General features: G+C 66.2%; 67 protein-coding genes and 8 pseudogenes (2 of these 75 cut by a window edge). 37 read left to right on the top strand and 38 right to left on the bottom strand.

Annotated elements, in window-relative coordinates; all coding sequences use genetic code 11:
* Positions 1–147: the end of an SGNH/GDSL hydrolase family protein gene (locus tag GNX96_RS11185; protein WP_163568056.1), read on the top strand. It extends 318 nt beyond the left edge of the window; only the last 147 of its 465 coding nucleotides appear in the window; the start codon falls outside the window, past its left edge; its stop codon occupies positions 145–147.
* Entirely contained in the window at positions 117–548 is a 432-nt protein-coding gene (locus GNX96_RS11180; RefSeq protein ID WP_163568025.1) for a carbohydrate-binding protein, read from the top strand. The genes GNX96_RS11185 and GNX96_RS11180 overlap by 31 nt, the downstream gene beginning before the upstream one ends.
* Before the next feature lie 40 nt (positions 549–588).
* Here GNX96_RS11180 and GNX96_RS11175 read toward each other — a convergent pair whose 3' ends face one another.
* Positions 589–1,107 carry a YbhB/YbcL family Raf kinase inhibitor-like protein gene (locus GNX96_RS11175; RefSeq protein ID WP_163568024.1) on the bottom strand — a complete coding sequence of 173 codons (519 nt, stop codon included), beginning with the start codon at positions 1,105–1,107 and terminating at the stop codon, positions 589–591.
* A 175-nt stretch (positions 1,108–1,282) separates the two neighbouring features.
* On the opposite strand from GNX96_RS11175, the gene GNX96_RS11170 reads away from it, so the two are divergent.
* The 12 genes and pseudogenes from GNX96_RS11170 (at position 1,283) to GNX96_RS11120 (ending at position 10,548) form a co-directional block, all read left to right on the top strand.
* Positions 1,283–1,924 carry a KpsF/GutQ family sugar-phosphate isomerase gene (locus GNX96_RS11170; protein WP_279579996.1) on the top strand — a complete coding sequence of 214 codons (642 nt, stop codon included), beginning with the start codon at positions 1,283–1,285 and terminating at the stop codon, positions 1,922–1,924.
* On the top strand, positions 1,921–2,280 hold the full coding sequence (locus GNX96_RS11165; protein WP_163568023.1) for a PfkB family carbohydrate kinase: 360 nt from the start codon (positions 1,921–1,923) through the stop codon (positions 2,278–2,280). The genes GNX96_RS11170 and GNX96_RS11165 overlap by 4 nt, the downstream gene beginning before the upstream one ends.
* The gene (locus GNX96_RS11160) at positions 2,220–2,915 is read left to right on the top strand and encodes a PfkB family carbohydrate kinase (RefSeq protein ID WP_163568022.1); all 696 of its coding nucleotides are present in this window, start codon (positions 2,220–2,222) and stop codon (positions 2,913–2,915) included. Before GNX96_RS11165 ends, GNX96_RS11160 begins: the two co-directional genes overlap by 61 nt.
* A 76-nt stretch (positions 2,916–2,991) precedes the next feature.
* Positions 2,992–3,984, top strand: coding sequence for a LacI family DNA-binding transcriptional regulator (locus GNX96_RS11155; protein WP_163568021.1), 993 nt, complete (start codon positions 2,992–2,994; stop codon positions 3,982–3,984).
* A gap of 95 nt (positions 3,985–4,079) precedes the next feature.
* A pseudogene (locus GNX96_RS63120) lies at positions 4,080–4,646 on the top strand (LacI family DNA-binding transcriptional regulator); the annotation flags it as partial.
* A gap of 112 nt (positions 4,647–4,758) precedes the next feature.
* The gene (locus tag GNX96_RS63115; RefSeq protein WP_390623968.1) at positions 4,759–5,130 is read left to right on the top strand and encodes a substrate-binding domain-containing protein; all 372 of its coding nucleotides are present in this window, start codon (positions 4,759–4,761) and stop codon (positions 5,128–5,130) included.
* Positions 5,131–5,532: 402 nt separating this feature from the next.
* A complete protein-coding gene (locus tag GNX96_RS50760; protein WP_313885630.1) occupies positions 5,533–6,186 on the top strand; it encodes a substrate-binding domain-containing protein in 654 nt (217 codons plus the stop codon).
* Positions 6,187–6,190: 4 nt separating this feature from the next.
* Positions 6,191–6,529, top strand: a pseudogene (locus GNX96_RS63110) (ABC transporter permease); the annotation flags it as partial.
* Positions 6,530–6,614: 85 nt separating this feature from the next.
* Positions 6,615–7,184 (top strand): ABC transporter permease, encoded by a 570-nt coding sequence (locus tag GNX96_RS50750; RefSeq protein WP_279579994.1) that lies wholly within the window; start codon positions 6,615–6,617, stop codon positions 7,182–7,184.
* A complete protein-coding gene (locus tag GNX96_RS11130; protein WP_163568018.1) occupies positions 7,177–7,986 on the top strand; it encodes an ATP-binding cassette domain-containing protein in 810 nt (269 codons plus the stop codon). Before GNX96_RS50750 ends, GNX96_RS11130 begins: the two co-directional genes overlap by 8 nt.
* A 113-nt stretch (positions 7,987–8,099) precedes the next feature.
* A pseudogene (locus GNX96_RS11125) lies at positions 8,100–9,254 on the top strand (ribokinase); the annotation flags it as partial.
* 91 nt (positions 9,255–9,345) lie between these two features.
* Complete coding sequence (locus GNX96_RS11120) at positions 9,346–10,548, top strand: HNH endonuclease (RefSeq protein ID WP_279579993.1); 1,203 nt, start codon at positions 9,346–9,348, stop codon at positions 10,546–10,548.
* A gap of 86 nt (positions 10,549–10,634) precedes the next feature.
* Here the strand turns inward: GNX96_RS11120 and GNX96_RS11115 are convergent, their stop codons facing one another.
* Positions 10,635–10,982, bottom strand: a complete 348-nt coding sequence (locus GNX96_RS11115) for a transposase (protein WP_163568016.1) — start codon at positions 10,980–10,982, stop codon at positions 10,635–10,637.
* On the opposite strand from GNX96_RS11115, the gene GNX96_RS11110 reads away from it, so the two are divergent.
* The gene (locus tag GNX96_RS11110) at positions 10,911–11,093 is read left to right on the top strand and encodes a hypothetical protein (RefSeq protein ID WP_163567902.1); all 183 of its coding nucleotides are present in this window, start codon (positions 10,911–10,913) and stop codon (positions 11,091–11,093) included. The two genes, GNX96_RS11115 and GNX96_RS11110, sit on opposite strands and share 72 nt — an antisense overlap.
* Here GNX96_RS11110 and GNX96_RS11105 read toward each other — a convergent pair.
* The 7 genes from GNX96_RS11105 to GNX96_RS11075 all read right to left on the bottom strand — a co-directional run bounded on the left by GNX96_RS11105 (position 11,079) and on the right by GNX96_RS11075 (position 17,516).
* Positions 11,079–11,621, bottom strand: coding sequence for a winged helix-turn-helix domain-containing protein (locus GNX96_RS11105; RefSeq protein ID WP_163568015.1), 543 nt, complete (start codon positions 11,619–11,621; stop codon positions 11,079–11,081). The two genes, GNX96_RS11110 and GNX96_RS11105, sit on opposite strands and share 15 nt — an antisense overlap.
* 262 nt (positions 11,622–11,883) lie before the next feature.
* Positions 11,884–12,537 (bottom strand): class I SAM-dependent methyltransferase, encoded by a 654-nt coding sequence (locus tag GNX96_RS11100; protein WP_163568014.1) that lies wholly within the window; start codon positions 12,535–12,537, stop codon positions 11,884–11,886.
* Between the two features lie 10 nt (positions 12,538–12,547).
* Positions 12,548–13,939 (bottom strand): hypothetical protein, encoded by a 1,392-nt coding sequence (locus tag GNX96_RS11095; RefSeq protein ID WP_163568013.1) that lies wholly within the window; start codon positions 13,937–13,939, stop codon positions 12,548–12,550.
* 77 nt (positions 13,940–14,016) lie between these two features.
* Positions 14,017–15,069, bottom strand: coding sequence for a copper resistance D family protein (locus tag GNX96_RS11090; protein ID WP_163568012.1), 1,053 nt, complete (start codon positions 15,067–15,069; stop codon positions 14,017–14,019).
* A 103-nt stretch (positions 15,070–15,172) separates the two neighbouring features.
* Positions 15,173–16,591 carry an amino acid permease gene (locus GNX96_RS11085; protein WP_163568011.1) on the bottom strand — a complete coding sequence of 473 codons (1,419 nt, stop codon included), beginning with the start codon at positions 16,589–16,591 and terminating at the stop codon, positions 15,173–15,175.
* A 92-nt stretch (positions 16,592–16,683) separates the two neighbouring features.
* Positions 16,684–16,860 carry a DUF1272 domain-containing protein gene (locus GNX96_RS11080; protein WP_279580010.1) on the bottom strand — a complete coding sequence of 59 codons (177 nt, stop codon included), beginning with the start codon at positions 16,858–16,860 and terminating at the stop codon, positions 16,684–16,686.
* Positions 16,861–16,877: 17 nt separating this feature from the next.
* Positions 16,878–17,516: a LysE family translocator gene (locus GNX96_RS11075; RefSeq protein WP_163568009.1), complete on the bottom strand. Its 639-nt coding sequence runs from the start codon at positions 17,514–17,516 to the stop codon at positions 16,878–16,880.
* 52 nt (positions 17,517–17,568) lie between these two features.
* Between GNX96_RS11075 and GNX96_RS11070 the strand changes: the two are divergent.
* The 3 genes and pseudogenes from GNX96_RS11070 to GNX96_RS11060 all read left to right on the top strand — a co-directional run bounded on the left by GNX96_RS11070 (position 17,569) and on the right by GNX96_RS11060 (position 20,788).
* Positions 17,569–18,214, top strand: a pseudogene (locus GNX96_RS11070) (TetR/AcrR family transcriptional regulator).
* Complete coding sequence (locus GNX96_RS11065) at positions 18,189–19,817, top strand: acyl-CoA dehydrogenase family protein (protein WP_163568008.1); 1,629 nt, start codon at positions 18,189–18,191, stop codon at positions 19,815–19,817. Before GNX96_RS11070 ends, GNX96_RS11065 begins: the two are co-directional and overlap by 26 nt.
* 179 nt (positions 19,818–19,996) lie before the next feature.
* Complete coding sequence (locus GNX96_RS11060) at positions 19,997–20,788, top strand: SGNH/GDSL hydrolase family protein (RefSeq protein WP_279579992.1); 792 nt, start codon at positions 19,997–19,999, stop codon at positions 20,786–20,788.
* Between the two features lie 410 nt (positions 20,789–21,198).
* On the opposite strand, the gene GNX96_RS11055 is transcribed toward GNX96_RS11060, so the two are convergent.
* From GNX96_RS11055 to GNX96_RS50745, 3 genes are all read right to left on the bottom strand, one after another.
* The gene (locus GNX96_RS11055) at positions 21,199–22,341 is read right to left on the bottom strand and encodes an alpha/beta hydrolase family protein (protein ID WP_163568007.1); all 1,143 of its coding nucleotides are present in this window, start codon (positions 22,339–22,341) and stop codon (positions 21,199–21,201) included.
* Positions 22,342–22,379: 38 nt separating this feature from the next.
* Entirely contained in the window at positions 22,380–22,997 is a 618-nt protein-coding gene (locus GNX96_RS11050) for a TetR/AcrR family transcriptional regulator (RefSeq protein WP_163568006.1), read from the bottom strand.
* A 70-nt stretch (positions 22,998–23,067) separates the two neighbouring features.
* Positions 23,068–23,208 carry a hypothetical protein gene (locus GNX96_RS50745; RefSeq protein ID WP_279579991.1) on the bottom strand — a complete coding sequence of 47 codons (141 nt, stop codon included), beginning with the start codon at positions 23,206–23,208 and terminating at the stop codon, positions 23,068–23,070.
* Here GNX96_RS50745 and lgt point away from each other — a divergent pair.
* Positions 23,156–23,897, top strand: a pseudogene (gene lgt, locus GNX96_RS11045) (prolipoprotein diacylglyceryl transferase); the annotation flags it as partial. The gene GNX96_RS50745 and the pseudogene lgt sit on opposite strands and share 53 nt — an antisense overlap.
* Positions 23,898–23,932: 35 nt before the next feature.
* Here lgt and GNX96_RS11040 read toward each other — a convergent pair.
* Positions 23,933–24,991 (bottom strand): CapA family protein, encoded by a 1,059-nt coding sequence (locus GNX96_RS11040; protein WP_163568005.1) that lies wholly within the window; start codon positions 24,989–24,991, stop codon positions 23,933–23,935.
* Positions 24,992–25,115: 124 nt separating this feature from the next.
* Between GNX96_RS11040 and GNX96_RS11035 the strand changes: the two genes are divergently transcribed.
* The 4 genes from GNX96_RS11035 to GNX96_RS50740 all read left to right on the top strand — a co-directional run bounded on the left by GNX96_RS11035 (position 25,116) and on the right by GNX96_RS50740 (position 27,061).
* Complete coding sequence (locus GNX96_RS11035) at positions 25,116–25,868, top strand: SDR family oxidoreductase (protein WP_163568054.1); 753 nt, start codon at positions 25,116–25,118, stop codon at positions 25,866–25,868.
* A gap of 1 nt (position 25,869) precedes the next feature.
* On the top strand, positions 25,870–26,112 hold the full coding sequence (locus tag GNX96_RS11030; RefSeq protein ID WP_163568004.1) for an alpha/beta fold hydrolase: 243 nt from the start codon (positions 25,870–25,872) through the stop codon (positions 26,110–26,112).
* Positions 26,109–26,783, top strand: coding sequence for an alpha/beta fold hydrolase (locus GNX96_RS11025; RefSeq protein ID WP_279579989.1), 675 nt, complete (start codon positions 26,109–26,111; stop codon positions 26,781–26,783). The genes GNX96_RS11030 and GNX96_RS11025 overlap by 4 nt, the downstream gene beginning before the upstream one ends.
* Before the next feature lie 83 nt (positions 26,784–26,866).
* Positions 26,867–27,061 (top strand): hypothetical protein, encoded by a 195-nt coding sequence (locus GNX96_RS50740; protein WP_279579988.1) that lies wholly within the window; start codon positions 26,867–26,869, stop codon positions 27,059–27,061.
* 91 nt (positions 27,062–27,152) lie between these two features.
* Here GNX96_RS50740 and GNX96_RS63105 read toward each other — a convergent pair.
* Together GNX96_RS63105 and GNX96_RS11015 are read right to left on the bottom strand one after the other, a co-directional pair.
* Positions 27,153–27,386: pseudogene (locus GNX96_RS63105) on the bottom strand (histidine phosphatase family protein); the annotation flags it as partial.
* Between the two features lie 52 nt (positions 27,387–27,438).
* Entirely contained in the window at positions 27,439–27,627 is a 189-nt protein-coding gene (locus tag GNX96_RS11015; RefSeq protein WP_163568002.1) for a YegP family protein, read from the bottom strand.
* A 203-nt stretch (positions 27,628–27,830) separates the two neighbouring features.
* Here GNX96_RS11015 and GNX96_RS11010 point away from each other — a divergent pair, with 203 nt between their 5' ends.
* Positions 27,831–28,574, top strand: a complete 744-nt coding sequence (locus GNX96_RS11010) for an SDR family oxidoreductase (RefSeq protein WP_163568001.1) — start codon at positions 27,831–27,833, stop codon at positions 28,572–28,574.
* A gap of 96 nt (positions 28,575–28,670) precedes the next feature.
* On the top strand, positions 28,671–29,435 hold the full coding sequence (locus GNX96_RS11005; protein WP_163568000.1) for a beta-ketoacyl-ACP reductase: 765 nt from the start codon (positions 28,671–28,673) through the stop codon (positions 29,433–29,435).
* Between the two features lie 382 nt (positions 29,436–29,817).
* Here GNX96_RS11005 and GNX96_RS11000 read toward each other — a convergent pair whose 3' ends face one another.
* The gene (locus GNX96_RS11000; RefSeq protein ID WP_163567999.1) at positions 29,818–30,084 is read right to left on the bottom strand and encodes a hypothetical protein; all 267 of its coding nucleotides are present in this window, start codon (positions 30,082–30,084) and stop codon (positions 29,818–29,820) included.
* Positions 30,081–30,452 carry a TetR/AcrR family transcriptional regulator gene (locus GNX96_RS10995; RefSeq protein ID WP_163567998.1) on the bottom strand — a complete coding sequence of 124 codons (372 nt, stop codon included), beginning with the start codon at positions 30,450–30,452 and terminating at the stop codon, positions 30,081–30,083. Before GNX96_RS10995 ends, GNX96_RS11000 begins: the two co-directional genes overlap by 4 nt.
* 116 nt (positions 30,453–30,568) lie before the next feature.
* On the opposite strand from GNX96_RS10995, the gene GNX96_RS10990 reads away from it, so the two are divergent.
* Positions 30,569–31,774 (top strand): cytochrome P450 family protein, encoded by a 1,206-nt coding sequence (locus tag GNX96_RS10990; RefSeq protein ID WP_163567997.1) that lies wholly within the window; start codon positions 30,569–30,571, stop codon positions 31,772–31,774.
* 81 nt (positions 31,775–31,855) lie between these two features.
* On the opposite strand, the gene GNX96_RS10985 is transcribed toward GNX96_RS10990, so the two are convergent.
* Positions 31,856–32,818 carry an LLM class flavin-dependent oxidoreductase gene (locus GNX96_RS10985; RefSeq protein ID WP_279579987.1) on the bottom strand — a complete coding sequence of 321 codons (963 nt, stop codon included), beginning with the start codon at positions 32,816–32,818 and terminating at the stop codon, positions 31,856–31,858.
* Complete coding sequence (locus GNX96_RS10980) at positions 32,812–33,024, bottom strand: LbetaH domain-containing protein (RefSeq protein ID WP_163567995.1); 213 nt, start codon at positions 33,022–33,024, stop codon at positions 32,812–32,814. The genes GNX96_RS10985 and GNX96_RS10980 overlap by 7 nt, the downstream gene beginning before the upstream one ends.
* Between GNX96_RS10980 and GNX96_RS50735 the strand changes: the two are divergent.
* The 3 genes and pseudogenes from GNX96_RS50735 to GNX96_RS50725 all read left to right on the top strand — a co-directional run.
* Positions 32,921–34,021: pseudogene (locus GNX96_RS50735) on the top strand (AMP-binding protein); the annotation flags it as partial. The gene GNX96_RS10980 and the pseudogene GNX96_RS50735 overlap by 104 nt on opposite strands.
* Positions 34,022–34,100: 79 nt before the next feature.
* On the top strand, positions 34,101–34,808 hold the full coding sequence (locus tag GNX96_RS50730; RefSeq protein WP_313885629.1) for an AMP-binding protein: 708 nt from the start codon (positions 34,101–34,103) through the stop codon (positions 34,806–34,808).
* Positions 34,691–35,122, top strand: a complete 432-nt coding sequence (locus tag GNX96_RS50725; protein ID WP_279579986.1) for an acyl-CoA synthetase family protein — start codon at positions 34,691–34,693, stop codon at positions 35,120–35,122. Before GNX96_RS50730 ends, GNX96_RS50725 begins: the two co-directional genes overlap by 118 nt.
* Before the next feature lie 77 nt (positions 35,123–35,199).
* Here the strand turns inward: GNX96_RS50725 and GNX96_RS10970 are convergent, their stop codons facing one another.
* From GNX96_RS10970 to GNX96_RS10960, 3 genes are all read right to left on the bottom strand, one after another.
* Positions 35,200–35,364, bottom strand: coding sequence for a hypothetical protein (locus tag GNX96_RS10970; RefSeq protein WP_163567994.1), 165 nt, complete (start codon positions 35,362–35,364; stop codon positions 35,200–35,202).
* Between the two features lie 11 nt (positions 35,365–35,375).
* A complete protein-coding gene (locus GNX96_RS10965) occupies positions 35,376–36,074 on the bottom strand; it encodes a hypothetical protein (RefSeq protein WP_163567993.1) in 699 nt (232 codons plus the stop codon).
* A gap of 144 nt (positions 36,075–36,218) precedes the next feature.
* Positions 36,219–36,554, bottom strand: coding sequence for a hypothetical protein (locus GNX96_RS10960; protein ID WP_163567992.1), 336 nt, complete (start codon positions 36,552–36,554; stop codon positions 36,219–36,221).
* Positions 36,555–36,627: 73 nt separating this feature from the next.
* On the opposite strand from GNX96_RS10960, the gene GNX96_RS10955 reads away from it, so the two are divergent.
* Both GNX96_RS10955 and GNX96_RS10950 read left to right on the top strand, forming a co-directional pair.
* Positions 36,628–36,912, top strand: a complete 285-nt coding sequence (locus GNX96_RS10955; protein ID WP_163567991.1) for a hypothetical protein — start codon at positions 36,628–36,630, stop codon at positions 36,910–36,912.
* Positions 36,909–37,568 carry a hypothetical protein gene (locus tag GNX96_RS10950; protein WP_163567990.1) on the top strand — a complete coding sequence of 220 codons (660 nt, stop codon included), beginning with the start codon at positions 36,909–36,911 and terminating at the stop codon, positions 37,566–37,568. Before GNX96_RS10955 ends, GNX96_RS10950 begins: the two co-directional genes overlap by 4 nt.
* Positions 37,569–37,574: 6 nt before the next feature.
* On the opposite strand, the gene GNX96_RS10945 is transcribed toward GNX96_RS10950, so the two are convergent.
* The 4 genes from GNX96_RS10945 to GNX96_RS10930 all read right to left on the bottom strand — a co-directional run bounded on the left by GNX96_RS10945 (position 37,575) and on the right by GNX96_RS10930 (position 39,792).
* Positions 37,575–38,426, bottom strand: coding sequence for a DUF1648 domain-containing protein (locus tag GNX96_RS10945; protein WP_163567989.1), 852 nt, complete (start codon positions 38,424–38,426; stop codon positions 37,575–37,577).
* Between the two features lie 11 nt (positions 38,427–38,437).
* The gene (locus GNX96_RS10940) at positions 38,438–38,662 is read right to left on the bottom strand and encodes a hypothetical protein (RefSeq protein ID WP_163567988.1); all 225 of its coding nucleotides are present in this window, start codon (positions 38,660–38,662) and stop codon (positions 38,438–38,440) included.
* Positions 38,659–39,051, bottom strand: coding sequence for a GntR family transcriptional regulator (locus tag GNX96_RS10935; RefSeq protein ID WP_163567987.1), 393 nt, complete (start codon positions 39,049–39,051; stop codon positions 38,659–38,661). Before GNX96_RS10935 ends, GNX96_RS10940 begins: the two co-directional genes overlap by 4 nt.
* A gap of 96 nt (positions 39,052–39,147) precedes the next feature.
* Entirely contained in the window at positions 39,148–39,792 is a 645-nt protein-coding gene (locus GNX96_RS10930) for a LysE family translocator (protein ID WP_163567986.1), read from the bottom strand.
* A 114-nt stretch (positions 39,793–39,906) separates the two neighbouring features.
* Between GNX96_RS10930 and GNX96_RS10925 the strand changes: the two genes are divergently transcribed.
* The 3 genes from GNX96_RS10925 to GNX96_RS10920 all read left to right on the top strand — a co-directional run bounded on the left by GNX96_RS10925 (position 39,907) and on the right by GNX96_RS10920 (position 42,282).
* A complete protein-coding gene (locus GNX96_RS10925; RefSeq protein ID WP_163567985.1) occupies positions 39,907–40,932 on the top strand; it encodes an LCP family protein in 1,026 nt (341 codons plus the stop codon).
* Positions 40,933–41,474: 542 nt separating this feature from the next.
* Positions 41,475–41,636, top strand: coding sequence for a hypothetical protein (locus tag GNX96_RS50720; RefSeq protein ID WP_279579985.1), 162 nt, complete (start codon positions 41,475–41,477; stop codon positions 41,634–41,636).
* Positions 41,623–42,282 (top strand): helix-turn-helix domain-containing protein, encoded by a 660-nt coding sequence (locus GNX96_RS10920; protein WP_279579984.1) that lies wholly within the window; start codon positions 41,623–41,625, stop codon positions 42,280–42,282. The genes GNX96_RS50720 and GNX96_RS10920 overlap by 14 nt, the downstream gene beginning before the upstream one ends.
* Here GNX96_RS10920 and GNX96_RS10915 read toward each other — a convergent pair.
* The 4 genes from GNX96_RS10915 to GNX96_RS50715 all read right to left on the bottom strand — a co-directional run bounded on the left by GNX96_RS10915 (position 42,228) and on the right by GNX96_RS50715 (position 43,834).
* The gene (locus GNX96_RS10915; protein WP_163567984.1) at positions 42,228–42,662 is read right to left on the bottom strand and encodes a hypothetical protein; all 435 of its coding nucleotides are present in this window, start codon (positions 42,660–42,662) and stop codon (positions 42,228–42,230) included. The two genes, GNX96_RS10920 and GNX96_RS10915, sit on opposite strands and share 55 nt — an antisense overlap.
* Positions 42,663–42,748: 86 nt before the next feature.
* Entirely contained in the window at positions 42,749–43,141 is a 393-nt protein-coding gene (locus GNX96_RS10910) for a VOC family protein (protein WP_163567983.1), read from the bottom strand.
* 54 nt (positions 43,142–43,195) lie between these two features.
* Positions 43,196–43,597 (bottom strand): DUF3224 domain-containing protein, encoded by a 402-nt coding sequence (locus tag GNX96_RS10905; protein WP_163567982.1) that lies wholly within the window; start codon positions 43,595–43,597, stop codon positions 43,196–43,198.
* Between the two features lie 75 nt (positions 43,598–43,672).
* Complete coding sequence (locus tag GNX96_RS50715; protein ID WP_390623973.1) at positions 43,673–43,834, bottom strand: Dabb family protein; 162 nt, start codon at positions 43,832–43,834, stop codon at positions 43,673–43,675.
* Between the two features lie 258 nt (positions 43,835–44,092).
* On the opposite strand from GNX96_RS50715, the gene GNX96_RS10895 reads away from it, so the two are divergent.
* The 3 genes from GNX96_RS10895 (at position 44,093) to GNX96_RS50700 (ending at position 45,623) form a co-directional block, all read left to right on the top strand.
* The gene (locus GNX96_RS10895) at positions 44,093–44,584 is read left to right on the top strand and encodes a gluconokinase (RefSeq protein ID WP_163568053.1); all 492 of its coding nucleotides are present in this window, start codon (positions 44,093–44,095) and stop codon (positions 44,582–44,584) included.
* 63 nt (positions 44,585–44,647) lie between these two features.
* On the top strand, positions 44,648–45,277 hold the full coding sequence (locus GNX96_RS50705) for an MBL fold metallo-hydrolase (RefSeq protein WP_279579982.1): 630 nt from the start codon (positions 44,648–44,650) through the stop codon (positions 45,275–45,277).
* A gap of 31 nt (positions 45,278–45,308) precedes the next feature.
* A complete protein-coding gene (locus GNX96_RS50700) occupies positions 45,309–45,623 on the top strand; it encodes a hypothetical protein (RefSeq protein ID WP_279579981.1) in 315 nt (104 codons plus the stop codon).
* Positions 45,624–46,515: 892 nt separating this feature from the next.
* Here the strand turns inward: GNX96_RS50700 and GNX96_RS10885 are convergent.
* From GNX96_RS10885 to GNX96_RS10855, 8 genes and pseudogenes are all read right to left on the bottom strand, one after another.
* Positions 46,516–46,842 (bottom strand): discoidin domain-containing protein, encoded by a 327-nt coding sequence (locus tag GNX96_RS10885; protein WP_279579980.1) that lies wholly within the window; start codon positions 46,840–46,842, stop codon positions 46,516–46,518.
* On the bottom strand, positions 46,820–48,034 hold the full coding sequence (locus GNX96_RS10880; protein WP_279579979.1) for a right-handed parallel beta-helix repeat-containing protein: 1,215 nt from the start codon (positions 48,032–48,034) through the stop codon (positions 46,820–46,822). The genes GNX96_RS10885 and GNX96_RS10880 overlap by 23 nt, the downstream gene beginning before the upstream one ends.
* Complete coding sequence (locus GNX96_RS10875; protein ID WP_163567981.1) at positions 48,031–48,825, bottom strand: carbohydrate-binding protein; 795 nt, start codon at positions 48,823–48,825, stop codon at positions 48,031–48,033. Before GNX96_RS10875 ends, GNX96_RS10880 begins: the two co-directional genes overlap by 4 nt.
* Before the next feature lie 105 nt (positions 48,826–48,930).
* A pseudogene (locus GNX96_RS10870) lies at positions 48,931–50,573 on the bottom strand (glycoside hydrolase family 13 protein).
* Positions 50,574–50,614: 41 nt separating this feature from the next.
* Positions 50,615–51,082, bottom strand: a complete 468-nt coding sequence (locus tag GNX96_RS50690; protein ID WP_279579977.1) for a carbohydrate ABC transporter permease — start codon at positions 51,080–51,082, stop codon at positions 50,615–50,617.
* Positions 51,037–51,516, bottom strand: a complete 480-nt coding sequence (locus GNX96_RS50685; RefSeq protein WP_279579976.1) for an ABC transporter permease family protein — start codon at positions 51,514–51,516, stop codon at positions 51,037–51,039. Before GNX96_RS50685 ends, GNX96_RS50690 begins: the two co-directional genes overlap by 46 nt.
* A 6-nt stretch (positions 51,517–51,522) precedes the next feature.
* Positions 51,523–52,467 carry a carbohydrate ABC transporter permease gene (locus GNX96_RS10860; RefSeq protein WP_163567980.1) on the bottom strand — a complete coding sequence of 315 codons (945 nt, stop codon included), beginning with the start codon at positions 52,465–52,467 and terminating at the stop codon, positions 51,523–51,525.
* A gap of 87 nt (positions 52,468–52,554) precedes the next feature.
* On the bottom strand, positions 52,555–52,998 hold the end of the coding sequence (locus tag GNX96_RS10855) for an ABC transporter substrate-binding protein (RefSeq protein ID WP_279579975.1). 837 nt of this gene lie beyond the right edge of the window; only the last 444 of its 1,281 coding nucleotides appear in the window; its start codon lies beyond the right edge, outside the window; the stop codon is at positions 52,555–52,557.

The following is a 52,998-nucleotide window of genomic DNA, read 5'->3' as shown; positions in this document are numbered from 1 at the left end:
GTGCCTGGGATTGTCGCGAGCAAGGGCCGGAACATCCATCTCGTCGACATGTTTCCGGCCCTGACCGCCGCCGATTTCGCCGATCCACTGCACCCGACGGCGGCGGGTACGCGAAAATGGCGGTTCGCTGGTATTCGGCTCTGCTAGGTGCTCCGCTCAGTCATATCGAGGCGGAGAGTGGTACGCGTACGAACGCGGCCCTGGTTTCCACCACAACGGCATCCGGCGGGGTAAAGGTCGGCGCGTTGACCGCATCGGGTAGCTCGCTGGTTTTGCGTTTCCATGCCGCGAAAAGCGGTGACGAGCGGGTCTACCTTCGGGCGGACAATGGCACCGGCGCCCCGTGTGACGAGCAGGTGTGGGGCAAGGACGGGGTGCCGATCACCGTCACCTACGCCGGATTCGCCGACTGGAATTTCTGGGGCACGACGGCCGTGACCATATCCGCGTCACCCGGAGACAACACGTTCACATTCGCCGGCGGCACCTGTCGAGCGGAAATCGATGCCGTCAGTATCGCCCCGGTGACCACGTCCCCATATTTGTGACGCTCAGCCCGCCAGCGAAAACTGACGGGCTGCCCGAACGTCAGCTCTGCTCGTACGTCGGCGTGATGCCGCCGCGGGCGAGCGTATGGGAGAACAGGTTGAAGCCGAGGATCGCGGGCCGCGCATCCGCCGACACGTCCAGCTTGTCCACGTCGACGGCGTGTACGACGAAGAAGTAGCGGTGCGGGCCGTGGCCGGGTGGCGGGCCGGCACCGATGTAGCGCGGCAAGCCGGCATCGTTGCCGAGAGTGACGGCCCCATCGGGGAGACTCGCGTCGGTCGGCAGTGACGTGACCGAGGCCGGGATGTTGAAGACGGCCCAGTGCCAGAACCCGCTCGCGGTCGGCGCGTCCGGGTCGTAGCAGGTCACGGCGTAGCTCTTGGTGCCCTCCGGGGCGCCGGACCAGGACAGCTGCGGTGAGTGGTCCTGCCCGCCGGCGCCCAGGATGCCGCTGACGTGCGGCATCGCGAGCGGCTCGCCGTCAGCGACATCGGTGCTGGTCACGGACAGGGCGGGCACCTCGGGCAGGAAGTCGTACGGGCTGGGTGGCCGGGCCATGCGGGCCTCCTAGTTAAGGATGTGAGGTCACCCATGACACTAGTTTGACCGTACGGCCAGCGCCGGTTGGGGCGGGTACGACTGGACCCCCGTCCGGTCGAACGCGTTGACACTGGCCAAGCCGTCCCATACGGTCTGAGCAATCGATTTCTCACCCAGTTTGGAGGCGGGCACCGTGCAGCCAACCTCGGAACATCCGGCAGACCCCGCCGTGCCGCCGAGCATGGCGGCCGCGCGGGCGGCGATCCGGTCCGAGGCGGCGGCGGTGGCCGCGCTCGAAGAGCGGCTGAACGGCCGGTTCGCGGCGGTGGTCGAGCTGATCGCCGGCAGCGCCGGCCGGGTGGTGGTCACCGGCCTCGGGAAGTCCGGGATCATCGGCCGCAAGATCGCCGCCACCCTGGCCAGCACCGGCACGCCGACTTTCTTCGTACACGCGGCCGAAGCCCTGCATGGCGATTCCGGCATGGTCACGCCGGGGGACGTGGTGTTGGCGCTGTCCGCTTCCGGCGAGACCGCCGAGGTCTGCCACTTCGGCCAGCTGGTCGCCGATCGCGGCATCCCGCTGGTCGCGATGACCGGCCGCGACGACTGCACACTCAACCGGCTCGCGAGCCATGTGTTGGACGTGAGCGTGATACGGGAGGCTGACCCGCTGAACCTGGCACCGACCACGTCGACCACCGCGGCGCTTGCGATGGGCGACGCGCTCGCGGTGGCACTTATGGTGCACCGAGAGTTCACCGAGGAGGACTTCGCCACCTTCCACCCGGGCGGCTCGCTCGGCCAGCGGCTGTTGGGCCCAGGAGGAATCGCGTGACCCCGTTCGGCGTCTGTGTCGTCGGCAGCTTCATGAAGGACCTGGTGGTCCGGGTGCCCCGGCTGCCGCGCCGCGGAGAGACGTTGCACGGCACCGAATTCGCCGAGTTCCTCGGCGGCAAGGGCGTCAACCAGGCGGTCGCCGCCTCTCGGTCCGGCGCTCGTACGGGCGATGGTCGGCCGACTCGGCGCGGACGGGTACGGACAGGAGTTCCTCGCCCTGCTCGCGGCCGAAGGCATCGACGCTGGCCGGGTGACGGTGGCCGAAGGCAGCGGCACCGCGCGTCGGACTGCCGGTGGTCGAGCCGGACGGCTCCAACGCGATCGTCATCGTGCCGCGGGCCAATGCCACCCTGACCGCGGCGGACATCGCCGACGCGGCCGATCGGATCGCGGCCGCGCGGGTGGTGACCGTGCAGCTGGAGCTGGCCGTGGAAACCGCGATCGAGGCTTTGCGGATTGCTTCGGCGGCTGGCACGACGACCATCCTGAACCCGGCGCCGATGCGTCCCACGCTGCCGCCGGACCTGGTCGCGTACGCGGACATCCTGGTGCCGAACGCGATCGAGGCGGAGCAGTTGACCGGTCGTACGTGCGATGGCGACGCGGCCGCCGAGGTGGCGGTCGCGCTGGCCGCGAAGTTCGCCCGTCGCGGCTGTGTCCTCACCCTCGGTGAGCGTGGGTCGATCGTCGTGGACGGCGGCGAGCCCGTCTGGTTGCCGGCGCACCGGGTCGACACCATCGACACGGTGGGTGCCGGCGACGCCTTCTGTGGCGCCCTCGCGGCCCGCCTCGCGGCCGGTGACTCGCTGGTCGATGCCGCTCGCTACGCCAACGCGGCGGGGGGGGTTGTCCACCACGATTCCCGGTGCGGTGGACGGCATCCCAGCCACCGCGGCCATCTCGGCGCTGCTGTCCAACGGCCCGGTGGCCGACCTCGTCGACGACTGACCTCGCTTACCGAGCGTTTCCGAGGTGATCGTCTAGACTAAGCGCCGCCGGAGAGACGGCGGTGGTTTCCAGTGACGGCCAGCACCGCGGGTGAGGCGTGAGCGGGAGGGTGGGCCGATGACGACAATCCACGATGTGGCGCGGCACGCGGGCGTTTCCGCGGCGACGGTTTCGCGGGTGCTGAATGGGCATCGTACGGTCGATGAAACCCTCGCCGGCCGGGTGCGGGCGGCCGCGACCGAGCTCGGCTACTCGCCGAACATCCTCGCGAGGAACCTGCGCAAGAGCCAGACCAACCTGTGGGCCGTCATCATCTCGGACGTGAACAACCCGTTCTTCACGTCGCTCGTACGCGGCGTCGAGGATGTCGGGCAGCAGGCCGGGTATTCGGTTTTGCTGTGCAACAGCGACGAAAACCCGGACAAGGAAGCCAGTTACATCACCGCCGTGCTGGCCCAGCAAATCGCCGGCGTCATCATTTCGCCGAGCAGTCGCCCGGACAACATGGCACAGCTCGTGGAGGGCAGCCGCGCGGTGGTGACGATCGACCGCGAAGTCCAGGAAGTCGAAACCGACGCCGTGCTGGTGGACAACGAGCGCGGCGCGCAGGCCGCCACCGCGCATCTGATCGAGCAGGGGTATTCCCGGATCGCGTGCATCACCGGCCCGCGCAAGGTCAGCACGGCGACCTCCCGGCTGCGTGGCTACCGGCAGGCACTGCGGGACGCCGGCCGTACCTTCGACACCAACCTCGTACGATATTCGGACTTCCGGGAGACCGGCGGCCGGGAGGCGATGGCCGACCTGCTGGATTCCGGTGCCCGCCCGGACGCGGTCTTCGCCACCAACAACCTGATGACGGTTGGCGCGCTGGAAACCCTGGCTGAGCGCGGCCTCGGCATTCCGGATCCGGTCGGCGTGGTCGGCTTCGACGAACTGCCGTGGGCCGAGCTGGTTCGGCCGTCACTGTCCACAGTGGCCCAGCCGACGTACGAAGTCGGGCGTACGGCCGCGCAGTTGTTGCTGAAGCGGCTGGAAAACCCGGACGAGCGGTTCACCGTCATCACGCTGCCGACCACGCTCAACATCCGAGACAGCTCGCGTCGCTAGCTCTCGCCTACTTGCTCGATTAAGTTGCCGCACCTCTTCCCAACTGACGCGGTAGCACTGTTTAATCGTTTAACTAGACCGAGGAGGCGCCCGGGATGGCCGTACGGATGCGTGACGTGGCGCAGGCCGCGGGCGTGTCGATCGCCGCGGTTTCGCTCGCGCTGTCTGGAAATCCCCGTATTCCGGCCGAGACCCGGGACCGGATTCGGGCGGTGGCGGAGCAGATGGGCTACCGCCCGCACGCCGGCGCGCGGGCGTTGCGTACGGAGGTGACTGGCTCACTCGGCCTGGTGATCAGCGACGTGGCGAACCCGTTCTTCGCCGAGCTGGCCGGTGAGATCCAACGGGCGGCGGCGGCCGAGGGATTTTCCACCGTCCTCTGCAATTCCGACGAGGACGCCGGTGTCCAGGACGAATACCTACGGAATCTGCTCGCCGGCAGCCGGGTGGACGGCGTCATTCTGGTGCCGGCGGCGGCGATGACCGAGGGTCTGCTGGCGGCTGGGAAAGCCAAGGCGCGACTGGTTTTCCTGGACCGCCCGGTCGAGGTCCGCGGCCGGACCGCGGCGGCGCGCCATCTCGCCGGCTCTCCGGTGGTCCGAAGTGGAGCGTCCAAGGCGCTGTCGGAAGCGGCGGAACTGCTGACCGGTTTCGGGCATCGCCGGGTCGGCATTATCGCGCCGCCGATGACGACTCGGGTCGGCGTCGAGCGTACCGAGCTGATGATCCAGTCGCTGACCGCGCGCGGGGGGGGTAGCGACCCGCGACATCAGCGTGGTCGAAGGGGATTTTCGGCAGGACAGCGGCGAACGCGCGATGGAACAGCTGCTGGCCAACAAATCCCGGCCGACCGCGATCTTCGGTGCGGACGGACTGATGACTATTGGTGCGATGAAAGGACTGCGCGCGGCCCGATACCGCGTCCCGGCCGATATCTCGGTGATCGGTTTCGACGACGCGCCCTGGTTCGACCTCTTCGATCCGCCGCTGACCGCGGTGGCCCAGCCGATCACCGCAATGGCGACGGCGGCCGTACGAGCGATGGTCCATCTCGTCGATGACGCGGCCGCACCGCTGCCGGCCGCCGACGCAACCCCGGCGTGCCGTCTCGTACGACGTGCGTCCTGCGGACCCGCACCCGCTTAGTTCTTGTTGATGCAGAAGGAAAGGAAGCTCACATGCGCTACCTCCAGTCTGGTCGGATCCGAGTCGCGACAGCGGTCGTGCTGGCGCTGACGCTGGCCACCACGGCCGCGGCGTGTGGTCGCGGCGGCACCGGCAGTTCCGCGTCCGGCGCGGCGAAAATCGCCATCGTGACCCGCGACTTCACCAACCCGTATTGGGCCGCGCTGCGAGATGGCGCCATCGCCGAAGGCAAGAAGCAGGGCGTCACAGTCAACGTCCAGGCTGGCGACAACGAGACCGACTCGTCCGGTGAGAACGCCAAAATCTCCACGCTCGCCGGCCAGAACTACACCTGTTTCGGGGTGGTGCCGGTGAACGCGACCAACGTCATCACGCCCTTGGTTCCGGTGGCGCAGAAAAAACATTCCGATCCTGAATCTGGATACCCAGATCGACCCGGGTGCCTCCAAAGCCGCTGGTGTCTCGTACGCCTCTTTCATCGGCTCCGACAACCTGCAGGCCGGTACGCTCGCGGGCCAGTCGCTGCTGTCCAAGGTAGGAAGCGGAAACGTGGCGATTCTGCAGGGCATCGCCGGTGAACAGAACGGCATCAACCGGGAGAAGGGTTTCGCCGCGGCCACCGGTGGAAAGCTCACGGTCGTCGCGAAACAGCCCGCTGACTATGACCAGACCAAGGCTCAGACGGTCACCGAGGCGATTCTGCAGGCGCACCCGGACATCAAGGGGATTTTCGCGGCCAACGACACAATGGGCCTGGGCGCCGCACAAGCGGTGAAGAACGCCGGAAAGTCGAGCCAGATCACCATTATCTCGGTCGACGGCATCAAGGCCGCGCTGCAGGCCGTGCAGGCCGGTACGCTGTCGGCGACCATCACCCAATACCCGTACGCGGAAGGCCAGCTCGCCGTCCAGGCGTGCATCAAGGCGGTCGCCAAGAAATCCATCCCGACCCGGGTGGTCGCGCCGATCAAGCTGATCGACAAGGACAACGTCGGCAGGGCGCTGCGCAGCTTCCCGCAGCCGTTCGAGCCGTTCACCAACCCGCTCGCGAATTAGCCCGATGACCGCGACAGTTTCGCAGGCGCCGCAGTCCTCCCGGCAGCGCCGCAACGCCGTTGTCAGCACCAGTGCGCGCTATGCCGCGCCCATCGGGCTGGTGATCGTCTTCCTGATCTTCTTTATCGCTACCCCGGATTTCCTTACGGTTTCGAACATCAGCGACCTGCTGGTGTCCGCGTCGATCCTGATGGTGCTGGCGATGGGGCAGCAGTTGGTGGTCACGGTGGCCGGCATCGACCTGTCGATCGGAGCCAACCTGCCGTGGTCCGCGGCCCTGCTGGGATTCGCGGTCACGCAGGGCTGGCCATTGCCGGTGGCGATTCTGGTCGCGATCGTGGGTGGCGGCGTGATCGGGTTGGTCAACGGAATTCTGGTCGCCAAGCTGAACATGAGCGATTTTTATCGTCACGCTGGGCTCGCTCAGCGTGGTCAGCGGTTTGACGCTTTTGTTGACGCAGGGCAACACCGTGCCGGTCAACTCGGGATTCCTGCGCGGTCTCGCACTGGGCGGTATCGGGCCGATCCGGTGGTTCTGGCTGGTGGCGCTGATCGCGGCACTGGTGGTGGGCTTCGTGCTTTTCCGCACTCGTACAGGCACACATTTGCTGGCCACCGGCGGAAATATCGACGCGGCCCGTGGCTCGGGCATCCCGGTGTCCCGGATGCGGTTATACGCGTACCTCGGATCGGGACTCTTCTGCGGGCTGGCCGGCGTTCTGCTGGTCGCCCGTACCGGTGGCGCGGATCCGTCCCTGCAGACCAATCTGTTGCTGAGTTCCATCGCCGCGGTGGTGCTCGGTGGGTCCAGCCTGTTCGGCGGCCGGGCGTCGGTGCTCGGCTCGGCGACCGGCGCGGTGTTGCTGCAAAGCCTGATCAACGGGTTTACCCTGATCGGGATTTCCAGTACTACCAACCGATCGCGGTCGGCGCCGTGGTGCTCGGCGCCGCCTTCCTGTCCCGATTCCAGAAATAGTGGGGGAACCAGAAATGCCTGAGGTGGCCGCACGGCACACCGATCCCGGAGCCGACCAGGTTCCGCGCGGCGCGGTGTTGCTGGAAGTCCGGGACGTACACAAGTCTTTTGACGCCGTACGAGCGTTGCAGGGCGTCGACCTGACCATCCACAAAGGACAGGTCACTGCGCTGCTCGGCGACAACGGTGCCGGCAAGTCAACGCTGGTGCGATGCCTGACCGGGGTGCATCCGCCGGACTCCGGGGAAATCCTGTTCGCCGGTGCGCCGTTGCGACTGAATTCACCCGACGACGCGCGAAGACGGGGCATCGAGACGGTCTACCAGGAACTCGGGCTGATCGAGGACCTGCAGGTCTGGCAGAACCTGTTTCTGAACCGTGAGCTCACCTATGGCATCCCGCCGGTCAAGGTGCTGGACAAGAAGCGGATGATCAGCCGGAGCCAGCAGATTCTCCAAGAGCTGGACGTCAACGTACCGAACGTGCGCACGACCGTACGGCGAATGTCCGGCGGCCAGCGGCAGAGCATCGCCATCGCGCGGGCGGCCAACTGGGGGACCACCCTGGTGATCATGGATGAGCCGACGGCCGCACTGGGCGTGCGAGAAACCGCGGCCGTGGAGGCGTTGATCGGCCGGCTGCGCGAATCCGGGGTCACGGTTTTGTTGGTCAGCCACGATATGGCGCAGGTGATGCGGGTCGCGGACAGCGCGTGGGTGCTGCGGCGTGGGCGTGCGGCCGCGCACCGCCGTATCGACGCCACCAGCGGCGACGAGCTGGTCGGGCTGATCACCGGCGCGATCGCCGGAGACATTGATGCCTGAGCCGGTCGTTGTCATCGGCTCGATCAACGTCGATCACGTCGTACGAGCCGGTGCTTTCCCCGCACCGGGTGAAACAATCACCGGCCAGGGGGTGAGCATCGGGCGGCGGCAAGGGCGCGAACCAGGCGGTGGCCGCCCATCTCGCCGGTGCGCGGGTTCGGATGCTCGGGCGGGTCGGTGCGGACAGCGACGGCGAGTTGGCCAAAAGCCGGCTCAGCTCGCGTGGCGTCGACATTTCCGGCGTGCGTACGATCGCGGACGCGGCGACGGGCAGTGCGTGGATTACCGTTACACCGCAGGACAATTCCATCATCGTAGTGCCAGGAGCGAACGCCTTTTGGGACGACGAGCAGCCGCTGGCTTCCGGCGGCGTCACACTCTGCCAGCTGGAAATCCCACTGGCTGTCGTGGAGCGGGTCGCCGAAGCATGTACGGGCACTTTCGTGGTGAACGCTGCCCCGGCTCAACCGCTGCCAGATGCGCTTCTCGCGAGGTGTGATGTTTTGGTTGTCAATGAACACGAACTCGCGGTGGTCAGCGCGGCTTCTGGAGTCGCGGCAGCACACCGCGACCTGCTGGACAGGGGAGTCGGCGCGGTGATCACCACGCTCGGCGCGGCCGGCGCGGTGTTGACCGATGCCGATGGCACCGAGGAGCTGCCTGTTTTTCCCGCGCAGGCCGTGGACACCACCGGTGCCGGGGACGCTTTCGTGGGCGTCCTCGCGGCCCGGCTGACCGTCGGCGACAACCTCCGCGATGCCGCCCGCTGGGGAGCGGCAGCCGGCTCGCTGGCGGTCCGGCGGGCTGGCGCGCAGGAGTCTTTTCCTTCAGTGGAGGAGATTCAGGCTCTGGTGGGGGAGTTGAGAGCTCCCCGACCAACCATGTCTTACCAAGCCCGTAGTGAGTTAAGAGACATTTGCGATGTACCGCAGGCATGGATCGCGGAAGAGCGCCTTGACGATGCGGGGAAGTCGTCGGAGTCGAGTGAGGGCGTTGGTGGCGGTGGTGAGCCAACTGGACACCGAACTCACGCACCGATCGACTCCGCGACCATATCCCTGGTCCACAAGGCGAACTCGAAGTGCAGCTGCCGCGGATCGCGACCGGTGATCAAACCGTACGATCTCGCTATCGCCTGGCCGGCAAGTTCGATGGGTCACCAGGCGAAGACTTCACCTTCAACAACGGAGCGGGCCTACCGCTCGCAAGAGTTGAACGCGCGCGCTCTATGTTTCGTTGGGATTATTGTGAAAGTATCCATTTCCTGATTACCCGTACGCGACCAAAATGTCGGTGCCGGCGGTAGTATTAATGTCATGGCTGCCGGCGATGACACCACCTCTCCAGAACTCTGGAGGTGTGACCCGGACGAGCTCGGTGAGCTGCTGCAGGAGAAAGAAAAAAAAAGCGGTCCGGCTGCTGCAGGTCGAGGTGCTGGACATTGTCGCGGCGATCCACCGAGGAAACGTCGGCAAGACGCTCGGGCACCGCAACACCCTGGGAATGCTGCAAGACCTCCTGCGACTGTCCCCCACAGAGGCGTCCCGACGCTACAAACGAGCCCTGAACCTGTGCCCCAGCCAAGCCCTCACCGGCGAAACCCTCGCCCCCACACTCAGCATCACCAGCCAAGCCATGCGCCGCGGGGAACTCGCCGACTCCCAAATCGACACAATCGTTGGGGTCGTGAACAGGCTCCCGGCCAGGGTGACCATCAAGGACCGTGAGGAAGCCGAAGCGTCCCTGGTGGAACACGCGAAACGGTACACCGCACCCGGCCTAGCCAAAGTAGGGCGACGCATCCACGACCACCTGGATCCCGACGGACCGGCGCCCTCCGAACACGAAAACGAGAAACCACGCCGCGAACTATCCCTCCACACCGGAACAGACGGACGCCTGAACTTCAGTGGCTCCTTCGACAGTGAAACCGGCACTTTGTTCAGTGAGATTCTGAGCCCACTGGCCAAACCTCGCCCGGCTGAGAATGGCACCCCTGATCAGCGGTCAGTGTCTGAGCGCAACGGGTACGCGCTCGCGGAGGCCCTGAATCTGATCGCGGACTCCGGGAAACTCCCGATTCAGGGTGCTGAGCGGCCGCATCTGACTATTACGATGACTTGGGACATGCTGCGGGACCGGCTCGGTGTCGCTTATCCGTACAGTGGCGCACCGATTTCCCCAGAGGGCGTCCGCCGGCTTGCTTGTGACGCGGACATTATCCCGATGGTGCTGGGCAGCGACAGTGTGCCCCTTGATGTTGGACGCAACGAACGACTCATCACACCGGCCCTACGCAAAGCCTTGATAGCGCGAGACGAAGGCTGCGCCAGATGCGGGCGACCACCTCGTTGGACGAGGGGGCATCATATTTGTCACTGGGCTGATGGTGGGGCTACTTGTCTTGAAAATTGCGTGCTCCTTTGCGACAGGTGTCATCGGCTCGTCCATCACGGTGGTTGGGACGTACGCATTGTTGATGGAATTGTTGAATTCCTGCCGCCAGCGTACGTTGACCGCGAACGAAGACCCATCCGCGGGATTAATCAGCTCGCTGCATAGAAAAATCCACCCGGCCGCCGGGCACCACCACGCCGCCCGGCGGCCGACAACTCTGCCACCGACTGGCTACCCAAGCCGGCAATGAGCTAAGAGACATTTGAGATGTATCGCAGACACAGGTCGCGGAAGAATGCCTTGACGATGCGGAGAAGTTGCTGGAGTCGGGTCAGGGCGTCCGTGGCCGCGCTGAACAGCTGGTCGACGTTGAGCACGCCGGCATTGTCGACCTGATCGTGTTTGACGTTCTTCCAGACCCACTCGTCCGGGTTGAGTTCCGGTGAGTAGGACGGGAGGAAGAACAGGCGAAGCTTCCCGTTGGTTGAGTTCACGTACTCGGTGGTCATCTTCGAGATGTGTGCACTGTGTCGATCAAGGATGAGGAACACTGGACGGCGGGACCCACGGACGAGGTTGGTCAAGAACTCGATGAACACCTCGGAGTTGAGGCCGCCGGTGAAAAAGTGCTGAACTTCAACGACCCGCCAGCGGTGATCGCGGAGATCATCCCGATCGACTCGCGGTTGCCAGTCTTAGATAAACACTAGGGCCTGGCCGATCGGAGCCCACGTGGTGCCACTGTGAAAATCAGACCTGATCGACGCCTCGTCACCGAAATACACCACTGCACCGACCTTCTCCGCGGCCGCGACAATAGCCGGATATTCCTCATCCTTCCACCGCGCAACAGCTTCCGGATTCTGCTCGTGGGCTCGCCGCAATGGTCGCTGCGGGGACAGACCCATCGTCCGCAGCAACCGCCCGACCGTCGTGGTCGCCAACTGGACACCGAACTCCCGCTTGATCAAGTCCGCGACCATATCCCTGGTCCACAACGCGAACTCGAAATGCAGCTGACGCCGATCATGACCAGTGATCAAACCGTACAACTTCGCGATCGCCGTCGCCGGCAACCTCGACGGACCGCCAGGAGACGACTTCACATTCAACAACACGTCCGGACCGCCACCGTACCGATAGATCGCAAGCCACCTATAGACCGTCGAGCGGCCAGCACCCAGCGCCACCTGAACAGTCTCCGGAACAGTCTCCGGATCGATACCCGCCTCAAACATCCGCAAAGCCTCAACCCGCAGACTCCGCAACTGCTTCCGACTCAACCTCTCGCCAGCTATACCGCAAGCCAACAGGTCACCTCAGGAAAAGTCCACTACAACACCCCCGCCTTGGTAAGAGACATGAGACGTACCGCAGGATTACGGAAGAGCGCCTTGACGATGCGGGGAAGTCGCTTCGGCACCCATTGCCGGTCGCCACCGCGGCTCATCCAATTTTGGCCGCAACGCGCGCAACCGAGCCCTCAGAACCACAAACTGCTCAGTGGCTCGAGGCACGTACGAGCAGATACGACCGCCGACTGGGATGTTCGGCGCCGGGATGTGGCTCGCGGTCCAGCCGGGCGGTGATTTCCAGCCCGGCCGCGGAAAGAGCACAGGTTTCCGCGGCCGGGTCCAAATACCGGAAGGTCAGTTCGACGTCTTGGTCCCACCATTCAGTGAGGATGATGGAGTCGCCGGCCGCTCGCTCGGCGTCGTCGGTGTGGAATGCGATCAGGGCGACGCCGCCGGGCCGTAGCACCCGGGCGAATTCGGCGTACGCCTGCGCACGCTCAGTGGCATCCAGGTGAATGACCGAATATACACAGACGATTCCAGCGAGCGTGTTGTCCCGCAGCGGGAGCGCGGTCATGTCGGCCGCGCAGAACGGCAGCGCGGTGGCTCGGGCCGCGGTGGCGCACATTCGCGGCGACAGGTCCAATCCCACGGTTCGTACGCCATTCGCGGCGAGATGGGCCGCGACGTGTCCGGGCCCGCACCCGAGGTCGGCGACCAGCCCGTCCCCGGAAATTTCGGCCACAACGCTCAACAACGCACGGTCCAGCGGTTTGCCCCGCAACTCGTCGCTGAGCTCGGCGGCATAACTTTCGGCGACCAGATCGTAACTGTGCCGCGTCCGGGACGTGTCTGTCATGCCGACCAACTTACGCGGTCGCCGTCAGCGGAACTGCTCTCGTACGGCGGCGAGGATGCGCGGCTGGGCGGTCCGGGGCGAAGACTTCCACCGCCGGCGGCGGGATTGTGCCGGTCGCGGTGGTCGTCCAGCCATCCGGTCCGGTGAAATCGGGATTGTCGATGCTGAAACCGAGGCTTTCCAGGTGGTCGATGCCGACATTGAGGTTCGCCGGCTCGGTGTCCGCGTACGCGCGAAGCCGGAAAGTCAGCGTCGCGGTGGTCTTCCCGCGCAGCCAACGAGTGACGTCCACCGGCCCCTGTAGTCCTTCGCCCTGGATCCAGAGCAGCCACGGGTGGTCCAGAACATCCGATTCCCAGACGGTTTCGTTGTCGATCAACACTTCCATCGCGTAGTCGCCGCGAGACGGGAAGCGGCAGGTGAAGGCCCGGTGATGCCAGAAGGACAGCTCGTGCCGGGGCGCGTCGGCCTGCACTCGTACGACTGTCGAGGCCTGGCCATAGTTTCCGGCACCGACTCGGACCGCCGGCACCACCAGGCTGAGCCGCCCGTCGCCGTACATGGCGTTGCGATCGCTGCTCGGCGTCGGCGCGTTGTCCCACTGCAGCCCGTACGCGATGACGCCGGCGATCCGCCCGTCGGCGGCATATTTCAGGCCGGTGGCCACGCTTTCGGTGACATATTGCTCGGTGAGCGGGATCGGCGCGTCGAGGAAGCGACCGGCATAGACGAGTTGCAGGAGGGAGATACCGCGTGGCTCGGTTTTCGCGAGAATGGCGTCCAAGCACTGTGTCGCGGTGCTCGACACGTGAGTGTTCTGTCGGTGGCCGTCCAAAAACGGATAGATGATGCCGTCGATGTATGGCCCGTACTGGTCGAGAAACTCGTCGCTGGTCGCCGCGTCATAGTACGCACACGTGTAAAAGCCCAGCTCCGGGTTGATTTCCCGTTGTGCTGCCACGATCTCGGTCATGTACGAGTCGGTGAACAGCTTCGCGTTCTCGGCGAACTGGAAGTCGTCGATGGCCCACGCGGTCACGCTCGGGACTTTCACCGACAACTCGGCGATCGCCTGTGCCCAGGCCACGAAATCGGTCATGTACGGCCGGGACGCGCGGCCGTCCTGCCGAGTTTCGGACGGTGGCACCAAATAAGGCCACACGTCGATGCCGGCTTCGGCAGCTGCCGGCGCGAATTCCCGTCGCAGGTCGTCCCAATCCGTTGGCGAGTCCCAAATCCCGTACAGATAGGCGTTGGCGCCCAGGTCGGTCAAATACGCGATCAGCGCGGGCGTGTCGAGGTGCCGATAGCCGTCCGTGCGTGGCTCCTTCTCCCGTACGGCCGCGCCGATCGTGTTGCCCCCGGTCAGTGCCGCCCGCAGCCCACCCGCCGGAATCCGCATCCGCCCAACCTTCGCCATCTCGAAAATAGCATCGACTATGGAGAAGTGTAGCCCCCGGCGGTGGAGGGTGGGTGAGGTCAGCTGATGACGGGCGCGCGGATCAGGACCACGGCGACGCCGTAGGCGAGGCCCATCACCAGCAACTCCAGCGTCACCCAGCCGACCAGCGCGGTGCGTTCGCCGCGGCCGATCGGGCCCAACAACCGGTAGCGGATGGCGCCGCCGGTGGCAGCGAGGATCAGCACGAAGACGATTTTGGCCAGCACGAGCTGGCCATAGCCGGTGGTGAAAAGCGAGCCGGGCAACGCCACCCCGGGAGTGAACGCCAGCTCGGCGAGCGCGTTGAGAACCCCGGTCACGGCCACCACGGCAAGGCACAGGGTGGCGAGTTTGGAGAACCGCGGCAGCGCGTCGGCGAGCAGGTCGGCCCGACGGGCCAGCACTGCCACGGTCGCCAGCAGGCCGCCCGTCCACAGGCTGGCACCGACGACGTGCAGCTCCATCGACACCATGGTCAGGTCGTGCAGCCGCGAGGCTGAGGCGTGGCCGGTGACCGGCAGCGGCAGCAGCCCGAACAGCGCGATCCCGGCCCGCAGCTCGGCCGGCACGGCCTCACCGAAGCGAATCGCGAGCGCCCCGAACACCACGTACGCGAGCGCGAAGCCAGCCGTGAAAAGCAGGCCCTGACCAGCACCGATGTGGCGTACGTAGTCCACCACCGCGGCGAGCGTGATCGGGGTGCCGGGGGACAGCTCGCCGGCCTGCAGGACCAGTGCCATCAGTGCGCTGAATGCCCAGGTCGCGGCGGTGAACACCGCCACCGGCCGGATCCGGACCAACATCGCCTCGGCGGCCGCCAGCCGCTCCACCGGGAACAGCTTGGGCAGCACACTCAGGCCAACCGTGGCGACCGCACTGATGTCCAGCAACGCGCGGGCAAGCGCGATCCCGTACTCGATCGCCGCGCTCGGCAATTGCAGTCCCGGCACCGGTTTCGCCAGCGTGACCGTCGTCGCCACCAGGGTCGCCACCAGCGCGCCGAGCACCAGCGCCGCACCCAGTGCGAACCGCGGCACGTCCGGCCGGCGGACAGCCGGTCGGGCAGCGGATTTCGCGGTCTCGGTGGTCATCCACCCAAGGCTAACCCGCGGATCGTGCGGTTCAGCGGCCGAATCCCTTCTCTTCCAAGACCTTGTCGACACGTGCGGATACATCGGCGAGAGAATAGGCGGGTCAGCGGGCCGACTGGGTCTTCGCGCGGGAGCGGCGGATGGTGCGTACGACGAGATAGGCGAGGCAGAGGGCGACGAGGAAGGGCACGCCGGCCGGCAGCACGATCCAGAACTGCGGGGTGAAAGCGGTGGTCACGATGACCGACACCAGGAAGATCATCGCCAACACGACCGGGACCGGACCGCCACGCAGTCGTACGAGCGAAGGCGGTTGACCTTCGGCGGCCCGGCGGCGGCGAAATGCCAGCAGGGTGGCGAAAATCAGCAGCCACGTCACCAGTGCGCCGAAAAGCGCCAGCCCGACCAGGGCGGCGAACGCGTTGTCCGGGGAGATCAGTGAGATGCCGATCGCGAGTGCCAGCCCGACCGCGGACAGGCCGAGGGAGCGCACTGGTACGCCTCGGGAGCTGACCCCGGCCAGCCGCGGCGCCATGCCGTCCAGTGCGAGCGAATGCACCATCCGCGAGCCCACGTACAAATTGCTGTTCATCGCCGACAGCGCGGCGGTGAGTACGACAAAGTTCATGATGACGGCCGCGGCCGGCACGCCGGCCGTGGTGAACAGCTGAACGAACGGACTTTCGCTGACACCGTTGGCTTTCGCGGTCTGGGTCCACGGGACGATCGCGATGACGACGGCAATCGCGAGAATGTAGAAAAGGCCCAGCCGCAGGACCATCGAGCGGGCCGCGCGCGGCACGTCCTTGCGCGGGTTCTTCGACTCGCCGGCCGCCACCGCGACGGCCTCGGTGCCCAGATAGCTGAAGGTGACCACGGTCAGCGCGAGCCAGATGCCGCCGAGGCCGTTGGGGGTGAAGCCGCCGTACGCGGTGACCGCACGCAGCCCGGAGGCCGGGTGACCGGGCAGGCCGGTGACGATCGCGACCACGCCTATCAGCACGAAAAGCACGATCGTGACGACGACCTTGATCATCGCGAACCAGAACTCGAACTCGCCGAAGAACCGGACCGACAACACGTTGACCACCAGCATCAGCACCGAAAATCCGACTGCCGGCACCCACAGTGGCACGCCAGGCCACCAGAACCGTACGTAGATTCCGGCCGCGACGACTTCCGCGCCGATGTTCACCACCACGGCGGTCCAGTAAATCCAGCGTTGGACGAAACCGGCGCCGGCGCCCAGATATCGCGCCGCGATCGCCCCGAAACCGGCCGCCTCCGGGTGCGCGACGGTCATCTCGGCCAGCGCGTACGCCACCGCCAACGCGACGACCGCGCCGATCACGTACGCCACGATGACCGCCGGACCCGCGAACGAGATCGCGAGACCGGACCCCAGGAACAGGCCAGTGCCGATGGCCGATCCGATGGCCATCATCGCGATCTGTCGGCTCGACAGGGCCCGTTTGAGCCCAGCCGGCGCCGCGGTTTCCGGGGATTCGACAGTGTTCGCCATGCGTGGCTCCTGTCCAGGAGGTGGGTCGCTCGCGGCAATCTTGCCGGTTCGCGGCGTACCCGAGCCAGTTTCGACCCGTACCGGCCGAATCCTTATGAATCCACCGGCGTGGTGCGGCGAGGTCGAGACAGCAGTTCGCCGCCGCAGTTGGGGCAGCGATCGCGCATCGCGGTCGTGCACGGCACGCAGAAGGTGCATTCATAACTGCAGATCCGCGCCGGTCCGTCCGGTGTGAGGGCGGCTTCGCAACGTTCGCAGACAGTACGCATTTCCAGCATCTCTGCTCCTAATCGGTGACGGCGGCGCGGACGCCGAGAGCGATGAGGACGGTGGCCGTCACCCGGGTCATGCCGGTCTTGAACCAGGAGGCGGTCAGCACCCGTTTGGCCGCGGACACCACGAAAGTCCAGCCGGTCAGCCAGCCGATCACCACCGCCGCGTGGGCCAGCGCCAGCAACGCGATCTGGACGGCGATCGGCCGCTGCGGGTTGAGGAACTGTGGGACGAGGGTCAGGTAGACCGAGGCCGCCTTCGGGTTGAGGACATTGCTGAGCAGCCCTTGTACGTACGGGTGGTGGCCGCTCCACGGCAGTCGGCTGCGCTTGGGCGTGGCGGGGTGGCTTGCCGCGCTCTTGCGGCGGCGGGTCGACCAGAGGGTCCAGCAGCCGAGCCCCACCAGGTAGCCGGCGCCGCCGATCTTGACCACCGTGAAGGCCTCCGACGAACGCATGACCAGCGTGGACAGACCAGCCGCGGCGAGCGTCGCGTGCACGAAAAGGCCAGTCACCGTACCGAAAGTGACCATCAGGCCGTCCTGCCGCCGGCCAGTGGACACTCGCTGGGTCACCAGGCTGAAGCTGGCGCCCGGCGTCAGGCAGATGGGCAGGACGGCGAGGGCGAAGCCCAGGATGTGTCGCCATTGCATGGCCTCGATCTTGCCTGACCGGCCGGTTCCCGGGTAGGGCTTGCGTGAAGAAGTGAATCAGTGCTTCACTTCTTGCGCGTACCGCCGTACGCCCCAGGTGCAGGCCCGTCTGGACAGCCAGCGGGTCGCGATCGTGGATGCCGCGCTGGCGATCCTCGCCGAGCATGGCTACCCGGGCTGCTCGATGGCGGCGGTGGCGGCCCGCGCCGGGATCGCGACCGGCACGGTTTACAAGCACTTCCCGTCCAAGGCGGAGCTCGCGGTCGAGTTGTTCCGGACCGCGGTTGGCCGGGAGGTACGAGCGATCGACGAGGCGATGGCGGTGCCGGGCACCGCGACCGAACGGATCGTCGCCTTTGTCGAGACTTTCGCTGGCCGGGCACTGAAATCGCCGCGGCTGGCGTACGCGCTGCTGGCCGAGCCGGTGGACCCGGCGGTGGAGACCGAGCGGCTGGCCTTTCGGCGTACTTTCCGCGGCCAAGCCGCCAAACAAATAGCCAGGGGAGTGCACTCGGGCGCCCTTCCCCCGCAAGATCCGGAAACCACCGCGGCCGCGTTGATCGGCGCGGTGGGTGGGTGAGGTGTTGGTCGGGCCGCTCGCGGACGGAAATCCGCATCCGGACGTGATACCGAGTCTGGTCACTTTCGCCATTCGTGCTTTGGGAGGCTCCGATGTCGACGACACACGAGGTCACTAACCAGGTGCCGCCGATCGACGGCTACGACGTGGCCGCGGATCCGGCGCTGCTGGAAAGCGTCCGCCAGCAGGGCGCCGGATGGGTCGAGCCGGAGCTGCACGAGCTGGGTGAACGGGCCGGCGGCGAGGAAGCTCGCGAATGGGGGCGGCTGGTCAACGCGAACCCACCGATCTTGAAGACACACGACCGGTTCGGGAACCGGATCGACGAGGTCGAATTCCACCCGCACTGGCATGACCTGATGACCGTCGCGGTCCAGCACGGCCTGCACGCGGCGCCGTGGCGGTCGGACCGGCCGGGCGAACATGTGGCCAGGGCAGCGAAATTCCTGGTCTGGGGACAGGTCGAGGCGGGTCACAGCTGCCCGATTTCCATGACGTACGCGGCGATTCCGGCTTTGCGGGCGAACCAGCGGCTGGCCGAGCAGTACGAGGTGCTGCTGGCCGCGCGAAGCTACGACTTCGGTTTGCGCGTACCCACCGAAAAACGCGGCCTGATCGCCGGCATGTCCATGACCGAGAAACAGGGCGGTTCGGACGTACGCGCGAACACCACCGCCGCCACGCCGAATGCGGACGGCACGTACACCCTCGTCGGCCACAAGTGGTTCACGTCCGCGCCGATGTCAGACCTGTTTCTGACCCTCGCGCAGGCACCCGGCGGCCTTTCCTGTTTCCTGTTGCCGCGGGTGCTGCCGGACGGGACCCGGAACCCGATTCGCTTGCAGCGCTTGAAAGACAAGCTTGGCAACAAGTCCAACGCGTCGGCCGAAATCGAGTATGACAATGCCGTTGGCTGGCAGCTGGGCGAAGAAGGCCAGGGCGTAAGGACGATCATCGCGATGGTCAACAACACCCGGCTGGACTGCGTGTTGGGCAGCGCCGCCGGAATGCGCGCGGGCCTGGTGCACGCCGTGCACCACACCTGCCACCGGCGTGCTTTTGGTGCCCTGCTGGTCGATCAGCCGCTGATGACCAATGTGCTGGCCGATCTCGCGGTGGAATCCGAGGCGGCCACCGTGGTCGCGATGCGGCTCGCTGGCGCCACCGACCGGGCGGCCCGCGGCGACCGGCAGGAGGAGATGTTCCGCCGGTTGGGGCTCGCGGTCAGCAAATACTGGGTGTGCAAACGCGCTCCGGCGCATGCGGCCGAGGCGCTGGAATGCTTTGGCGGCAACGGATATGTCGAGGAATCGGGCATGCCGCGGCTCTATCGGGAGGCGCCGCTGTCCTCGATCTGGGAGGGCTCCGGGAACGTGGCGGCGCTGGATTCGTTGCGGGCAATGGCAAAACAGCCGGAGTCGGTGGAGGCCTTCTTCGCCGAGGTGGACCTCGCGGCCGGCGTCGACGCCCGGCTGGACAGCGCGATCGCCCATTTGCACAAGGAACTGTCCGACCTCGAAGACCTGGAATACCGGACCCGCCGGATAGTCGAGCGGATGGCGCTGGTGCTGCAGGGCTCGTTGCTCGTACGCACCGGCAATCCGGCCGTCGCCGACGCTTTCTGCGCCTCTCGGTTGGCCGATGACTGGGGGGTCGCTTTCGGCACCCTGCCGTCTCGGCTGGACACCGCCGCGATCATCGACCGGGCCCGACTGCGGTAAGCCAGTCTTTCAGCCGTACGAATTCCGGCCGCCTTGTAGGCCGTTTGTATGTGTAACTCCCATACTTTGGCGATGGATGCCGACCCGTTTGGAGATAATTTTCCGAATTGGGTCTTGTGTCGCACCTCACTTACACCTCATCATTGTGCGGCATCCTCTCCACGACCAGGGAGCTCGCCATGAGTCGGTTCGGGCAGCGGTTGGCGCGGGTAATGACGGTGGGCGGTCTCGCGATCGCCTGCGTGATGACGGGAAGCGGCGCCGCACATGCCGCCGGGGCCGCCTATACGGCACTGGGAGATTCCTACAGCTCAGGGGTCGGTACGCGGTCGTACACGTACGACAACACCAGTTGCAAACGGTCGAATTACGCCTATCCCGTCCTGGACGCGCAGCGCCTCGGTCTGACGCTGACGTTCGCCGCCTGTTCGGGCGCGCGGGTCCCGGACGTGCTCAACCAGCTGGGCAGCCTGTCGGCCAGCACCGCCGACGTGACAGTGACCGTCGGTGGAAACGACGCCGGCTTTTCCAGTGTGATCACCCAATGCGCGAAGCCGTGGCCGTACACGTGCGGCGGCGACATCGACAAGGCGCAGACGTACATCCGCAACACGCTGCCGGGAGTGCTCGACGGTCTCTACACCAAGATCCACACGCTGGCCCCGAACGCGAAGGTCGTGGTGGTTGGCTACCCGCGACTTTTCAACGGCCAGCAGTGCAACGCGGGCGCCCGGATCAGCCCGGACGAAATGTCCCGGCTGAACGACACCAGCACCTGCTCGCCGCCACAACCAGCGGTCGCGCCAGCGCCCACGGTTTCGGCTATGTCGATCCGCGGTCCGCTTTCACCGGCCACGAGATCTGTGACTCCGCCGAGTGGCTCAACGGCCTGTCGGACCCGATCACCGAGTCCTACCACCCCAACCGCGACGGCCAGGTCGGCTACGCCAACCTCGTCCAAACCGCCCTGACCACCTGATCAGAAAAGCCAGTGCGGCGCGAAACTGTCGTACCCCTCCGGCAGATTTGCCCCCCACCCAGTGACGGGTGGGGGGTGGGTTTGAGGACCGATGTCTTTCGAAAATTTGGCCGTCGCCTCTGACCCACCCCCCGCCCCGTTCACTGGGTGGGGGTAAGAAAACAGGGTGGGTACGACAGTTTCGCGCCGCACCTGGTTTGTCGGAGTTGCTGGTGCCGTGGGGTAGGCACTGAGGTCCGGGTCGGGTTCGGCGAGTGACGCGGAAAGTAGTGCCACTCGCCGAGTGGCACTCACATTGTGTCTTTGGGCGTCGAGTGACGTGATTCCTGTGGCAAACGCCGCGCCAGCGAGCCCAGTCGCGGCGGCGAGCCGAGCCGCCGTGACGACTCTCGATAGTGAGGCTTAGCTGTGCAGGAGCAGCCAGAGGGCGAGATCTGCCTGCGGTTGGGGGCGGTCATCGGCTGGAAGTTGTCGCCGATCTGGGTCGCCGTCCGGCCGAGGGTGTGCCCAAGACCGGGATAGATCCTGACCACGTGGTCGCGGTGCAGGTTCCGGTTCAGGGTCGCCGCGCCCGAAGCCGGTACGTTCGCGTCGTTGCCGCCCTGCAGCACCAGGATCGGCATCCGCAGTTTCGGCGCGACCTGGCTGACATCGGGCAGCGCCTCGCCGGGCGCGTAAATGTGCAGGGGGCCGGTGACGAGCTTCGCGATCAGGCCCGGAATGGCAGGCAGCAGCTCGTTGTCGATGTCGATCCGGCCGTCGTGGTTGGGATCCAGTGCCGGGTCGATGCTGAAATCCGCCGGTATAGGACTGCGGCGCGAGCAGTTGGATGATCTCCTTGGCGACCAGACCGCCGCTGCCGGCGGACGCCTTCTTCAGTTCGTCCGACCCGACGCCGCCGTTCACCGCGAATTGGCGAAGATACGGGACGCCGACCATTTCGTACTGCCACTGGAAAAGGCTCGGCCACGACTGGGTAACTGGTCCCTGGAACGCGATGCCAGTCAGCTCGGGATGTGCGGCCGCCAGTGCCGCGGCGACCGTGCTTCCCTCGCTCCAGCCGTAAAGGAAGACCCGATGCCGGTCGACGTGCGGATTGTTCTGCGCCGCGGTGAGTACGGTTCCGGCGTCCTTCAGCATGCCCTGCAGAGTGAGTTTGGTGTAGTAGCTCTGGTAATCGACCTGCGTCATGCTCGTCACGTAGTGCTTGTTATAGCGCATAACCGCGAATCCGCGGGCAGTCAGCGAATTCGCCAGGTCAAGGAAGATATGTGACAGCTGTTTGCCGTCCGGGCCGGCCGGAATGTCGGCGTTCAGGTCTTCCGGGCTGGACCCGGGGATGAGTACGACCACCGGCGCGTTCTTTCGCCAGGTGGGATAGTCGAGCTCGGCTTTGGCGGTGAAGTCGCCGAAATCCAGGTTCAGGGATTGGTGGCCAACGGTTTTTGGTGCTGCCGCCCCGGATGCCGGGATCGTCGAGCAGGTGAAAGCGAGTGCCGCGACCGCCAGGCCAGCCAGTGCGCGAATGGCGTTTCGATTTCTCATGATTGGACCGTACGACCGCGGCCTTCGCCGCGCCCATGTCAAACGTCACGGGGTGGGCTGTGCCCGATGTCCGCCGGGTCGACCATCAGCCGTGCCAGCGTGGTGGTGAAACGTTCGGCGCTGACGCCGCCCGCGGCGGCGCCGAAGAAGTCGGTGGCGAGAAAATAGCCGACCATCGCATACATCATCACGGTCGCGGCGGCCTCGAGATCGTCCTTGACGGCCGGGGTACGGGACTGCACGAGCAGGTCGGCGACCCCAAGCTCGACGCCCCGCTCCACCATCGCGCCGCGGACCTTGGTGGACAGCTCGCTGGGATGTCCCCGCTCCCACATCAGGATGGCCATCATCGGCCGCAGGTCGGCCAGAAAGTCCAGGTCGCTCATCAACTGCGCGGCCAGTGGCGCGGCCGAGCGATCGTCGCCGCGCGGCAGGTCGGCGAGCTGCGGCAGGTTTTTCTTCACCCGCGCCATTTCCCGCTCGATCACAGCCAGCAGCAGCTCGTTCTTGTCTTTGAAATGGCGATAGAAGCTGCCGCTGCCCGAGGCCAGCCCGGCGGCCGCCTCGATCGCGGTCACCGGCGTGGCGGCGACCCCTCGCTCGCCGAACAGCCGGAGCGCGGCGTCGATGATCCGCTCACGTGTCCCGGCTGCCATTGGTACGACGTTACTCTTGCGTATCGCAAGACACCTCTTGCACACTGAGCACCCACCGCGGGCACCTGAGTCATTCGGAGGGGGAGGTGCCCGCGGCGGGGCCGCGTAGGTCGTACGTTCGGGGCATGATCCCGAGCCCCACCCAGAACGTCTGGTACCTGTTCGGCTGGCTGCCGTTGCGCGCGTACGCGTTCTGCATCATCGCCGGCATCGTGGTCGCGGTCGTGCTGACCGACCGGCGGCGCGGCGGCCCGCGGCGGCCCGCCCGGCGCGGTCACCGAGATCGCCCTGTGGGCGGTGCCGCTGGGCATCATCGGTGGCCGGATCTACCACGTCGTCACCGACCCCGAGCTGTATTTCGCCGCCGGCCAGAACCCGTGGAACGCGCTGGCGATCTGGAAGGGCGGCCTGGGCATCTGGGGCGCGGTGGTGCTCGGCGGTCTTGGCGCGTGGATCGCGTGCCGCCGCCTCGGGCTGTCGTTCGCGCTGGTCGCCGACGCGGTCGCCCCCGGGCTGGTCTTCGCGCAGGGCATCGGGCGGCTTGGCAACTGGTTCAACAACGAACTCTACGGTGGACCGACCAGCCTGCCGTGGGGCTTGGTCGTGCACCAACTGGACCCGGCCACCGGCCACGCCATCGGCACGCTGCCGGGCACGTACCACCCGACCTTCCTGTACGAGCTGCTGTGGGATGTCGGCGTCGGTTTCCTGGTCATCTGGGCCGACAAACGGTTCAAGCTCGGCCGTGGTCAGGCCTTCGCCCTGTACGTGATGGCGTACACCGTCGGCCGGTTCTGGGTCGAGGCACTGCGCACGGACCACGTCAACCACTTCCTCGGGATCCGGCTCAACGACTTCACCTCGGTGGTCGTCTTCGTCGCTGCTTTGGCTTATTTCCTCTGGAAACGGGAGCGACCAAAAGTCGTCGAAGAGGCCTAGCTCGGCGATGGGGCGAGGCCGGTGCAGGCGTGCAGCGCGTCGAACTTGTCGGTTATACGGGTCGCTTCGGAGCCGGTCGCCACTACCGGCTGGCCGGTGCTGGTGATGTGTGCCGGGGTGAACTGACCACCGGTCACCTTCTTGTCCTTGATCGTGACCTTCAGGACCCCGGTGTCGTTGCTGAGCGCGTTGTCCTGCCACCAGAGGAAGTTGCCGAGCCCGTACTCCACGAAGGTCTTGCCCATCCACCCGTCGCCAAGCAGCAGGTGGGCGTGCGTCTCGATGTACGCGTCAGCGCCGGCGTCGGACAGTTGTTTGGCGAGCGTTTTCTGCGCGGGCGTCGCGCACTGCTGGCCCTCGGTGCCGCCATGCACGTAGACGATCACCACGTCGGCCTCCTTGCGGGCGGCCTTGACGGCGGCGATCGTACGAGGCAGGTTCACGTACGCCGAAGCCTCGCCGGCCCGGGTGTCGGTGGCGGTCCAGACATCGGAGAGCTCGTGCAGCTGGCTGACCGCGATGAACGCGATCTTCGTGCCGCGTACGTTCACGATCCACGGCGCCCATGCCTCATCGGCGTTGTGTCCGATGCCGATCACCGGGTAGTTCCGCTTCCTGGACTCGGCGAGCGTCTGCGCGAGGCCGGTCTGCCCGTAGTCCAGCGCGTGGTTGTTCGCCATCACGGCGGCGTCGATGCCGGCCGCCTTGAGTGCGTCGAAGGCGGTGCCGGGCGTACGGAAGGCGAACTGCTTGGGCTGTGGCGTCCCGCCGGTCGTCACGGCCGTCTCCAGGTTGACCAGCGCGAGGTCGGTGGACTGGAACTGCGTCGCGATCGAGCCGAAGGCGGTGCTCGGGTCGTCGAGCAGTTTGGCCGTACGCCCAGTAAAATGGACATCTCCGGCGAAAGAGATCGTGATCGGGGCACCGGGGTCCGTCGACGGGCTCGCCGCGGCGGCGACCTTGGGGCTGACGGTCTGCTTGGGCGGTGACGCGGTGCCATTGGAACACGCTGCGAGCGTGAGGGCGGCGATAAGGACAGCCGCCAGCGTGCTCATTCTCGAGCGATGATCTAAGGCCATCTGGGCAGCGTACTGACCGTATCGGGCGGTCTGTCGCGGCGGCGTGCGGTGGCGGGTTACCGTCAGGTGTTACCAAGCGGTAGTGAGCGTGAGGGGTGGCATGGGCTCGTTCGACGGGAAAGTGGCCGTGGTGACCGGAGCCAGCCGGGGAATCGGGCTGGCGGTCGCGCAGGAACTGGTCGATAACGGGGCGAAGGTGTGTGTCACGGCGCGCTCGGCTGAGCCGCTCGCGGCCGCGGTGGACCAGTTGGGCGGTCCGGAGAACGCGATCGGCATCGCTGGCAAGGCGCACGACCCGGAGCACCAGGCCGAGGTGGTCGAGACGGTTATCAAGACGTTCGGCAGCCTCGACGTGCTGGTCAACAACACCGGCACCAACCCGGTCTTCGGCCGGATGGTCGACATCGAGCCGGCCGCGGTCGCCAAGATCTTCGAGGTCAACGTCTTCGCCGCGATGGCCTGGGCGAGCCGCGCGTACAAGGCATGGATGGCCGACAACGGCGGCTCGATCGTCAACATCGCCTCGCTCGGCGGGCTGCGGCCGGCGCCGGGCATCGGCACGTACGGCGCCAGCAAGGCCGCGTTGATCCACGTCACCCAGGAGCTGGCGCTGGAGCTGGCGCCTTCGGTACGGGTGAACGCCGTGGCGCCTGCGGTCGTCAAGACCAGGTTCGCCGAGAAGCTCTACGCGGCGGACGAGGCCGGCGTGGCCGCCGCGTACCCGTTGAAGCGGCTCGGAGAGTCGGAGGATGTGGCCGCCGCGGTCGCGTTCCTCGCCTCCGACCGGGCCGGCTGGATCACCGGACAGACCCTGGTCCTGGACGGCGGGATCACCCTGCGCGGCGGCGTCTGACATGCGCGTCCGCACTGTGCGTACGGACGACGGCGCCCGCCTGCACGTGGACATCACCGGCGACCCGGACGGCGCGGTCACGGTGGTTTTCGCGCACGGCTGGACGTTGCGCGCCCAGTCGTGGACGCCCGTACTCCGATCACTACGCTCGCTCGCCCATGACGAGGACGTCGGCGGCACCCGTTTCGTCCGTACGACCAGCGCGGGCATGGCCAGTCCACCTGGGGAAACACCTCGCCGGTGACGGTCGACCGGCTCGGCGAGGACCTTTATGCGGTCCTGGAAGCGGTGGCGCCGACCGGGCCGGTGGTGCTCGCCGGAATGTCGATGGGTGGCATGACCGTGATGGCTCTGGCCGCCGCGCACCCCTCGTATATCCAGGAGCGGGTGACCGGCGTTGTGCTGGTGAGCACCGCCGCCGGCGGCCTGGCTGACCGGCACCCGCGGCGCGGCCGTTTCGCCCACCTAGCCCGAAACCTGCCGGCACCGCTGCTGGCGGTGGGTCAGCGATATCCGGGCGGCATCGACCGGGCTCGTCGTTTGCTGCCACCGAAATACCGGATACACCAGCGACAACTCCAGCGAGTCGGGTTCGGCCCGGCGGCGCCCGCCTCGGCCGTACGCGCCTGCGCCGAGATGATCCACGCGACGCCGGCTCGTACGATCGTGGATCTCTATCCGGCGTTATTGGCGTACGACAACCGATCCCAGCTGATCGCGCTCGCCGGTGCGCAAGTTGCCGTCGTGGTGGGCCGAAACGATGTGCTGACACCGGTCCGGCACAGCCGCGAGCTGGCCGACTCCATCCCGTCCGCGACCCTGCACGTCGAGCCGGACACACGGCCACATGCTGATGATGGAACGCCCACACGTGGTCGCCGCGCCAATCCGGAAAATGGTCTACGGGACGGTTAAAACGTAGTCTCGTCGGGCCCGCAGTTCGGGTTTCGTGCTACGAGTTCCCTCCCGGTGGGCGCCTTGAACGGCAGCGAGGTGACTTGGAGGCCGTCGAGGGTGGTAATGGCGCACGGAGGTACGCCATCCGCGATCAGACTCGGCGGCAGGTTGTCATCGCCGAGAAGCGTACGGAGAAGATCTACCGTCACGCCGCCGTGAGTGACCACGACGACCAGGCCCGGGATGTCCTGGACGCTCAAGACGAACGATCGAAGGCGTTCCCCGGCGGCTCGTGATGATTCGCCGACGCGCGCGGCAATAGTCGCGATCGCGCGTCGACCTGTTCCAGTCCGAGAGAAAGTCGGACCTGGCCAGCAGTCCGTCCCAGTTCATCCGCTCACGCAAGGACTCGTCCTGACATATCGTCCGACCGGTTGCGGAGGCGAACGGACGTGCTGTCTCCAGCGCGCGTCGCAGGGGACTGCTGTAGAGATTGGTGATCCCGAGGCTGCGGAACTGCGCGGCGGCATTCGCCGCCTGACGATGACCATGTTCAGTCAGTCCCGGATCGCCGGCGGTCGACTGTTTTTCGGCATGCTGCACAAAATGAATGACCGTCATATCGGTGCATCATGCTGGCGTACGCCGTCGGTCGCACGCCATTTACGGCGACTCAGCTGCCGGACAGGTCCACGATGTCGGCGCCGTCGGCGGCCCGCTGCGCGGCCTCAGCGCCTCGCTGCGCGTCGCCCGCGCTGGCGTAACCTTCGCTGCCAGCCGCGACGACCGCGTTGTTGCCGGCCCGCAGCCGGAACCGGAACTTCCCGCCCTTGTCCACGAAGATCTCAAACGTCCCAGCCATGCTGCTCCTTCATCCGCCGGCAAGCTGCCGAGTGTGCGGACCAATACTGACGTACGGCCGGATTGGCCGCGCGCGCTGGCAGTCGCTACTGGATCCTGCTTGGACCCCGCCGACCTTGCCGCCGCGGTGCGATCGGAAAAAGTTCGGTACGTGCGTGCGACATCGTTGGATAGTCAAGTGACCGGCCGTATACCGTCGTGATCATGACCAAGGTGACAATGGTGACGGGTGGGACTCGGGGAATCGGGGCGGCGACGGCGCGCCGGTTGGTGGCGGCGGGGCACGTGGTGTGTGTCAGCTACCGGCAAGACGAGGAGTCGGCCGAGAATCTGGTACGGGAGCTGGCACCCGGGACGGTGTTGGTGGTCCAGGCCGACACTGGGTCCGAGGCGGACATCGATCGGCTTTTTGAGACGGCGACAGCAAAACTCGGGCCGATCACTGGGCTGGTCAACAATGCCGCGTATACCGGGCCGCTCGGCCCGTTCGCCGATTTTGACGGCGAGGTCTTCCGGCGGGTGGCTGAGGTCAACATTGTCGGCGTGCAGCTCTGTGCACAGCGGGCCGTACGGATCATGTCCACTGAACGTGGCGGCAGTGGCGGCGCCATCGTCAACTTGTCTTCCGGGGCCGCCACTTTAGGCAGTCCTGGCGAGTACGTGCATTATGCGGCAAGCAAAGCCGCAGTCGATGCCTTCACTATGGGGCTGTCCAAGGAAGTCGGCGGGCAGGGGATCCGGGTGAACGCGGTGGCGCCGGGCCTGGTGGCGACGACACTCCACGCGGAGGCCGGCGATCCGGGCCGGATCGAGCGGATGGCCCCGACGCTGCCGATCGGGCGCGCCGCCGATCCGGACGAGATCGCGGCGGCGATCTGCTGGCTGCTGCTGTCGGACGAGGCCTCGTACACGACCGGCGCCATCCTGCGAGTCGCTGGCGGGCGGTAGGGATATCTCACACCCGCGGGTGCGCAAACGAACGCCGTTCTAGAATCGCGCCACGTACGTACAAGCGCCCCCTGAACCGAGAGGTGACACGACCCGATGGCCACACCTGAGCAGAGAGTCGCACTGGTGACCGGAGCCGCCCGCGGGATCGGCGCGGCGGTGGCTCGCCGGCTCGCGTCCGACGGCGCCGCGCTGGGCGTCCTGGACCTGGAGGAGTCGACCTGCGCGTCCACTGTGGACGCCATTACTTCGGCTGGCGGTAAGGCAATCGCGCTGGGCGCCGATGTGTCCAACGGCGAGCAGATCACCGCCGCGGTGGACCGGCTGGCCAAGGAGTTCGGCTCGGTCGACATCCTGGTCAACAACGCCGGCGTGACCCGCGACAACCTGCTTTTCAAGATGACCGAGCAGGACTGGGACACCGTGGTGGCGGTGCACCTGAAGGGCGCGTTCCTGGCCAGCAAGGCCGTCCAGAAGTACATGGTGGAGCGCAAGTACGGCAAGATCGTCAGCATGTCCAGTGTGTCCGCGCTGGGTAACCGCGGCCAAGCCAACTACTCCGCGGTCAAGGCGGGGCTGCAGGGCTTCACTCGTACGCTCGCCATCGAGCTCGGCCCGTTCGGCATCAACGTGAACGCGGTCGCGCCTGGTTTCATCGCGACCGACATGACCGACGACACCGCCCGCCGGGTCGGGGTGACGCCCGAGGAGCTGCAGAAGCAGGCCGCGTCGATCACGCCGGTACGCAGGGTCGGCCAGCCCGAGGACATCGCCAACACGATCGCCTTCCTCACCAGCGACGAGTCGTCGTTCATCACCGGCCAGATCATCTACGTCGACGGCGGCCGCAAACTCACCTGACCCCGGACTCTGTCCTCCTCGACGCGATGCGTGCGTCAGTCCTGGTTCCATCGAAGTATCCGCTACGGCGCGAAACTGTCGTACCCCCTGGTATAAATTGGCCCCCACCCAAATCGGGTGGGGGGTGGGTTTGAGGACGCGCGGAGACGAAAAATTTTTGCGTGTCTTGAGGTTTTTGGGGCTGTAGGTGCTGGAGTTCCTCGTCTCGCCTCGGCGGCCTCCCACGACGCGGGCCGCGAAGCCCATCGAGTGCGGGACAATGTCCTGCACTCGACGTCGAATGCAGGACATTATCCCGCAGTCGCCGACCAGAACCACACCAACCTCGCGCTAAGCACACATAGGCGGCCCAATCCGGCGCTCTCAGTAATCGAAGTTCGGCCTACTGGGTATCGAGGCTGGTGTGTACGGCGGCGAAGAGGATGTTGCAGCTGGCCGCCACCTCGGCGCGGGGCTGGGCGTAGCTGGATTCCAGCCATTCGCGGGCGATGTAGTGCATCGCGCCGATCAGGCCGTGTGCCACCAGGGCGGTGTTGACGCCCGTACGGTCGCCGATCGATTTCGCTGTCATGTCTTCAAAAGTGCTCATCGTCTTACGCCACAGTTGGTACGTCGTCGGGCTGATGTCGAAGACTTCCACGAGCATCACCCGGCGATCCGCGGGTCCGACTCGATCTCGGCGAGAAACTGGTTCAGGCAGGCGAGCGCGTCGGTTGACGGGTCGTCGACGACGCTCATCGCCATCCGCATGAAGGAGTCCGCGCAACGCAGGTAGACGGCGTGGAACAGTGCCTCCATCGAGCCGAACCCCCGATAGAAATAGCGCTTGGTGAGGCCGGCCGCCGCGCAGACCGCGTCCACTGTGGCGGCGTGAAAGCCCTGCGTACCGAACACCTCCAGGCCCGCGTCGACGAACCGGGCGACCCGCTCGGCCTCGCGCCGCTGCGGGCTGAGGCCACCGTAAGAGCGGCCGTTCGGCTCCACCACTGTGCCCACCTGGGCAGTGTCGCACGGCATCGACGGGAACGATATTTGACACTGACTCGTGTCAGTTTCTAACGTCAGACATCGACGACCGTGAGTGGTGAAGGAGTGCCCGTGACCGAAGTGGCCGAGCAGGAGCTGGTACGACGATGACCGTCACCGAGCCTGCCGCCGAGTTGTTCTCCGACTCGTACTGGAAAAACCCGTATCCGACGTACGACTTCCTACGCGCCGAGCAGCCGGTGCACGAGGCCACACTGCCCGAGGGTGGCACGGCTTGGCTGGTCACCCGGTACGAGGACGTGAAGGCCGCGTTCCTGGACGCGCGGCTGTCCAAGGACTATCGCTGGACGCTTCCGGAGGAGATGCGGGCCGCCGCTCCGATCGCCAACGTCGGCGGCGGCGCGATGATGATCTTGACCGACCCGCCGGACCACACACGCCTGCGCAAACTGGTGGTCAAGGCCTTCACCGTACGACGGATCAACGGCCTGCGTCCAGGCGTGGAGGCAATCGCTGAGCGGCTGCTGGACGAGCTGTCGAGCCACGTCGTCGACGGTCGGGTCGACCTGCTCGACCACTACGCGGTGTCGCTGCCGGTCGAGGTCATCTGCGAGCTGCTGGGCGTACCGGCCGCCGACCGCCCGTCCTTCAGCGCGTGGTCGGCGACCATGGTCGACGAGAACCCCCAATCCGACAAGCACGAGGCCGGCGCGAACCTCGGGGCGTACTTGTCCGAGCTCATCGAGCGCAAGCGGGCCGAGCCGGACGGTGCCCTGCTGTCCGCCCTGATCGAGGTCTCGGACTCCGGCGACCGGCTGTCGCCCGGCGAGCTGGTGGCGATGGCGATGATGCTGCTCATCGCCGGTCACGAGACGACCGCGAACCTGATCGGCAACGGCATGCTCGGCCTGCTGACCCACCCTGAGCAGCGCGACCGCCTGCTGGCCGACCCGGCTCTGCTGCCGGCCGCCGTCGAGGAGTTCCTGCGCTGGGACTCGCCGGTGCACAACGCACCCATCCGGTTCGCGGCGGAGGACGTACGCATCGGCGATGCCGTCATCCCAGCCGGCGCGATGGTGATCCTGTCCACCGGCTCGGCGAACCGGGACAGTGACAAGTTCGCCGACCCGTCCCGGCTGGATCCGGACCGTGACACCAGCGGCCACCTGTCCTTCGGCCACGGCCTGCACTTCTGCCTCGGCGCGTCGCTCGCCCGGATGGAGGGCCAGGTCGCGATCGGCGCGCTGCTGCGCCGCTTCCCGGCCATCTCGTTGGCCGTACCGGCGCGGGACCTCCTGCACCGCCGCAGCACTCTCGTACACGGCCTCCGCGAACTCCCCGTCCACCTCTAACGCTCTGTCACCCTGAGGTTGCCGCATCGACGCGATGCGTGCGCTGAACGCACGCATCGCGTCGATGAGGCAGACCGAGGGTTACAGAGCGTGGAGGGCGGCGAGTACGGGGGCAGCCGCGCTCAGGTGGGCGGCGAGATCGCCGGAGGGGACGAGTACGACGGAGTCGGCGCCGGCTTCGGAGAGCTCATCCAAGCGGCCCACGCAGTCGTCGACCGTCCCTACGACAGCGAGCGCGCGCAACCACTCGACCGGGAGCGCGGCGGTGAACTCCGCCGCTGAGCTCGTCGACCCGCGCAGGGAGCGGAGTTCGTCCGCGAACGGCTGGCCGGCGAGGTGGGCGTCCGCGGCGGGACCGGCCAGCGCGGAGCCGACCTTCGGTCGGACGGTTTCCAGCGCGACTGCCGGGTCGGCGTCGGTGGCGAACAGCGAGTAGGCCACCAGCTGGTGGGCGCCGACCGCGGCGATCTGCGACAGCGCGGTGCGTACGTACGCCGGTGGCGTCGGTTCGGCGAGGATCGTGCCGTCCGCGGCCCGCCCGGCCACCGCCAGCGACTTAGGCCCGCGAACGCCGGCCAGCACCGGCGGCGCGATCTCCGGCGGATGTACCAGTCGTACGTCCCGCACATTCACATAAGGACCCGAAGTGCTGACGCCCGAGCCGGCCAACACCTGCCGGACCGTGGTCAGATGCTCTTCCAGCAGCCCCAACGGCGACGCTGGCCACGCGCCCACCTGGCGCATCCAGTCCGGCACGCCGTGCCCGATCCCAGCGATCAGCCGGCCCGGATAAAGCTCGGCAAGGGTGCCCAGCTCCATCGCGGTGAAGGCGGCGTTTCGGGCCGCGGCCGGCAGGATACCGATGCCGACGGCGATCCGCTCAGTCGCGGCGAGAGCGGCGCCACCTGCGGCGATGCCACCGCCGAAGAAGCAGTCCTCGACCACCCACAGCTCGCCGAACCCGGCCCGCTCGGCGTCCTGCGCGTACGCCGGCAGCTCCCGCGGCGAGACGCCACAGGGAAACATTGTTCCTATGGTCACCATGGTTCCGGGATCCCTTCGGTACGTCCACCGGTCTGCACCGTACGCAGCACTCGCGGCCCGATCTGCACGTCCGAGCCGATGTGTACAGGTGCGCAGTCGATGATGAGAGCCTCGTTGTTGATAAAAGTCCGCGCGCCCACCCACAGCAGCGAGCCGTACTCGATCCGCAGCGGCGCCCGGATGAGGGTGTCCTCTTGCTCGCCCATGATCGGCCATCCTCGCACAGCGGTGATCGGTCACAACGGACTCGCGGAAAACCGTCGGTGGGGTGAGAATGAGGCGCCGGTCACCACAGCTGAGGAGTCGCCGATGTCGGAGCAGCCCGAGATCCTCTGGTCGCCCGACCCGGAGCGGGCCGCGGGCAGCAAGCTCGCCGCGTTCACCGCCTGGGTGCGGGACAACCGTGGCGTCGAGCTGGCGGATCCGCTCGGCGGGTATGCCGCGCTGCACGACTGGTCGGTCACCGACCTGGAGGGATTTTGGGGCGCTGCCGCCCAATTCTTCGACGTACGGTTTCACCGTGCGGCCCAGCGGGTGCTGGCGGACGACTCGATGCCCGGTGCGCGCTGGTTTCCAGGTGCGCGGCTCAACTACGCCGAGCATGCGCTGCGTGCGCTGCCGGGGCGTACGGACACCGATGTCGCGGTCGTTTTTTTTCGGCGCGAGGACGGCCTTTCCGCCGAACTGACGGTCGCCGAGCTGCGGTCGCAGGTGGCGTCCGCGCGGGCCGGTTTGCAAGGGCTCGGCGTGCGAAAAGGTGACCGAGTGGTCGCGCTCGCGCCGAACTGTCCGCAGACGCTGGTCGCTTTCCTGGCCGCGGCCAGCCTCGGCGCGATCTGGTCGTCGTGTTCACCGGATTTCGGGCCGCGGGCGATTTTCGACCGGTTCGCGCAAATCGAGCCGGTTGTCCTGGTAGCCGTGAACGGCTACTGCTATAACGGCAAAACCTTCGACGTCACGCCGACGGTTCAGCGCCTGCGGGACGAGATTCCGAGTCTACGGAACACTGTTCTCATCGACTACGTCGAAGGATCCGCCGAGCTGGCCGGAACCTTGGATTGGCAACGATTCCTCGACGAGAATGCGGGCGCGAACCCGGCGTACGAGCCGGTCGACTTCGACCACCCGCTGTGGGTGCTCTATTCCTCCGGCACCACCGGCCTGCCCAAGGGAATCGTCCAGGGCCAGGGCGGAATTCTGTTGGAGCACTTGAAGATTCTGGGCCTGCACGGCGATCTGGGCCCCAGTCAGCGGTTTTTTCTGGTTCACCACGACCGGCTGGATGATGTGGAACTTCCTCATCTCCGGCTTGCTGGTGGGTGCCACGATTGTGTTGTACGACGGAAATCCGGCCTACCCCGATCTCGGCGTGTTGTGGCGCCTGGCCGCCGAGCAGAAGATCGACTATTTCGGTACGTCCGCGCCTTTCATCCAGGCCTGTCTGAAAAAGGGGCTGCGGCCACGCGACGAGGTGGATCTGACCGGCATCCGGGTGCTCGGGTCCACCGGATCACCGCTGTCCACCGAGGGTTTCCGCTGGATCGCGGAGGCCGTCGGCGAGCACGTACAGATCTCCAGCACGTCCGGTGGGACGGACCTGTGCACGGCCTTTGTCGGCTCCGCGCCGACGGTTCCGGTGTGGATGGGGGAGATGTCGTGCGCGGCGCTGGGTGCGGCGGCATACGCGTACGACGAATCCGGCCAGCCCGTCATCGGCGAGGTCGGCGAGCTGGTGGTCACCCGACCGATGCCGTCGATGCCGGTGTCCTTTTGGAACGATCCAGACGGTTCCCGCCTGCGCGCCGCGTATTTTGAGATGTACCCGGGAAAATGGCGGCACGGTGACTGGTTCATGCTGACCGAGCGCGGTTCGTGCGTGATCTTCGGTCGCAGCGCGACTCGACGCTCAACCGTGGTGGCGTACGCATGGGGACCGCCGAGTTCTACCGGGTGGTGGAGGGCTTCGATGAGGTTCTTGACTCGTTGGTGATCGACACCACCGCGCTGGGACCGTCCACATCAGACGGTGAGCTGTGGTGCTTTCTGGTGTTGGCGCCGCACTCGGATCTTGAAGCGTTGAAGCCGAAACTGAAGGCCGCGCTGCGTACTGAGCTGTCACCGCGGCATGTCCCGGACCGGTATTTCGTGGTCGCCGACATCCCGCGGACGCTGAGCGGGAAGAAGTGTGAGGTGCCGGTGAAGAGGATTCTCGCCGGAGTGGCGCCAGAAAAAGCGGTCAGCCGGGATGCGCTGGGCAACCCGGCCGCGCTGGACACTTTCGTCAGCCTGGCGGCCACCCTCTGAGACAGACCTTCGCGAACTCGACGTTCCGCTGGTCGCCGGTGCAGGCAACGTCGAGTTCGCGAAAGCGAGGTCCCGGATCAGGCGGATAGTTGCTTTTCCCGACGAGCTCCGCTCAGCACCAGCAGGGTGACTCCGGCGAAAATCAGTGCCAGCGCGCCGAAACCGGTCATCGGAACGCCGTCCACCGCCTCCGTACGCAGTGCCAGCAGTCCGGTCAGGCCGATCGGCGCCACCGCGAACATTCCGGCGGCGCTCAGCGCGGTGCCGCCAATCGCGGCCAGTTGCGCGGCTGTCCCTGGTCGGGAGGCCGGCGCGATCGCGATCCGTTCGAACCGGCGGAAAATCGCGACCAGACCGACCAGCGCGAGACCGCAGGCGACCAGCCACACCGGCAGCGCGAGCGTCCACCAGGCGAGGCCGCCGGCGGCCGGCACCACGATGTCGGTGAGCAGCCGAGCGCGCCCTCGGCCAGGAAGGTCGCGGTCAGGTGCCAGCAGAAAACCGTCATGATGACGCCATTTCCGATGATCACACCGGTCCATATGCGACGGTTGCGCAGTACCCGGTTAACCGCCGGCCGGAGCAGCATCGCCAACCCGACGAGCCAGCATCCGTGGGACAGCAGGGCCAGGTCGGCCGGGTTGGTGTTCGCCGCGCCGCTGCCGCCGAAACTCACCATCGTGACCGGGTACGCGTGAGTGACAAGCGTCAGGATGACCGTCACCGCGAGCGCCCCGAAAGTCATCGACGCCAGGAAGCGTTTTCCAGCCGCTACCAAGGAACCATCGGCGTAGCAGAAGCCGAGCTGGTGGATCGTCAACCAGACCAGCAACTCGGTCAGCAGTCCCATTTCGTTGACACCGCTGGAGATCCGGAGAATGTCGACAGCGGCCACCGCGACGGCGAGGAAAACGACCACTCGCGCGCCGAACCGCCGGTGCAGTCGGTCCATCACCGGAGCCCAGCAGCGAAACCGCGAGGTAGACCCCGATGAACCAGAGCGGACCGGTGACCGTCTCGGCGGCCAGCGCGTACGGGCCGTCCGCCCACCCGACGATTTCCAGCACGATGGACAGCACCGCATAGCAGCCCACCATCAGCACCACCGGCGGCAGCAGCCGCAACACCCGCGACCGAAGGAAAAATCCGCGGTCGTACCGCCGCGCCGACGCATCGATCGCAGCGTCACCGCGTGCGAGAACCCGCCGACGAAGAAGAACAGCGGCATGACCTGCCAGAGCCATGTCACCAGCTGCGCCGGTAAGGTCTTCGCGATCGCGACTCCGTTGTGTGCCAACAAAAGTGCCATGAACCAGTGGCCGATCACCACCGCACCAATCGAGAACACCCGAAGAAAGTCGACGTACCTGTCGCGGTCGTTCCCGGTGGCGGCGGCCAGCGCGGCCGCGCTCGGAACAGTCGTTGTTGTCATGTCTTCAGGCTGCCGGCCGGGCCGTCGGATTCCATGAGCACAACCGCGATGATCGTCTAGGTACAACTACTCGATGCCCGTACGGGCGGAGATGGGGACAAGCCAACGGCCGCGGCGGCTGATTTTGGCGATCGCGAAATATCATCCCCTGATGAGAGTGGTCAGATGGCTGGTCCTGTTTTTTCTTGTTCAGGGCGCGGGTTGCTGCGCGCTGTATTGGTTTGCCTCGCCGGAATCGGGCATTCCCACCAAGGACACGGCCAACCTGACGACCGTGATCGGCGGCGCGATGATGGTCATTTTCGTACTCTTCTCTTCGTTCCGGTGGCCATCCTTACCGCGCGGCGCGGCGGAGTGACCAAGTCTGGGCTGCGCAAGCTCGCCGGCAGGTGGGGGCTCGCCATTCGGCAGAGCGAGGATCTTCCCGGCATCGAACTGTGCGGCCAGATCGACGGGATGCGGGTGTCGATTGCACCGGCGCTCTCCGGCGTCGGTGGCACCTTTGGCCTGGTACGGATGACATCCTCGACGACGGAGTCGTCGTTCCGGCTGGACGTGCGCCGATACCGTCCTGTTGCCGGGCCGGATGAGCCACCGGACAACTGGACGATGATCAGTACCGGCGACCGGCGCTTCGACGGTCGTTTCCGGGTCAAGGCCGGATCGCTCGCGGACGGCAGCGTGCTCCTGACCGACCACAGCCAGGCGTTGATCTCGGCGGCCAGATTCGGTGTCATGCGATTCGAGTACGGCCACCTGGAGGTGGCGACCAGAGCTCATAGCCGGCATGTTGGCGCACTGGAATCAGCTCTGAAACTGGCGAAAACGATGGCACCGATGATCGCCGCCAACGCTCCGGCGGGCGTCCCCGGTTTCGCCCAACCACCGGCCGGGGTGGTCCGCTCGTCGCTCTGGAACACCGAGTATGTGCCGGACGTCCGGACACCCGTCGACACATTCCAGTCATCGCACAGCATTAACTATGTACGTCAAGGCACCAAAAACGGTAGCTAGTGTCGGTCAGCCCGCGAGACGGAGAGTGATCAGCAGGGCGATCAGGGCGGCCAGGCCGGCCAACAGCATCGCGGTCCTCGGATTGCCGAAGTTGAGTGTCCATCCGATGCCGAAGCGGCGCGGAACCATCAGCGCATGGTCGTCGCGATTGACGTACAACAGGCCGCCCCGCCAGTATTTGTCGTCGTCCCGATGGGTCAGGCCGGTGTCCGGTTCACCGTCGTCCCGCTGGCGGCTGTTTCTGGCCAGGACCACGATAGCCACCGTGACGCCGGCCAGGATCGGGATGACGACCACCAGCGAGGCCCACCGGGTGACCGTCCCGGTCCACATCAGCAGGGACGACCCCAGCATTCCCACGTCGATCATCGCGGCCAGCCCGAGCAGCGCCTTGGCTCCCAGCGACATGTAGTGGCGATGCCAGCGTGCCGAACCAACCGGGCGCGCCGGGTCGATGTCCGGCCTGCTGCGGAAAAAGATGGCAGCCGCTATCCCCACCAGCAGCGCGGTCACGCCGATTTGCACGAACACCAGCGAGAACGCGGTGGCCACCGACTTGGCGGCCAACCGGTTGGGAACGCCGTTCGCGCTGTAGTGCACGGCGAGTATGGCGGGCATCGATGGATAGCTGAGCACGCCGATTACCGCCGTCGCGACGATGACGATCACCGCCGGCGTCAGCCACAGCCAGGGAAACCGTGGTGGATCCGTACGCAGTCCGGTGTCCACCGCGATGCCTTGCCGCAGGTCGTCGTACCAGCCCCCGGCGGCTTTGGCGGCTCGAATCTCGTGGTGGGCCAGCGAAAAGCAGCCGTACCAGACGCCGACGAGCATCAGCACCGACAAGGGCAGCAGCAATGTTTCGCCAGTTAGGCCGTAGATAGCCGCGCTGACCGCGGCGACGACGATCCCGCCGAGAGGACTCGCCAGCGGTAGAGACGAGTCTGCCCAGCCACCGCTGGATCGTCGGCCCGCTGGGCCGGCACCCGGACCCCGAACGGCACGGTGCGGCTGGCGGCCGACGGCAGCACCAGAGCCATGACGAGCACCAGTGCTGACAACCCGCAGCTCAGGGCGACGGCGGCAATGGTCATGGCGTGTCCTTTGGCTGGTTGGCACCGAATGAATCGAGCATGGACCGACAGGTCGCGAGAACCTCTTCGGGTGGCAGTCCCTTGGCGGCTGCCTCGGCCAGCAGGGTCCGTGCCCGTGCGGTCCAATCCGCCCGAAACGGCGGGTCCGCGACCGTGAGGGTCACCACCGCACCGGTGCCGCGGTTGAGCCGGATCAGGCCCTGTTGGCGGAGCAGGTCGTACGCCTTGTTGACGGTGTGGAAGTTGATCCCGAAGTCCGCGGCGAGCGCCCTGGTGGCCGGCAACAGACTGCCCTCGGTCAGCACCCCTTCCGCGATCGCTTCCACGATGCGGTCCCTGAGCTGCTGATAAATCGGCGTGTCGCTGGTCAGGTCGACGTTGAGGATCACCGGCCACCTCCTTCCTGCTCTATAAGTTATAGAACAAGCAAGCGGCGATGGCAAACGTCTCCCCAGTGGCCGAGCCTTCAAAACACGGTGTGGCGGTTAGTCGTGGCGGCCGGTGATGGCGAGGCTGACGCCGAGGCCGATCATGGTGACTCCGCCGGCGCCACCGAGCATCGTGAGTCGTTTTGGTGAGCCGGACAACCACGTCCGGGCCGCGCCGGCGGCGAGTGCCCACGCCGAGTCGGCGGCTAGGCCGATGATGGCCGCGATCAGGCCTAATACCAGCATCTGCAGCCACGCCTGGCCGGCCGTACGATCCACGAACTGCGGCAGGATGGCGCCGAAGAGGATGAACGTTTTCGGGTTCGAGAAGCCGACCCACACGCCGGCCCGGAACGCCTGCCGATCCGTACGCCTGACCTGCTCGGCAGGCATCGCCGCGGCGTTGGCCAAGGCCCGTCGGTCGCGGATCGCGCGGATGCCGAGGAACACCAGGTAACCGGCGCCGACCAGCTTCACGGCGGTGAACACCAGATCCGACGCCTGGATCAGCGCACCCAAACCGAGCGCGACCGCTCCCACCACGACATAGACGCCGACCGCGTTGCCCAGCACCGTGACCAACGCCGTCCGCCGTCCGTACGACACGGCCCGGCTCACCACGAACAGCACGCTCGGCCCGGGCACGACGATGATCAGGAACGCCGTCGCCGCGAACCCGAGAACGAGACTCAGACTGGTCACCCCGTCGACGCTACCCGACGTTGTTCGCGGGGCCCTGGCTCAGCCCGAATTGCGGGGAATGCCGTTTTCGGCGTTTGATGTTGGCGCGGTTCGGACCAGGCCTGGGGGATACGGATGACCAAACGTACGTGGCGGCGCAACCTGCTGGCGATGACGCCGTTGACCTTGTTGCTGGTGGCGGCCGCGCTGGTGCCGGTGACGGCGGTGATGTTCCGGGACATCGTGGCGGGGGAGCTGGCCGGCCGGTACGCGTCGATGGTGAACAGGGCGGATTTGCTGCTGCCAGAGTCCGATACCAAGCCCGCGGACGTGACTGGTCCGATGACGATCCTGATGTTGGGATCGGACAACTACGACGGGACGCGCGGCTATCAGGGCGTCACCGGGCAGCGCTCGGACTCGGTCATCCTGGTGCACGCCGACCGCGACTTCCAGCACGTTTCGGCGGTGTCGATCCAACGGGACTCGTACGTCTACGTACCAGCGGCCGGGCCGTGGCACGGCGGCAACACCAAGATCAACGCGGCACTGGCGTACGGCGGCGCCACGCTGTCGGTGCAGGTGGTGGAGAAGCAGTTCGGCATCCACATCGACCACGTGATGGTGATGAGCTTTCGCGGTCTGCACACGGCCACCGACGCGGTTGGTGGGGTGGACGTGACCATCGACAAGGCGGTCTACGACACCGCGATGCGGGTGCATTGGCCGGCCGGCGTCAACCACCTCGATGGCAAGGCGGCCGAGATGTACGTCCGGGACCGCTACGGCCTGCCGCAGGGTGACTTCGACCGGATGAAGCGGCATCAGCAGTTCCTGCACGCACTTATGACCAAGGGCATCCAGCTCGGTATGGCCGGCGATCTGAAGCGGCTCGACCAGGCTGTGTCCGACGTGGCCAAGGCGACCACCGTCGATCCGGGGATGCCGGTGCAGGCGCTGGCCGAGGCGATGGTGAAGCTCAGCCCGTCGGCCGTCACGTACGGCTCGATGTTCAACGACGGTGGCATGACGATCGACGGGCACTCATTCCAGCGGGTGGATCCAAAGTGGTCGCAGGCGCTGGGCACGGCGATCAAGTCGGACGACTTCGGCCCGTACTGGAAGATCTATCCGCCCAATACACCCACTCACGGCGCTTAAGTCCGATTGTCGCAGCGCCACCGATTTCCGCAGGTCACGGGACACCAGTTGTGACAATCGGATTCCGATTGTGCAGGTCTACCTAGGGTGCGGCGTGAAACTGTCGTACCGTTGTGAAATTTTGAGCCCCCGCCCTTTCAGAAGGGTGGGGGGTGGGTGGCGGGTTTTTATTACGTAAGTTGTCGCGCGCGCGAGATAAGCGCGCGTTCAGGCGGTGAGGCGGCGGCCTTTCCCGTCCTCACGCGGGCGCCCCGCGGACCGCGGCGACACCTTGCCGGGTGACACAAAATGGGTGTTGTTCGGCGAGTGACACCACAATGGCGCCACTGGGCGCCGAACGACGCACTTTTGTGTCACTCGGCGAAAGTCGCGCTGCCACTGGACAGGCACCGGATCATCGACTGCAGTACAAAATCCCGCACTCGACATCGACTGCGGGACATTGTGCCGCACTCGGCAGCAGCGTCGCGAACTTTGCTACGTAAGTAGGCGCGCGCGAGACAAGCGCGCGTTCAAACCGGCCAGATTTGCACCATCGGAATGTGCACGCCAGCGGGAGCGGACTGTCGGTGGTGGTGGCACTATCGGCGGTGTGTACGCGGAACGTACGTCCCGGCTGCCCGGAGCGGCTATCTGGAAGCGGATCGATGCTGTTGACCAGACGGCTGAGCATCGGGTGCTGCCGGACGGTTGCCTGGACCTGATCTGGATCGACGGCGAGCTGGTGGTTGCTGGCCCGGACACCGTCGCGCACCTGAGTCCGGCGGCGCCCGGCGGCGGCAGTTCACCGGCATCCGGTTCCGGCCCGGGCTCGGCCCGGCGGTGCTTGGCCTACCGGCGTACGAGCTGCTGGACCGGCGAGTGCCGCTGGCCGACATCTGGCCGGCCGCTCGCGCCCGCAGACTCAGCGGGCTGGCGTTCGCCGACCGCGGCCAGCTGCTGGAACGGATCGCCGAGGAGTCGCTCGCCGGCCACGAGCCGGATCCGATAGCCCGCGCGATCGCCGCCCAGTTGCGTGCCGGCCGCCCGGTGGCGTCCATCGCCGCGGCCGCCGAGCTCAGCGAACGCCAGCTGCTGCGGCGCTGCCGGCACGCGTTCGGCTACGGCCCGAAGACGCTGACCCGCATCCTGCGCTTCGGCCGCGCGGGCCGCCCGGCGCGATGGCCGCGGCTCGCGCCGGCACCCCCTTCGCCACGGTCGCCTTCGAAACCGGCTACTCCGACCAGCCCCACCTGGCCCGCGACGTCAAATCCCTCGCCGGCGTTCCGCTCGGCAGTCTCGTGTGACGCGAAGGGTTACGAGGTCTTCTTGGCGGAGGTGACCTGGAAGAGGATGCCCTGCATGCAGTGACTCATCAGGCCCTTCGGGCGATAGCCCTGAACGATCACCTTGGTGTTCGGCCGCAGGACTGCCTTGTCGCCGCCCAGCAGCTCGTACGAGCCGTCCGACGCCTTCAGGATCAGGCAGGACGGCTCCACGCCGTTGGTCACCGTGCCCTCGTGCGTCTCCAGCTGCTGGATCGGGGTCGGTGGCGTCGTACGCCCCGGCGGTCGGCGGCCCGGCTGGCCGGGCTGGTTGGACTGACTCGGTCCGGGGCTGGGCGTGCCGGTCGACGGTCCGCCGGACGGGCTGGTCACCGTGCCTGGGCTGACCGACGGGCTTGGATTGACCAGCGGGTGCGTCGGGCCGCAGCCCGCCACCAGTCCGGCGGCGAGCCCGCTCGCCAGCACAACCCCGGCGAGCCTGTACCTGTGGCGCTGTCCCATGTCCGTACTCATACCGCTTCGACGCGTCCGCGGGCCGAGCGGTTCCCGGCTCAGCCGGACAGGTTCGCGAAAAGGTCGATTCCGTAGCCGTCCGGGTCGAGCAGGCTCGCATAACGCATGCCCCAGAACGCGTCCCACGGCTTGCGCTCACCCACGGCTCCCGCCGCGACCAAGGTGTCGTACGAGTTGTCGACCTCGGCCGGCGAGTCGCACTCGAAGGCGAGCCCGATCCCGGACTCCTTCGGTCGGTGGTAGCCGGGTGTGAACGACTCGACGGTCGCCACGGTGTCCCAGGCGACCTTCAGGCCGCCAGCCAACTCGTACTCGACATGCGGTTCACCATCCGCCTTCGCCGGCAGGTCGAACCCGAGCCGCCGATAGAACGCCAGGCTCGTCGCCATGTCCTGGACGACGATCCCCACAACCCGAAACTTTGGTGTCATGCCGGCAACCGTACGAGCCGACCTGGCCGCCGGTCTTGAAGAAATCAGACGCCCTCAGATCGTGTAGTCGAGGTCCAGGGTGTGGCCGCCGTCGGCGGCGACGGTGATCTGCGCGGAACCGCTGATGCCGGTGAGGTCGCCGGTGCCGGAGTTCGCCAGCACGGTCAGGCTGAAGAAGCCCTTGTCCGGGTCGTCGCCGACCCTCGCCGCGTTGTGGTGCAGCATGAACGTCCCCTTCCGGCCCTGCAGGTCGGCGGTGACGATCTCGAACCCGGCATAGCCGGGGGAGTCCTCGGTGCCGGCACCGAACAGCAGTCGCGTCACGCTCGTACCGGTCAGCTCGCCGGAATACGTCTTCGTGACGGCGGCCTGGCCGATCGAGCCGCCGGCCTGCTCGACCACCGACTCCTGGTCCCAGCTGTCCAACGTGAAGGCGGCGGTCGCGTGCTTGCTCATGTGGGGCTCCCTCATTCGGTGAGACCCCAGCATGTCGTCCGTACCTGTCAGATCCTGTCAGGTACGCGGTGGAGATCAGTCAGCGATGGCCATCTGGACGGCGCTTCGGGTGGCGACGATCGGCTTGACCCGCGTTTCGACGACCCGTACATGCTCAGGGTGGTCCAAATACGCCCGAACGCCCTCTTCGTCGGCCAGCACCGCGACCACCGCGAAGTCCGCGTTGCCGTCTCGCAGCCGCAGGTCCGCGCCCGAAATGGTACGAGCGCAGCGCCGGGATCAGCGACGGCAGCGTGCCGAGCTCCTTCGCGAGCGCCCGGACCTGCTCTGGAGTCGTGTCCGGCCGGAACGTGAAGGTCACCGCGTGCATGATCATGGGCGCTCCGGTCTCGACAGATGTGGCTGATTCCACAGCAGGCTAGTGCACGGAACGCGCTTTGTAGCGTATCCGGCTGGTAAGACAAGTAGGTGAGTGCAGACACAGTGGTGGTCGTCATGGGCGTCTCGTCGTCCGGCAAGTCGACCGTGGGCCGGCCGCTGGCCGAACGGCTGGGAGTGCCGTTCGCCGAGGCGGACGACTTCCATCCGGCCGCGAACATCACCAAGATGTCGCGCGGCGAACCACTCACCGACCACGACCGCTGGCCGTGGCTGGAGGCGATCGCCGGCTGGATTCACCAGCACCAGGTCGGCGGCGGGGTCGTCACCTGCTCGGCGCTGAAGCGGGCTTACCGAGATGTGTTGCGGGCCAACAATCCGGCGACCTGGTTTCTGCATTTGAGCGGCCGGCAGGAGCTGGTCACGGATCGTTCGGAGCACCGGCGGAACCATTTCATGCCGGCTTCCCTGGTGGCGTCCCAGTTCGCCGACCTCGAACCACTCGGGGCGGACGAGCCGGGGCTGGTGGTGTCGGTCGAGCTCCCGCTCGGGGAGATCGTCGATCGGGCCGTACAACGGGCCCGGGAGCAGGGAGAGGTGGTCCGGTGAGCGCGCTGACGTACGCGAGGAGGGGGCCGAGTCCGACTGGACGCGGCCCGGGGTTTTTTTCGAGTGGCCGACGGGGTTTTCCGGATTCCGCTGCCGCTGCCCAACGACGGCCTGCGGGCGGTGAACGTCTATGCGATCGTCGACGACGGCGGGCTGACGATGATCGACTCGGGCTGGGCGTTGGCCGAATCGCAGGAGCTGCTAGGTCGGGCGATCGCCGCACTTGACTGCGGGTTCCCTGATATTCGCCGGTTTCTGGTCACTCACGTGCACCGCGACCACTACACGCAGGCGATCGCCATCCGGCAGACCTATGGAAATCAGGTCGCGCTGTCGATTGACGAGCGTACGTCCATCGACAACGCGAATGACCGCCAAGGTTTTCGCCGTCACCTCAATCAGCTCGTACGCTGCGACGCTGGCCCGGTCCTGGAGATGTTCCGGAAAATGGACCGGCCGCCACCGGAGCCGAACCTGTGGGAATATCCGGACGAGTGGATCGACGGCCGTACGGACATCAAGCTCGCCGAGCGGGCGCTGGTCGCGATCCCGACGCCCGGGCACACCCGCGGCCACCTGATTTTCCGTGATGACAGCAATGTCCTGACCTTCACTGGCGACCACGTGCTGCCACACATCACACCGTCCATCGGTTTCGAGGCCGCGCCGAGCGACATGCCGCTCGCTGACTGACTACCTCGACTCACTCAAGCTCGTCCGGGAAATGCCGGACACGGCGATGCTGCCAGCCCACGGTCCCGCCGCCGCCAGCGTCCACGCCCGCGTCGACGAACTCCTGGACCACCATGACCGCCGACTCGGTTTGTCTTTCGAGGCCATAAAGTCCGGCGCCACCACCGCGTACCAGGCCGCCGGTATCCTCAAATGGACCCGCCGCGAACGCTCCCTCGTCGACATGGACCCTTTCAACCAAATGCTCGCTGTGCTGGAAACCGCCGCCCATCTGGACGTACTCGTCGCCCAGAGGCGGTTGACGTCTGTTGATACCGACGGGGTGCGGCACTACCAAATGGCTTGACGATCTTTTGTTCGTACGAGCGACAACCGTGCGGCGATGGGGCCTGGTCATTGAGGTGCGCCTGACTGATTGCTCGGCCTGCGGGTGGGTGGATGGATGGGGTTGTGAAACGGCCCGCAGGGTGTGGGTTTGGGGCTTGTGAAACGGCCCCGCAGGCCGTGGCGTCGGGTTGGTGCTACTTGAGTCTCGGTAAGAATTGATTGGCCGTCGCTCGTACCAACGTGTGGTCTTTGCGGAAGCGGCTGTCTTGGTTGAAGGCGGTGTGCGCTTGGGGAGTGATGGCCGTGGTTTGAGAGCGGTGTTACTGCGGAGATGAGCGCCCTGGTTGAAAGCGGTGTTTGCTGCGGAGATGGGCGCCCTGGTTAAGGGCGGTGGGCGGAACGGGACGGGTGCCCTGGTTAAGGGCGGTGTGTGCTGGGGAGATGAGCGCCCTGGTTAAGGGCGGTGTCTGTGAGGGTGCGGCGTCTCTCTCTACCAGCCATCGGAAAATCCCGCCCCCGCCACCAAAGACCGGTGGCGGGGGCGGGATTTTCCGATGGTTACTGCCGATGCGCCCTGTGTTTCTGGCGCCTTCGGCGCGGGCGCCGTCGACTACGGCTACGAGAGTCGGTCTCTCAAGGCCCCGCAAAGACCGCGGGGCCTTGAGAGACCGACGCCCCTGCCGGAGGGGCGACAACATCGGCCTGGCGGCCGATGGCGCCGAACGGGGCTGGGTCCCCGTCTAAGTTGACCAACTTGATGGTGAAGGTGACGGTCCCGCACGGGGTGGGGACGGCGGGGTTGGGTCCCGTACAAAGCCGAAGATCAACTTACCTAGGAAACTCAGGCTAGGTGTGGTAGATCTCGAATTCTGAGGTTTGGCCGGCGGGCCAGCCGGTGTTGGCTGTGAAGGTTAGGCGCAGGTATCGGATCGTTCTGGGGGTGAAGGTGATGGTCGCGGTGTTGCCGGCTGCCGGGTTGAAGGTGTACCGGCGGATCCGACGACTGTCCCAAAGTTTGAGCCGTCCGTGGATGAAGTGACGGTGATCGTCTGCGTACGAGTGCCCCAGGCGCTTGCTGGTGGGAGTTTCAGGACGATCCGGCCCACGCTGGTGGAGGTGCCAAGGTCGGACTGCAACCACTGCGGGAAGGCGTTGTTCTGGCTTTCCCAGTAGGTGTTGGCATTTCCGTCATTCGCGTTGCCGGAGGGATAAACGTCAGTGAAGCTGCTCGCGGTCATCGGGTGTCCGAGGGCCAGGTTCGCGTTTGGGTCCTGGGTGGGCGGCGGACTGGTCGGCGGGGCACTGGTAGGTGGCGCGCTGGTCGGGGGTGGCGGGGGTGGTGCCGCCGCCCGGATAGGTGTAGACCGGCGCGGGCCACGGGCCGCAGTACGGGGTCGCGGTGTACCAGCCGGAGTTTCCGCTGCCCTGGTTGATCGTGAAGCCGTTCCCAAGGCAGCTGTAAATCGGGTTTGCATAGCCGATGTGCGCCGCGGTGACATTGGTGAAGGTCGCCGAGCCGTTGGTTTGCAGCTGCAGGGCGAAAGTCCCGGCACCGTCGATGGTGACGTTGGTGAACGACACGTTCGTGACCGAGCTGCCTTCGACCCACTGGATGCCCTCGTACGAGCTGTCCAGCAAATCGGTGTCAGTGACGTTGATGGTGCTGTTCATCGCGCCGTTGAGCGGGTCGAACCAGAGCGCGCCAACACCGAACTGCCAGTTCGGGTCGAGCACCCCGGCCCGCAAAGTGGTGTTCCGAGCCAAAGTCGTGGTGCCAGCCAACAGCACCGAGTTGAACCGGTTGGCTACGTGCAGTCCGCCGCCCTGCGTTTGGGTGTCGGACACGACATTGTCGGTGACGCTGTTGTCGTGGCCGCCGTAGATGGCGATGTTGTTCGCCAGAATCGGCAGCTCCACGGTGTTGAAGGAGAAGGTGTTGTTGTGGTCGGCGTTCTGGTCGGACCACATGGCCAGCCCGTCATCGCCGGTGTTGCGGAGGAAGTTCTGCGTGACGGTCGTGTTGGAGATGCCGTCATGCAGGTTCAGGCCGTCCGCGGTCATGTCCAGGATCCGGTTGTTCCGTACGGTAAGGCCGTCGAAGGGTCCGTCCAGCCAGAGCCCGACCTTGGTGTGCTGCATCCAGATGTCCTGCACGACCGAGCCGCCGCCCAGCGAGCCGCCGATCGCGTTCACCTGCGCGCCATCGTTGCGGTCAGTGGTCTCGCCGATAATCGCGAAATCCTGCAGATGGACGTTCGAGCTGGGATTGGGTGCGTAGTTTCCGTAGACCCCAACGCCATTGCCATGCAGCGTCGAATACCACGGTCCGGCACCCTGCAGTGTCACGTTGTTGACGATCACATGCTGGTTGATCGTGTACGTGCCCTGCGGGATATAGAGAACCTTTCCCTGCGAGGAGGCGGCGTTCACCGCATTGGTGAAGGCCTGACCGGAATCGGCCGCGCCACTGGGATCCGCGCCGCGCCGTAAGAGGTGACCGACAATGCGCCGGCCGGCTGTCCGATCGCCGCCGCCACCTGTTCGAAGTCGGTGGTGTCCACGGTGATCGCCACCGAGCTCGCGTCCCGCTGGAACTTCACGTGGGTGCCGGCTGGCAAGGTGGACGAGAACATTGTCCTTACGTCATCGTACAAATGATGCTGCTTGCCGTCGCCGGGGTTGTTCGTGAACGGGTACGAGCCGTAATACCAGCTGTAGCGGTTCGTCAGCGTCAGGTCACGGTTTTTGCTGCCGTTGACGTAAACCGCGATTGGCGTGGTGTAGTCCGAGCCATTGCCCGAGTCCGGGACGCTGTATGTCAGGTCGACGGCGTTCGCGGCCGCGGTCAAGGTGAAATCGACATACTGCCCGTTGTTGTTCAGGGTGACGGCGGAGCGCCCGGATCCCTCCGAGGCCAGCGTTCCGGCGGTCCGACTGGAGGTCAGCACCGACCCGTTCGTCGACGCGTTTTCCGCTTCGTACTCGGTAAAGGGAACGGTCGCACCCCGGCCGGGGATGGCCAGTGCGGACTTGCCGGTGATCTTCGCCGACCGCGTCACCGCGGCCGCGCCGCTGGTGACCGCGGTCAGGCCGAGCGCGACCAATGCGACCGCGAGGCCGGCTGCCAGCAAAGTGACCATCAGGCTGGTACGGGACGCCGATCCCGGCGCTGGCCCGGATCTCTGGGACGTAGCTTGCTGGGATGCGTACTGCTCGGACACGGTGCTCCCCTTTCGACTGCGAGGCGCGATGCCTCGGACACGCCCGAGAGGTGGATCCCGGGGCTGTGCGATTTAGGCCGTGTTTCCCAAGTTCGCAAACACGGCCTAGCCGAGCCGGAGCCAGACGGTGGTGTCTGGCGGCAGCAAGGTGCCGGTCAGCGGGCCGCTGGCCAGCAGGAGGTGCCGGTGATCGGGAAGTGCGATGGGCTGGTCGCAAAGGTTGACTACACAGGCGAAATTCGGGTCACGGGTGAACGCCACCACGTCGTCGTGGGAAGGCCGTCCAACCACCGCAAATCGCCGTCGCCGAGCGCCTTTTCGGTGTGGCGCAAGCGAAGGGCTTGGCGATAGAGGTTGAGGATCGAATCCGGATCGGCGGCTTGGGCGGTCATCGTGTGATTCGCCCAGTCGGCCGGCTGGGGGAGCCAGCACGCGTCCGCGCCGGCGGGGCTGAATCCGTACGGTGGCGCCGATCCGCTCCACGGGATCGGCACCCGGCAGCCGTCCCGGCCGTGGTCAGTGTGCCCGGAGCGCTCCCAGACCGGGTCCTGGCGCAGCTCGTCGGGCAGGTTCTCGATCTCCCACAGCCCGAGTTCCTCGCCCTGGTAAACGTAAACACTGCCGGGCAGCGCCATTGTCAGCATGGCCGCCGCGCGAGCGCGCCGAGTCCCGAGCGCGCGATCGGTGGGTGCGCCGTGCTGGCGATCGGCGAAGTCGAAGCCGGTCTTTTCCCTGCCATAGCGGGTGACATGTCGCGTCACGTCGTGGTTGGACAGCACCCAGGTCGGCGCCGCGCTGACTGGTGCGTGGGTGCCGAGCGTGTTGTCGATGACCTGACGCAAGGCGCTCGCATCCCATTGGCAGGACAGAAAGTCGAAGTTGAAAGCTGAGTGCAGCTCATCGGGTCGCAGGTAACGGGCGAACCTTTCCGGGTCCGGGAGCCACATTTCCCCGACAAAGGCACGACTTCCGTCGTACGTGTCGGCGATCTTGCGCCACGACCGGTAAATCTCGTGGACGCCGTCCTGGTCGAAGTAGGGTGTGACCGCGCCGTACGGGTCTGCCGCGTCTGGCAGGCCTTCGGCCTTGACCAGTCCGTCCGCCACATCGATGCGGAGCCCGTCGACGCCGCGTTCCAGCCAGAACCGCAGAATATCCTCGAATTCCTTGCGTACCCGCTGATTGTCCCAGTTGAGGTCGGGCTGTTCGGGGCTGAAGATGTGCAGAAACCACTGGCCGGGCTGGCCGTCCGGCTCAGTGACCCGGGTCCACGCTGGGCCGCCGAATCGGGACGCCCAGTTGTTCGGCGGCAGCTCGCCGCTCTTGCCGCGCCCGTTCCGGAACCAGAACAACTCGCGGGCCGGCGCCCCAGGTCCGCCGGCGAGCGCGTCGACGAACCAGGGGTGGGCGTCCGAGCAGTGGTTGGGGACGAGGTCCAGGATGACTCGGATGTTTTTCTCATGCGCCTCGGCGATAACCGTCTCGGCCTCCGCCAGCGTCCCGAAAACCGGCTCTATTGAACGATAGTCTGAGACGTCGTAACCCGCGTCCGCCATCGGCGACGGATACCACGGACTGATCCAGATCGCGTCGATGCCCAGGTCGGCCAGATAGGGCAGCCGTTGCCGCAGCCCGGTGAGATCACCGGTGCCGTCGCCGTCGCTGTCCGCGAAACTTCGCAGATAGACCTGGTAGATTGCGGCGCTTCGCCACCAGTGCATGGTGGATCGCCGGTCGTCCTGAGCCATCGGGACGCCTTTCTTTGGGGGGTAATATGCCAACCCGCGAGTCAGCCCTTGATGCTGCCGGCAGTCAGACCGGCGAGGATGTGGCGTTGGAAAACCAGGAAAAGCGCGATAGTCGGCACGCAGGTCAGCACCAGACCGGCCAGCAGCAGGTTGATGGGGGTGTCGGAGGCGACCCTTTGCAAGGCTACGCTGAGCGTTTGGCTGTTCGGGTCGGGGAAGACCAGCAACGGCCAGATGAAGTCCTTCCAGGCCGCCACCACCGAGAAGATCGAGACCACCGCGAGGATGGGCCTGGCCAGCGGCAGGACGATCCGGACGAGCGTGGTGACCGGCCCGGCGCCGTCAATCTTGGCCGCGTCGATCAGCTCATCGGGGATCTGATCGAAAAACCTCTTCAGCAAATAGATGTTGAAGGCGTTGGCGGCCGCTGGCAGCCAAATGGCGGCGGGCGTGTTCACCAGATTCAGATGCAGCAGCGGCACGTCCGTGACGACGAGGTACGTCGGCACCAGCACCGCACCGAGGAGGCGGGCAGCATCAACGTAGCCAACATCAGTCCCAGCACCACGTTGCCGAGTTTTGGCCGCAGCTTGGACAACGCGTAGGAAGCCGGCACCGCGACCGCCAGCTGTACGAGCCAAGCGCCCACTGTGACGACGATGGTGTTGACGAAATATCGGCCCAGCTCCAGGAAATCCCAGGCCTGCGGGTAGGTCTGCGGTTGCCACGAGTGCGGCAGGATGGTCGGCGGCACCTGAGCCAGCTCCGGAGCCGGCTTCATGGCGCCGATCAACATCCACACCATGGGCAGCAGGAAAGCGACTGTGAAGACCACGAAAACCAGGACGAGGACGAGCCAGTACGCGGCTCGGCCGCGGCGGCTGCGCAGGACTCCCGGCGACAAGAGCGTCCGGCCGGGCCGGTTGGTGGCGGTGACAGTCATGGTCCCTCAGCTCGCGTTCCGGGTCAGCCGCAGGTAGAGGCCGGAGAAACCGGCCAGCACCACGAAAAGCACCAGGCTGAGCGCGCTCGCGGTGCCGAAATCGTTGTAGACGAAGGCATAGCGATAGAGCAGCAGCAGGACCGTCACGGTGGAGTCCTGCGGACCGCCGCCGGTGAGAATGTACGGCTCGGTGAAAACCTGCATGGTGGCCACGATTTGGAGCAGCAGCAGGATCAACAGCACGAATCTGGTCTGCGGGATCGTCACGTGCCGCAGCCGCTGCCAGAGGCTCGCGCCGTCCAGCTCGGCGGCCTCGTACAGGTCACTGGGGATGGTTTGCAGCGCAGCCAGGTAAATCAGCGTCGCCGAGCCCATGTTGGCCCACGTCGAGACCAGCACCAGCGACAGCATCGAGGTGGTAGTCGAGTCCAACCAGCTCAGCGTCGGTAGCCCGAGCAGCCGCAGCGCGCTGTTGAAAAGGCCCGGACCTGGGTCATAGAGCCATTTCCACAGCAGCGCCGCGACCACCGGCGGCAGCATCACCGGAAGGTAGACGACCAGCCGAAAGTACGCTTTCAGATGCCGCAGCTCGTTGAGAACAACCGCGGTGACGAACGGGACCGCGAAGCCCAGGACCAGTGCCATCACGGTGAAAAGCAGGGTGTTGCGCCAGGCCGTGAGAAACAGTGGATCGCCGAAGAGCCGGCGGAAGTTGTCGAATCCCACCCAGGCCGGCGGGTTGACGAAGTCGACCTGCTGGAAGCTGAGCAGCACGCCACGGACGATCGGATACCACGAGAAAGTCGCGAAGACGAGCAGCGCCGCGCACAGGAATCCGTAGGCGGTCAGGTTGTCGGTGACGACCCGACGTACCTTTGCAGGGCGGCGGGACGCGGGTTTCGGGGCTCTCACGGGCTGTTCGGTCGTGGCGGGCTTGCTCAGCAACGTCATCTCAGGGTCACCGGTCCTGCGCGAAGATCGCGTCGACCTTGGTTTCGGCGTCCGCCAACAACTTGTTCGGGTCCGCGTTCCTGTCAGTCAGTACGGCCTGCATGACGTTGTCCAACACGGCATAGACTGCTGCGCGTCCGGCGGCTCGACGTTCTGTTTCAGCGCGGCCGCGCCGTCGATGTACGGCTGGTAGTTCTGCACCGGAATGGTCGCGTACTGCTTTTTGAGCTGTTCCTGCTTGTCCCGTACGGATCCCGTCCAGATGTCCGCCACTGGGGAAGCAGGGAGTCCGACCGGTTGCTTGTCCGCCACGTACCGTTTGAGGTTCGTCTCGATGCGGTCCGGGTTTAGGAATTTCCACTGCAGCCACTGGAGTCCGGCCTTGATCTTGGCGGGAGTGGCCTTCGGGTTGAGCATGTAGCCCTCGCCGCCGACCAGGGTGCCCTGCGCACCGGGCATCGGCGCGAGGCCGTAGTCCTGGTATTGGCCCTTGAACTGGTTGACCAGCGTTGGCACGTTGTCCGGCGCCGA

Source organism: Fodinicola feengrottensis (assembly GCF_010993775.1).
In the GTDB taxonomy this organism is placed as follows: Bacteria; Actinomycetota; Actinomycetes; order Mycobacteriales; family HKI-0501; genus Fodinicola; species Fodinicola feengrottensis.
The sequence above is the reverse complement of the archived record's forward strand: the minus strand, read 5'-3'. Positions and strand labels throughout refer to the sequence as shown.

Bases quoted from the DNA above. Each gene is read 5' to 3' on its own strand.
- GNX96_RS11180 (WP_163568025.1), top strand. From the start codon at position 117: ATGGCGGTTCGCTGGTATTCGGCTCTGCTAGGTGCTCCGCTCAGTCAT.
- GNX96_RS11175 (WP_163568024.1), bottom strand. From the start codon at position 1,107: ATGGCCCGGCCACCCAGCCCGTACGACTTCCTGCCCGAGGTGCCCGCC.
- GNX96_RS11155 (WP_163568021.1), top strand. From the start codon at position 2,992: ATGACGACAATCCACGATGTGGCGCGGCACGCGGGCGTTTCCGCGGCG.
- GNX96_RS11130 (WP_163568018.1), top strand. From the start codon at position 7,177: ATGCCTGAGGTGGCCGCACGGCACACCGATCCCGGAGCCGACCAGGTT.
- GNX96_RS11105 (WP_163568015.1), bottom strand. From the start codon at position 11,621: ATGTTTGAGGCGGGTATCGATCCGGAGACTGTTCCGGAGACTGTTCAG.
- GNX96_RS11100 (WP_163568014.1), bottom strand. From the start codon at position 12,537: ATGACAGACACGTCCCGGACGCGGCACAGTTACGATCTGGTCGCCGAA.
- GNX96_RS11095 (WP_163568013.1), bottom strand. From the start codon at position 13,939: ATGCGGATTCCGGCGGGTGGGCTGCGGGCGGCACTGACCGGGGGCAAC.
- GNX96_RS11090 (WP_163568012.1), bottom strand. From the start codon at position 15,069: ATGACCACCGAGACCGCGAAATCCGCTGCCCGACCGGCTGTCCGCCGG.
- GNX96_RS11085 (WP_163568011.1), bottom strand. From the start codon at position 16,591: ATGGCGAACACTGTCGAATCCCCGGAAACCGCGGCGCCGGCTGGGCTC.
- GNX96_RS11080 (WP_279580010.1), bottom strand. From the start codon at position 16,860: ATGCGTACTGTCTGCGAACGTTGCGAAGCCGCCCTCACACCGGACGGA.
- GNX96_RS11075 (WP_163568009.1), bottom strand. From the start codon at position 17,516: ATGCAATGGCGACACATCCTGGGCTTCGCCCTCGCCGTCCTGCCCATC.
- GNX96_RS11065 (WP_163568008.1), top strand. From the start codon at position 18,189: ATGTCGACGACACACGAGGTCACTAACCAGGTGCCGCCGATCGACGGC.
- GNX96_RS11060 (WP_279579992.1), top strand. From the start codon at position 19,997: ATGAGTCGGTTCGGGCAGCGGTTGGCGCGGGTAATGACGGTGGGCGGT.
- GNX96_RS11055 (WP_163568007.1), bottom strand. From the start codon at position 22,341: ATGAGAAATCGAAACGCCATTCGCGCACTGGCTGGCCTGGCGGTCGCG.
- GNX96_RS11050 (WP_163568006.1), bottom strand. From the start codon at position 22,997: ATGGCAGCCGGGACACGTGAGCGGATCATCGACGCCGCGCTCCGGCTG.
- GNX96_RS50745 (WP_279579991.1), bottom strand. From the start codon at position 23,208: ATGCCGGCGATGATGCAGAACGCGTACGCGCGCAACGGCAGCCAGCCG.
- GNX96_RS11040 (WP_163568005.1), bottom strand. From the start codon at position 24,991: ATGAGCACGCTGGCGGCTGTCCTTATCGCCGCCCTCACGCTCGCAGCG.
- GNX96_RS11035 (WP_163568054.1), top strand. From the start codon at position 25,116: ATGGGCTCGTTCGACGGGAAAGTGGCCGTGGTGACCGGAGCCAGCCGG.
- GNX96_RS11030 (WP_163568004.1), top strand. From the start codon at position 25,870: ATGCGCGTCCGCACTGTGCGTACGGACGACGGCGCCCGCCTGCACGTG.
- GNX96_RS11015 (WP_163568002.1), bottom strand. From the start codon at position 27,627: ATGGCTGGGACGTTTGAGATCTTCGTGGACAAGGGCGGGAAGTTCCGG.
- GNX96_RS11010 (WP_163568001.1), top strand. From the start codon at position 27,831: ATGACCAAGGTGACAATGGTGACGGGTGGGACTCGGGGAATCGGGGCG.
- GNX96_RS11005 (WP_163568000.1), top strand. From the start codon at position 28,671: ATGGCCACACCTGAGCAGAGAGTCGCACTGGTGACCGGAGCCGCCCGC.
- GNX96_RS10995 (WP_163567998.1), bottom strand. From the start codon at position 30,452: ATGCCGTGCGACACTGCCCAGGTGGGCACAGTGGTGGAGCCGAACGGC.
- GNX96_RS10990 (WP_163567997.1), top strand. From the start codon at position 30,569: ATGACCGTCACCGAGCCTGCCGCCGAGTTGTTCTCCGACTCGTACTGG.
- GNX96_RS10985 (WP_279579987.1), bottom strand. From the start codon at position 32,818: ATGGTGACCATAGGAACAATGTTTCCCTGTGGCGTCTCGCCGCGGGAG.
- GNX96_RS10980 (WP_163567995.1), bottom strand. From the start codon at position 33,024: ATGGGCGAGCAAGAGGACACCCTCATCCGGGCGCCGCTGCGGATCGAG.
- GNX96_RS50730 (WP_313885629.1), top strand. From the start codon at position 34,101: ATGATGTGGAACTTCCTCATCTCCGGCTTGCTGGTGGGTGCCACGATT.
- GNX96_RS10970 (WP_163567994.1), bottom strand. From the start codon at position 35,364: ATGTTCGCGGTGGCGCCGATCGGCCTGACCGGACTGCTGGCACTGCGT.
- GNX96_RS10965 (WP_163567993.1), bottom strand. From the start codon at position 36,074: ATGGACCGACTGCACCGGCGGTTCGGCGCGCGAGTGGTCGTTTTCCTC.
- GNX96_RS10960 (WP_163567992.1), bottom strand. From the start codon at position 36,554: ATGACAACAACGACTGTTCCGAGCGCGGCCGCGCTGGCCGCCGCCACC.
- GNX96_RS10955 (WP_163567991.1), top strand. From the start codon at position 36,628: ATGCCCGTACGGGCGGAGATGGGGACAAGCCAACGGCCGCGGCGGCTG.
- GNX96_RS10940 (WP_163567988.1), bottom strand. From the start codon at position 38,662: ATGACCATTGCCGCCGTCGCCCTGAGCTGCGGGTTGTCAGCACTGGTG.
- GNX96_RS10925 (WP_163567985.1), top strand. From the start codon at position 39,907: ATGACCAAACGTACGTGGCGGCGCAACCTGCTGGCGATGACGCCGTTG.
- GNX96_RS10910 (WP_163567983.1), bottom strand. From the start codon at position 43,141: ATGACACCAAAGTTTCGGGTTGTGGGGATCGTCGTCCAGGACATGGCG.
- GNX96_RS10905 (WP_163567982.1), bottom strand. From the start codon at position 43,597: ATGAGCAAGCACGCGACCGCCGCCTTCACGTTGGACAGCTGGGACCAG.
- GNX96_RS10895 (WP_163568053.1), top strand. From the start codon at position 44,093: ATGGGCGTCTCGTCGTCCGGCAAGTCGACCGTGGGCCGGCCGCTGGCC.
- GNX96_RS50700 (WP_279579981.1), top strand. From the start codon at position 45,309: ATGCCGGACACGGCGATGCTGCCAGCCCACGGTCCCGCCGCCGCCAGC.
- GNX96_RS10885 (WP_279579980.1), bottom strand. From the start codon at position 46,842: ATGACCGCGAGCAGCTTCACTGACGTTTATCCCTCCGGCAACGCGAAT.
- GNX96_RS50685 (WP_279579976.1), bottom strand. From the start codon at position 51,516: ATGACTGTCACCGCCACCAACCGGCCCGGCCGGACGCTCTTGTCGCCG.
- GNX96_RS10860 (WP_163567980.1), bottom strand. From the start codon at position 52,467: ATGACGTTGCTGAGCAAGCCCGCCACGACCGAACAGCCCGTGAGAGCC.